Origin of the sequence: Halohasta litchfieldiae (assembly GCF_002788215.1) — an archaeon.
In the GTDB taxonomy this organism is placed as follows: Archaea; Halobacteriota; Halobacteria; order Halobacteriales; family Haloferacaceae; genus Halohasta; species Halohasta litchfieldiae.
This window is the reverse complement of sequence record NZ_CP024845.1, coordinates 1858536-1914329: the sequence shown is the minus strand read 5'-3', so window position 1 is coordinate 1914329 and position 55794 is coordinate 1858536. Positions and strand designations below refer to the sequence as shown.

At 59.1% G+C, this 55794-nt stretch carries 56 protein-coding genes, 1 tRNA gene and 1 pseudogene (2 of these 58 running past the window's edge); 27 read left to right on the top strand and 31 right to left on the bottom strand.

Annotation, left to right across the window (positions count from 1 at the left end):
• The 4 genes from HALTADL_RS09645 to HALTADL_RS09630 all read left to right on the top strand — a co-directional run.
• Window positions 1-168, top strand: the 3' portion of a protein-coding gene (locus tag HALTADL_RS09645; protein WP_088901887.1) for a DUF6610 family protein. Its footprint begins 834 nt before the window's first position; only the last 168 of its 1002 coding nucleotides appear in the window; its start codon lies off the left edge, out of view; its stop codon occupies window positions 166-168.
• Window positions 169-243: 75 nt separating this feature from the next.
• Window positions 244-591: a hypothetical protein gene (locus tag HALTADL_RS09640; protein ID WP_014053344.1), complete on the top strand. Its 348-nt coding sequence runs from the start codon at window positions 244-246 to the stop codon at window positions 589-591.
• A 406-nt stretch (window positions 592-997) separates the two neighbouring features.
• The gene (locus HALTADL_RS09635) at window positions 998-1927 is read left to right on the top strand and encodes an ImmA/IrrE family metallo-endopeptidase (RefSeq protein WP_014053352.1); all 930 of its coding nucleotides are present in this window, start codon (window positions 998-1000) and stop codon (window positions 1925-1927) included.
• 111 nt (window positions 1928-2038) lie between these two features.
• Entirely contained in the window at window positions 2039-2716 is a 678-nt protein-coding gene (locus HALTADL_RS09630) for a hypothetical protein (protein WP_012659219.1), read from the top strand.
• A 74-nt stretch (window positions 2717-2790) separates the two neighbouring features.
• Here HALTADL_RS09630 and HALTADL_RS09625 read toward each other — a convergent pair whose 3' ends face one another.
• A complete protein-coding gene (locus HALTADL_RS09625) occupies window positions 2791-3339 on the bottom strand; it encodes a hypothetical protein (RefSeq protein WP_012659218.1) in 549 nt (182 codons plus the stop codon).
• A 128-nt stretch (window positions 3340-3467) separates the two neighbouring features.
• On the opposite strand from HALTADL_RS09625, the gene HALTADL_RS09620 reads away from it, so the two are divergent.
• A complete protein-coding gene (locus HALTADL_RS09620) occupies window positions 3468-3881 on the top strand; it encodes a MarR family transcriptional regulator (protein ID WP_012659217.1) in 414 nt (137 codons plus the stop codon).
• 33 nt (window positions 3882-3914) lie between these two features.
• Here the strand turns inward: HALTADL_RS09620 and HALTADL_RS09615 are convergent, their stop codons facing one another.
• Window positions 3915-4835 (bottom strand): MarR family transcriptional regulator, encoded by a 921-nt coding sequence (locus HALTADL_RS09615; protein WP_012659216.1) that lies wholly within the window; start codon window positions 4833-4835, stop codon window positions 3915-3917.
• 138 nt (window positions 4836-4973) lie between these two features.
• Between HALTADL_RS09615 and HALTADL_RS09610 the strand changes: the two genes are divergently transcribed.
• Together HALTADL_RS09610 and orc4 are read left to right on the top strand one after the other, a co-directional pair.
• The gene (locus tag HALTADL_RS09610) at window positions 4974-5297 is read left to right on the top strand and encodes an adenine nucleotide alpha hydrolase family protein (RefSeq protein WP_012659215.1); all 324 of its coding nucleotides are present in this window, start codon (window positions 4974-4976) and stop codon (window positions 5295-5297) included.
• Between the two features lie 630 nt (window positions 5298-5927).
• A complete protein-coding gene (orc4, locus tag HALTADL_RS09605) occupies window positions 5928-7160 on the top strand; it encodes a DNA replication protein Orc4 (RefSeq protein ID WP_012659214.1) in 1233 nt (410 codons plus the stop codon).
• Window positions 7161-7305: 145 nt separating this feature from the next.
• Here the strand turns inward: orc4 and HALTADL_RS09600 are convergent.
• Window positions 7306-7655 (bottom strand): annotated as a pseudogene (locus tag HALTADL_RS09600) (hypothetical protein); the annotation flags it as partial.
• A gap of 500 nt (window positions 7656-8155) precedes the next feature.
• On the opposite strand from HALTADL_RS09600, the gene HALTADL_RS09595 reads away from it, so the two are divergent.
• Together HALTADL_RS09595 and HALTADL_RS09590 are read left to right on the top strand one after the other, a co-directional pair.
• Window positions 8156-8992 (top strand): ParA family protein, encoded by an 837-nt coding sequence (locus HALTADL_RS09595; RefSeq protein WP_049933879.1) that lies wholly within the window; start codon window positions 8156-8158, stop codon window positions 8990-8992.
• Complete coding sequence (locus HALTADL_RS09590) at window positions 8989-9381, top strand: hypothetical protein (protein WP_012659212.1); 393 nt, start codon at window positions 8989-8991, stop codon at window positions 9379-9381. Before HALTADL_RS09595 ends, HALTADL_RS09590 begins: the two co-directional genes overlap by 4 nt.
• A gap of 490 nt (window positions 9382-9871) precedes the next feature.
• On the opposite strand, the gene HALTADL_RS09585 is transcribed toward HALTADL_RS09590, so the two are convergent.
• On the bottom strand, window positions 9872-11179 hold the full coding sequence (locus HALTADL_RS09585; protein WP_088901875.1) for a tyrosine-type recombinase/integrase: 1308 nt from the start codon (window positions 11177-11179) through the stop codon (window positions 9872-9874).
• 320 nt (window positions 11180-11499) lie between these two features.
• Between HALTADL_RS09585 and HALTADL_RS17770 the strand changes: the two genes are divergently transcribed.
• Genes HALTADL_RS17770 through HALTADL_RS09565 form a run of 4 tightly spaced genes read left to right on the top strand, consistent with a single transcriptional unit; the run spans window position 11500 to window position 15005 of the window.
• Window positions 11500-12516 carry a hypothetical protein gene (locus HALTADL_RS17770; protein ID WP_177171961.1) on the top strand — a complete coding sequence of 339 codons (1017 nt, stop codon included), beginning with the start codon at window positions 11500-11502 and terminating at the stop codon, window positions 12514-12516.
• A 9-nt stretch (window positions 12517-12525) separates the two neighbouring features.
• The gene (locus tag HALTADL_RS09575; protein WP_089673704.1) at window positions 12526-13251 is read left to right on the top strand and encodes a hypothetical protein; all 726 of its coding nucleotides are present in this window, start codon (window positions 12526-12528) and stop codon (window positions 13249-13251) included.
• A 54-nt stretch (window positions 13252-13305) separates the two neighbouring features.
• Window positions 13306-14643 carry an ISH6-like element ISHla10 family transposase gene (locus tag HALTADL_RS09570; protein ID WP_012659191.1) on the top strand — a complete coding sequence of 446 codons (1338 nt, stop codon included), beginning with the start codon at window positions 13306-13308 and terminating at the stop codon, window positions 14641-14643.
• Between the two features lie 35 nt (window positions 14644-14678).
• The gene (locus tag HALTADL_RS09565; protein WP_218143629.1) at window positions 14679-15005 is read left to right on the top strand and encodes a hypothetical protein; all 327 of its coding nucleotides are present in this window, start codon (window positions 14679-14681) and stop codon (window positions 15003-15005) included.
• Window positions 15006-15040: 35 nt separating this feature from the next.
• Here the strand turns inward: HALTADL_RS09565 and HALTADL_RS09560 are convergent, their stop codons facing one another.
• Genes HALTADL_RS09560 through HALTADL_RS09550 form a run of 3 tightly spaced genes read right to left on the bottom strand, consistent with a single transcriptional unit; the run spans window position 15041 to window position 17434 of the window.
• Entirely contained in the window at window positions 15041-15985 is a 945-nt protein-coding gene (locus HALTADL_RS09560) for a branched-chain amino acid transaminase (protein ID WP_089670524.1), read from the bottom strand.
• A 55-nt stretch (window positions 15986-16040) separates the two neighbouring features.
• A complete protein-coding gene (ribB, locus tag HALTADL_RS09555) occupies window positions 16041-16727 on the bottom strand; it encodes a 3,4-dihydroxy-2-butanone-4-phosphate synthase (RefSeq protein WP_089670525.1) in 687 nt (228 codons plus the stop codon).
• Window positions 16724-17434: a DUF120 domain-containing protein gene (locus tag HALTADL_RS09550; RefSeq protein WP_089670526.1), complete on the bottom strand. Its 711-nt coding sequence runs from the start codon at window positions 17432-17434 to the stop codon at window positions 16724-16726. Before HALTADL_RS09550 ends, ribB begins: the two co-directional genes overlap by 4 nt.
• Window positions 17435-17773: 339 nt before the next feature.
• On the opposite strand from HALTADL_RS09550, the gene argS reads away from it, so the two are divergent.
• Window positions 17774-19531, top strand: coding sequence for an arginine--tRNA ligase (gene argS / locus HALTADL_RS09545; protein ID WP_089670527.1), 1758 nt, complete (start codon window positions 17774-17776; stop codon window positions 19529-19531).
• Window positions 19532-19541: 10 nt separating this feature from the next.
• Here argS and HALTADL_RS17765 read toward each other — a convergent pair whose 3' ends face one another.
• The gene (locus HALTADL_RS17765) at window positions 19542-19673 is read right to left on the bottom strand and encodes a hypothetical protein (RefSeq protein ID WP_265472926.1); all 132 of its coding nucleotides are present in this window, start codon (window positions 19671-19673) and stop codon (window positions 19542-19544) included.
• Window positions 19674-19726: 53 nt separating this feature from the next.
• Window positions 19727-21355: a nucleotide-binding protein gene (locus HALTADL_RS09540; RefSeq protein ID WP_089670528.1), complete on the bottom strand. Its 1629-nt coding sequence runs from the start codon at window positions 21353-21355 to the stop codon at window positions 19727-19729.
• A 159-nt stretch (window positions 21356-21514) separates the two neighbouring features.
• On the opposite strand from HALTADL_RS09540, the gene prf1 reads away from it, so the two are divergent.
• On the top strand, window positions 21515-22762 hold the full coding sequence (prf1, locus tag HALTADL_RS09535) for a peptide chain release factor aRF-1 (RefSeq protein WP_089670529.1): 1248 nt from the start codon (window positions 21515-21517) through the stop codon (window positions 22760-22762).
• Between the two features lie 229 nt (window positions 22763-22991).
• Here the strand turns inward: prf1 and HALTADL_RS09530 are convergent, their stop codons facing one another.
• From HALTADL_RS09530 to HALTADL_RS09500, 7 genes are all read right to left on the bottom strand, one after another.
• Window positions 22992-23387 (bottom strand): DUF6276 family protein, encoded by a 396-nt coding sequence (locus HALTADL_RS09530; protein ID WP_143054101.1) that lies wholly within the window; start codon window positions 23385-23387, stop codon window positions 22992-22994.
• A 63-nt stretch (window positions 23388-23450) separates the two neighbouring features.
• Window positions 23451-24155: a V-type ATP synthase subunit D gene (locus HALTADL_RS09525; RefSeq protein ID WP_089670531.1), complete on the bottom strand. Its 705-nt coding sequence runs from the start codon at window positions 24153-24155 to the stop codon at window positions 23451-23453.
• A gap of 102 nt (window positions 24156-24257) precedes the next feature.
• Window positions 24258-24998: a bacteriorhodopsin gene (locus HALTADL_RS09520; RefSeq protein ID WP_089670532.1), complete on the bottom strand. Its 741-nt coding sequence runs from the start codon at window positions 24996-24998 to the stop codon at window positions 24258-24260.
• An 87-nt stretch (window positions 24999-25085) separates the two neighbouring features.
• Complete coding sequence (locus HALTADL_RS09515; RefSeq protein WP_089670533.1) at window positions 25086-26633, bottom strand: HAD-IIA family hydrolase; 1548 nt, start codon at window positions 26631-26633, stop codon at window positions 25086-25088.
• A gap of 246 nt (window positions 26634-26879) precedes the next feature.
• On the bottom strand, window positions 26880-27791 hold the full coding sequence (locus HALTADL_RS09510) for a glycerophosphodiester phosphodiesterase (protein WP_162551709.1): 912 nt from the start codon (window positions 27789-27791) through the stop codon (window positions 26880-26882).
• Between the two features lie 54 nt (window positions 27792-27845).
• A complete protein-coding gene (locus HALTADL_RS09505) occupies window positions 27846-29141 on the bottom strand; it encodes a CDP-glycerol glycerophosphotransferase family protein (RefSeq protein WP_089670535.1) in 1296 nt (431 codons plus the stop codon).
• A complete protein-coding gene (locus tag HALTADL_RS09500; RefSeq protein ID WP_089670536.1) occupies window positions 29126-29917 on the bottom strand; it encodes a sugar phosphate isomerase/epimerase family protein in 792 nt (263 codons plus the stop codon). Before HALTADL_RS09500 ends, HALTADL_RS09505 begins: the two co-directional genes overlap by 16 nt.
• A gap of 127 nt (window positions 29918-30044) precedes the next feature.
• Between HALTADL_RS09500 and HALTADL_RS09495 the strand changes: the two genes are divergently transcribed.
• Together HALTADL_RS09495 and HALTADL_RS09490 are read left to right on the top strand one after the other, a co-directional pair.
• Complete coding sequence (locus HALTADL_RS09495) at window positions 30045-30956, top strand: glycosyltransferase (protein WP_089670537.1); 912 nt, start codon at window positions 30045-30047, stop codon at window positions 30954-30956.
• Window positions 30957-31070: 114 nt separating this feature from the next.
• Window positions 31071-31679: a peptidylprolyl isomerase gene (locus tag HALTADL_RS09490; protein ID WP_394327347.1), complete on the top strand. Its 609-nt coding sequence runs from the start codon at window positions 31071-31073 to the stop codon at window positions 31677-31679.
• 30 nt (window positions 31680-31709) lie between these two features.
• On the opposite strand, the gene HALTADL_RS09485 is transcribed toward HALTADL_RS09490, so the two are convergent.
• The 8 genes from HALTADL_RS09485 to ahaH all read right to left on the bottom strand — a co-directional run bounded on the left by HALTADL_RS09485 (window position 31710) and on the right by ahaH (window position 39970).
• Window positions 31710-33131, bottom strand: a complete 1422-nt coding sequence (locus tag HALTADL_RS09485; protein ID WP_089670538.1) for an ATP synthase subunit B — start codon at window positions 33129-33131, stop codon at window positions 31710-31712.
• Window positions 33131-34888: an ATP synthase subunit A gene (locus HALTADL_RS09480; RefSeq protein ID WP_089670539.1), complete on the bottom strand. Its 1758-nt coding sequence runs from the start codon at window positions 34886-34888 to the stop codon at window positions 33131-33133. Before HALTADL_RS09480 ends, HALTADL_RS09485 begins: the two co-directional genes overlap by 1 nt.
• 2 nt (window positions 34889-34890) lie before the next feature.
• Window positions 34891-35217 (bottom strand): V-type ATP synthase subunit F, encoded by a 327-nt coding sequence (locus tag HALTADL_RS09475; protein WP_089670540.1) that lies wholly within the window; start codon window positions 35215-35217, stop codon window positions 34891-34893.
• Window positions 35214-36260 (bottom strand): V-type ATP synthase subunit C, encoded by a 1047-nt coding sequence (locus HALTADL_RS09470; RefSeq protein ID WP_089670541.1) that lies wholly within the window; start codon window positions 36258-36260, stop codon window positions 35214-35216. The genes HALTADL_RS09475 and HALTADL_RS09470 overlap by 4 nt, the downstream gene beginning before the upstream one ends.
• Window positions 36257-36838, bottom strand: a complete 582-nt coding sequence (locus HALTADL_RS09465) for a V-type ATP synthase subunit E (RefSeq protein ID WP_089670542.1) — start codon at window positions 36836-36838, stop codon at window positions 36257-36259. Before HALTADL_RS09465 ends, HALTADL_RS09470 begins: the two co-directional genes overlap by 4 nt.
• A gap of 21 nt (window positions 36839-36859) precedes the next feature.
• A complete protein-coding gene (locus tag HALTADL_RS09460; protein WP_089670543.1) occupies window positions 36860-37114 on the bottom strand; it encodes a hypothetical protein in 255 nt (84 codons plus the stop codon).
• A 248-nt stretch (window positions 37115-37362) separates the two neighbouring features.
• A complete protein-coding gene (locus HALTADL_RS09455; RefSeq protein WP_089670544.1) occupies window positions 37363-39651 on the bottom strand; it encodes a V-type ATP synthase subunit I in 2289 nt (762 codons plus the stop codon).
• Complete coding sequence (ahaH, locus tag HALTADL_RS09450; protein WP_089670545.1) at window positions 39638-39970, bottom strand: ATP synthase archaeal subunit H; 333 nt, start codon at window positions 39968-39970, stop codon at window positions 39638-39640. The genes HALTADL_RS09455 and ahaH overlap by 14 nt, the downstream gene beginning before the upstream one ends.
• Window positions 39971-40119: 149 nt before the next feature.
• Here ahaH and HALTADL_RS09445 point away from each other — a divergent pair, with 149 nt between their 5' ends.
• Entirely contained in the window at window positions 40120-40743 is a 624-nt protein-coding gene (locus HALTADL_RS09445; RefSeq protein ID WP_089670546.1) for a methyltransferase domain-containing protein, read from the top strand.
• A gap of 24 nt (window positions 40744-40767) precedes the next feature.
• Here the strand turns inward: HALTADL_RS09445 and HALTADL_RS09440 are convergent, their stop codons facing one another.
• A complete protein-coding gene (locus HALTADL_RS09440) occupies window positions 40768-41265 on the bottom strand; it encodes a type IV pilin N-terminal domain-containing protein (RefSeq protein ID WP_089670547.1) in 498 nt (165 codons plus the stop codon).
• A gap of 41 nt (window positions 41266-41306) precedes the next feature.
• The gene (locus tag HALTADL_RS09435; protein WP_089670548.1) at window positions 41307-42581 is read right to left on the bottom strand and encodes a DUF7096 domain-containing protein; all 1275 of its coding nucleotides are present in this window, start codon (window positions 42579-42581) and stop codon (window positions 41307-41309) included.
• A gap of 128 nt (window positions 42582-42709) precedes the next feature.
• Here HALTADL_RS09435 and HALTADL_RS09430 point away from each other — a divergent pair, with 128 nt between their 5' ends.
• Together HALTADL_RS09430 and ilvA are read left to right on the top strand one after the other, a co-directional pair.
• Window positions 42710-43177 (top strand): gamma-glutamylcyclotransferase family protein, encoded by a 468-nt coding sequence (locus tag HALTADL_RS09430; protein ID WP_089670549.1) that lies wholly within the window; start codon window positions 42710-42712, stop codon window positions 43175-43177.
• 185 nt (window positions 43178-43362) lie between these two features.
• Window positions 43363-44574: a threonine ammonia-lyase gene (ilvA, locus tag HALTADL_RS09425; protein WP_089670550.1), complete on the top strand. Its 1212-nt coding sequence runs from the start codon at window positions 43363-43365 to the stop codon at window positions 44572-44574.
• Window positions 44575-44588: 14 nt separating this feature from the next.
• On the opposite strand, the gene HALTADL_RS17760 is transcribed toward ilvA, so the two are convergent.
• Window positions 44589-44750 carry a hypothetical protein gene (locus HALTADL_RS17760; RefSeq protein WP_177171880.1) on the bottom strand — a complete coding sequence of 54 codons (162 nt, stop codon included), beginning with the start codon at window positions 44748-44750 and terminating at the stop codon, window positions 44589-44591.
• 114 nt (window positions 44751-44864) lie between these two features.
• On the opposite strand from HALTADL_RS17760, the gene HALTADL_RS09420 reads away from it, so the two are divergent.
• From HALTADL_RS09420 to HALTADL_RS09400, 6 genes are all read left to right on the top strand, one after another.
• Entirely contained in the window at window positions 44865-45248 is a 384-nt protein-coding gene (locus HALTADL_RS09420; protein WP_089670551.1) for a Rid family detoxifying hydrolase, read from the top strand.
• A 20-nt stretch (window positions 45249-45268) separates the two neighbouring features.
• Window positions 45269-45451, top strand: coding sequence for a hypothetical protein (locus HALTADL_RS09415; RefSeq protein WP_265472925.1), 183 nt, complete (start codon window positions 45269-45271; stop codon window positions 45449-45451).
• 29 nt (window positions 45452-45480) lie between these two features.
• Window positions 45481-45561, top strand: a tRNA-Ser gene (locus HALTADL_RS09410).
• Between the two features lie 332 nt (window positions 45562-45893).
• Entirely contained in the window at window positions 45894-46064 is a 171-nt protein-coding gene (locus HALTADL_RS17360) for a hypothetical protein (protein ID WP_162551634.1), read from the top strand.
• Window positions 46065-46414: 350 nt separating this feature from the next.
• Entirely contained in the window at window positions 46415-48055 is a 1641-nt protein-coding gene (thsB, locus tag HALTADL_RS09405; RefSeq protein ID WP_089670765.1) for a thermosome subunit beta, read from the top strand.
• A gap of 276 nt (window positions 48056-48331) precedes the next feature.
• Window positions 48332-49348 carry an ornithine cyclodeaminase family protein gene (locus tag HALTADL_RS09400; protein WP_089670553.1) on the top strand — a complete coding sequence of 339 codons (1017 nt, stop codon included), beginning with the start codon at window positions 48332-48334 and terminating at the stop codon, window positions 49346-49348.
• Window positions 49349-49355: 7 nt separating this feature from the next.
• On the opposite strand, the gene HALTADL_RS09395 is transcribed toward HALTADL_RS09400, so the two are convergent.
• The 3 genes from HALTADL_RS09395 to HALTADL_RS09385 all read right to left on the bottom strand — a co-directional run bounded on the left by HALTADL_RS09395 (window position 49356) and on the right by HALTADL_RS09385 (window position 54167).
• The gene (locus HALTADL_RS09395; protein ID WP_089670554.1) at window positions 49356-49565 is read right to left on the bottom strand and encodes a DUF7535 family protein; all 210 of its coding nucleotides are present in this window, start codon (window positions 49563-49565) and stop codon (window positions 49356-49358) included.
• 75 nt (window positions 49566-49640) lie between these two features.
• A complete protein-coding gene (leuS, locus tag HALTADL_RS09390) occupies window positions 49641-52517 on the bottom strand; it encodes a leucine--tRNA ligase (protein WP_089670555.1) in 2877 nt (958 codons plus the stop codon).
• A gap of 63 nt (window positions 52518-52580) precedes the next feature.
• Complete coding sequence (locus HALTADL_RS09385; protein WP_089670766.1) at window positions 52581-54167, bottom strand: DNA-directed DNA polymerase II small subunit; 1587 nt, start codon at window positions 54165-54167, stop codon at window positions 52581-52583.
• A 261-nt stretch (window positions 54168-54428) separates the two neighbouring features.
• Between HALTADL_RS09385 and HALTADL_RS09380 the strand changes: the two genes are divergently transcribed.
• Window positions 54429-55382: a S24/S26 family peptidase gene (locus tag HALTADL_RS09380; RefSeq protein WP_089670556.1), complete on the top strand. Its 954-nt coding sequence runs from the start codon at window positions 54429-54431 to the stop codon at window positions 55380-55382.
• Here HALTADL_RS09380 and HALTADL_RS09375 read toward each other — a convergent pair.
• Window positions 55379-55794 carry the final stretch of a Cdc6/Cdc18 family protein gene (locus HALTADL_RS09375; protein ID WP_089670557.1) on the bottom strand. It continues 1174 nt past the right edge of the window, so only the last 416 of its 1590 coding nucleotides appear in the window; its start codon lies beyond the right edge, outside the window — the gene reads right to left on this strand; its stop codon occupies window positions 55379-55381. The two genes, HALTADL_RS09380 and HALTADL_RS09375, sit on opposite strands and share 4 nt — an antisense overlap.

The following is a 55794-nucleotide window of genomic DNA, read 5'->3' as shown; positions in this document are numbered from 1 at the left end:
GAGTGCGGGGCGAACGTCTGGCGAACTCGCCGCGGCCCGTACGTCGCCGAATACGATACCGGCGCAATCTGTGGATACTGCAGCTACGAGTGCTACTTCAGTCACCGTCACCGGAACAACCTGGAGGAAATCGCCGGCGAGCAGAGCGTCTACATCCCGCCGGCGTGACTTCGCGACCTGTTTTTCGGGCCCCGGGAGAGGGCGGAGGCTCGTTCGTGAGTCTTCGTCCAGAGGTGACTTTCCGTGAGTCAGCAACAAACTGCAGACGACGTTTCAGTCGATGAGATTCCAATCGATACCTCGACCACCCAGTCCGGGGAGATCGAGCCAGCCGACGTACCCGCAGAAATCGAGTCGATCACCCGTGGTTTAGCAAGCGAACAGCCCCCGACGAACCCACTGGTCGTCCTCAAGGCGGCTCGCTGGTGGTATATTCATGGAAAAGGTGGAACTGATCCCGCGTTTCAGTGGGCTATCGAGTGGGTGCGACATATTGCGACCGACACGCCGAGCGACGTCGAGCGGTTCGATGCGTTCCTCGAGTATCTCGTCACGGTCGGCTTCGCTGACGAAACGGAATCGCTCCGATAAGCAGTTTTGCCATTCACACCGTGGGGTACCTGGCCGGACACTACCGGACAGAAGCGTTTTCGACAACAAGCTGTGCAGACGGAACGAGAGCCCCTCAGAACTGGTAGCGAGCGACATCCTCCCCACCGCAGGTGGGACACGTCTCGGTATCCGCCGAGAGAGTCGTGCCACAGTGGCGACACTCATACAGGGTGGACGTGGTGGCCGTGCGAGTGCTAACAACCCCACGAAGTGCATCGACGAGACCCATCCTCTCGGTGGTAGTGTCGCACTGATTGTTAATCCCAGCCCCGATAGCACCCCCGAGATAAACCCCGCAGTCGCACCGTCGTTTATTGTGCGCCCCCGAGGGGTGCGGCGCGTGCTGAACTGACGCAGTTGCCGTGAACTCGATTCGGTGAATCCTATGGCTACGACCAGTGACCCGTCGGCCTCCTTTGAGGAGACCGACACACGGAACGCCGAGATGCACAGCACCATCGAAAATTGGATAGACGACCTTGTTGCAGACGTCGACGAGGCGAAGGCCAGTGAGGAGTTCCAAGAGTGGCTCGACATCCAAAGTCAGTTCCACGACTACTCCCATCGGAACACGCTCCTGATCACCCTCCAGTGTCCCCAGGCGACAAAAATCGCGGGCTACAACACTTGGCGGAACGAGTTCGACCGGCACGTCCAGGAAGGTGAAGATGCCATCTGGATCTGGGCCCCGATCATCACCAAGCAATGTCCTGAATGCGAGAACTCGCAGAGCTACCACGAGCAAAGCGACTGTGAGTACGACGAGACGCCGCCCGACGAGTGGTCGAACGGACTGGTCGGGTTCAAGCCAACCTCTGTGTTCGACGTCTCCCAGACCGAGGGCGAACCACTACCCGAGCTAGAAACCGAGGCCACGGGGGATGCCCAAGACCTGGTTCCCGTGCTCCTCGGCGCGGCGGACAATCTCGATGTCGAGGTTCGCATCGTCGACGCTGCCGACTGGGAGCACGGCAGCGCGAAGGGTGTCTGCAAATATCGGAGTAAGCGTGATCTTCACCCAGTCGTCGAGGCGAAAGCCCGCCCGAATCAGGCCGATCTCGCCGTGACGCTCATCCACGAGTACGCGCACGCGCTGCTCCATTCCGACGTCGACGACGCGACCGAGCGGTCGAAACGTGAGGTCGAGGCAGAAGCCGTCGCGTACATCGTCGGGCGGTATTTCGACCTGGATACGAGCGGGTCAGCGTTCTATCTTGCCGCGTGGCAGGGCGACGATGCGGAGGGCATTCAGGAACGTCTCGGGCGGATCAGTTCGACCGCACAGAAGATCATCGACACGGTTGCAGAGGGCTGAACACGCGGTTCTCACTGTTAACCAACGGTCAGACGGTAAGACAGTGTTTCGTTGGTTAAGTTTTTCAGCGCCCGCCGAGGGGCGGAGGCGCATTCCGACCTCCGTCGAATCATGAGTGAACTGTATCTATCCGCTGTCCTCGATGAGGCGGAACGGGTTGCAGAACAACACGACCAGATCGCCCGGTCGGCGGACGATCCAGCACACGAGTATCTACGGTACGCCGTCCTCCGGCTGCTCGAAGGCGAGACTGACGAGACGACTACGAATGGCCCGGAAATCGACGACGTAACCGTCGGGTACGGGGAAGACGACGCGATGTTCGACAGTTGGGGTGACGACGTCGAGTGGTGGGAGACGGTGGCGCCCCAAGACGGGTGTACCCGCTTCCGGATCTTCTACCCCAACGAGCACAAGGTTGTTCCACGGGGGATCGTCGACGTGATGGCCGCCCTCGGCGCGTGGCGCGTGTGGGCTGGGAACGCCGCAGCCTGTGGCTCCTACAACCATCGCGAGCGCCGTGAAGTCCACTATCGCTGGCCGGAAGGCCATCCGGTCGAAGAGCTGCTCCACGAGCGGCTCAGTGGCCCTGCGGAAGCCGTCGCTCCGGACGGTGGCCGAACGGGCGACGTCCGCGATCGGCTGGTCGTCGACGAGTCGTGTACCTGTCCCGACTGGCAGCAGAGAATACCCGACGGTGGCTGCAAGCATATGCGCCGCGTCGATAACGAAATCAAGCGCGGGCGTGTTCCGCGACCAGATGGTCGACTCCCAATTGACGCGGACTAGCTTTGGTTAACCAACAAATCGATTCTATCACCGCTCGCGTTGGTTAACGCAGACAGTATCTGACTCGCCCACCATCACGGGAGTGCCGAAGTCACGTCAACGAGTTGCTCTTCGGTCTCCCAGCGATACAGCCGTCCGTCCCGGTCGAACAGTTCGAGGACGCCGTCCTGCATCCAGCCGAAGGGGTGTTCTTCGTCCTCGTACTCTCGCTTGAGGACGTGGCTCTTCGCGAAGTACTCCGTCGTTCCAACGAGGAGTCCCTGTTCAACGAGGAAGTCGCTCGGTTCCTTCTCGGCGACGCCGACAAGGTAGGTCACGATGTCGGCGATCAGGCAGAATTTCTGAATGCTGTTGTCCCACTCCCCGCGGATGTCGACCATCCGGAAGGCGTAGGCGTTTTGCCGGCGATTGAGCCGGTCAACTACCAGGTTCAACCGGCGGATCGGCTCTCGATCATAGTTCCCGAGGACGAAATACGACCTATCGTTCTCATAGACAGGGGTCAGCTCACTCAAAGCGTGGAGAATCTCCTCGTTGTCCGCCAGCGAGATCTCTTCCTCATTGAGTTGGTCCTTCGCACTAATAAGGACCTCCTCGGGGACGGGCGGCTCTTCGTCGAACATATACAGGCTCTCTCAGCGCCGTGCGATATGATTTATGGAGTAAATCACCGGGTCAATCATGTGTAGCTTACTCCAGAGTGGTTTACTCAAGGGTAAACTACTTGCCGCCTGGGTGTGTACTGTGTCGTATGAGCACCGACCTAGGGACTGCTGGGGAAATGAAATCTCGCGAACTTGTCCACTTCGTGACTCAACAGACGCGGTTCGCGCTGGTCAACAATATCCTCCAGCACCCCGAGCAGCTCCCCTCCATGTACGAACTCGAGGAGCTCAACCCCAGTGTGAGCGAGGCGACCGTCTACAAACACATCCAGAAGCTGATCGACGCTGGCATCGTCAGGGAAGTCCCACTCGACGACGATCAGCGCCGGCAAGGATATCCCTGGAAGTTCTACGGCCTCACAGAGGAGGGCCAGACCTTCCTCGACGAACACAATCTCCTCGCCGCGGAGGAAACCCTCCAACAGATCTACGAGACCATCTCCAACAAGCCCGAGAAGATGGTCAAGTACGAGAACGCCCCTCGCCCGGACGACGCGTAACCCCGACAGAATCAGCTCCGTGTCAGTACTCAATCATCTGTTAATTTCGTACTCAGCCGCCAGCTCCTGGAACTCGGACCACTCGGGGAGACGGCCGTCCTGGATCTCGCCGTGTGTCTCGAGATACTGGAGTAGGGCATCAATCTCGTCTTCGAGTCCATACTTCGCCGCTCGCTCGCGGAGGTCGTCCTCGTCGACGTCGACGTGGCTGAGCAGGAGGAGACAGTACGAGCGGTAACGGCTGTCGTCGTCGATTAGCAGCGTGTGACAACACAGCTCCGCCGACGAAATTTCCTCTACGTGTTCGGAGTAGAGGTAGTAGCGGTGGTCGGTGAGGAGGAACTGGAGGTCGAAGGCCGCGAATCGAGCGAGCCCGGTTTCGTGGAACCCCTCCGCGTCGATCTCCGTTTCGGTCTGCGCGAGAAATTTGTCGTGATCCTCCCAGAGAATCGTCCCCTTCGGGGCGACGGATTCGAGGCGTTGGCGATGGAGATGATGTGCGAGTTCACGGGCGAACTCGTGGAGGCGGTCGAAGTCGCCGTTGAAGTCATAGCGGCCGTCGTCCGTCCCGACGAGTCCACAGTTGCGGAATCGCTTGAGGACACGGTTGACGGTATTACGGTAGTTGTCGCTCCGGTCGGCGATCTCGGCGACGGTTCGTGGCTGGTCGAGATAGTAGAGCACCTCGAGTGCCTTGCCGGTCAACAGCTCGGGGAACTCGATGTGGGAGTGCTGGCGGACGAGGTCCTGATAGCGTTCGACGGCACGAGCAGCTGACGGGACGACTCGTTTTCGCCGGCCGTCGCGTTCCGTGTAGACGAGCCCCTTCTCGACGAGGTCACCGACGGCACGGGAGAGGTAGCTCTCACTGTGGTCGAGCTTCGTCGCGAGTTCGGAGATCGTGTCGCCGCGGTCGACCGTGGCGAGGACCTCGAGTTCGATACGCCGGAGCACGGTGTAATATAGTACGAAACTTACATATAAAGAAGTTTCGAGTAGTGTTACAGAGGACGAGGTCAGCGAGTCCACGAACCTGCTTAACCAACAGAACTATGGATCGGCGAATTTTGTTGGTTAACACGGAGAGAGTCGATGTCCTACGAACCACCCTCCCCACCAGCAAACCTCTCGACGGAAATCGTCGACGCCCTCAACGAAGCCACACCGGAACATCTTCGGGACGTTGGTCGCTACGCCGAGGCGTTGGCCGAACACAAAGAGCGGGAAACTCGTCTCAAGGAGGAGGCGGACAACGCCGACGTCGAGGAGCGACCAGATGACCTACCGGACGACGTCCCGGCAAAGGCGACGATCACGATCAAGGAGATCAACAACAATCGCTACTACTACTGGCAGTGGCGGGACGGAGAGAAGATTCGTTCTCAGTACCAGGGTCCGGTCAACCCGGACGAGTAAAATTCGATGATGGAGGACACCCACCCCACGTTTCCGTCGTAACTGGATGTGGGTGAAGGGGGTGACACTGTTTTCGATTGGATCACACCCCCCGCGTTTCCGTCGTTTCTCCACGACGGCGTAGGGAGAGGCTATGATAGTGCTATGCAGCTACTAATTATGTTGACCTAGAACCAATCTAGAGGTGAACTAACTTCTGGAACACATAGATTAAACTAGCAAAGCTGAGAAATGTCCATTAAGTGTGCTTCGACCAAGGAGGGGACGAAGTACTTCGCCCCCTCAGATGAAACAATCCTTTCCAGCTGCTTCTATAGACGGCCAACTTTGGACGGCTAGGCGGCTCTCGTCTTTGGTATCTCGTCGTGCACGTCTTCTTCGAGTCCCCACCCCACCTATTCAGTGATTACGACGGAAACGTGGGGTGTGTGGGTTCGGGATTCGACATCGAGGCGACGCTTCCGTCTACGGGTTTCCTATCTCACGTCGGAAACGCGGTTATATTATCAGAAATACAATACTACCGTATTACGGCTTTTTCCCACTGATATCGGACAAGGAACGTCGGAAACGTGGGGTGGCGTTCTCCACTAGATTTATACTCCCCCCACTCACACTGTGTGATATTCAATGACGCCCGACTCTTCATCCAGTTCTGTCGACGATCCACTCTTTGAATCCGGGCATCGTATCTTCGCGAACAAGGACCTCCTGAAAATCGGCCACGTTCCGGAAGCTGACCGGATCGTCGGTCGCGACGAGGAGATCTCGAAGCTCGCGAAACGTCTCAACGGTGCTGTCCACGGGTACTCCCCGGAGAACGTGATGATCTACGGGAAAACTGGGACCGGTAAATCTCTCGTTTCAAAACACGTCTGCCAGCGAGCTCAAAATGCCGCTCAGGATGGCGTCGAGATTGGAACAGCGTATATCGACTGTGCTGAAGACAATACTGAGACTCAGGCGGTCTCCTCACTTGCTGCGAAGCTGAACGATGAATCTACGACTGGAATCTCCGTCCCCCATACCGGCCTCAGTACGTCGAAATACTACAAACTCCTCTGGAAGACGCTCGACGCTCAATTCGATTCTGTGATCATCATCCTCGACGAGATCGATTTGATGAACGACGACAGCGTGCTGATGAAGCTCTCGCGCGCTGAGGAGGCGGGGAAAATCGACTGTAGCGTCGGTGTCATCGCGATCAGCAACAAGATCCAGTACGTCGACAACGTGAACGAGCGCGTGAAAAGCAGCTTCCAGCACAAGGAACTGTTCTTCAAGCCATACGACGCTAACCAGCTCCGGGAGATCATGTTCAATCGCGAGGACGCCTTCCAGGACGGCGTCCTTTCCGAGGACGTGATTCCGCTCTCGGCGGCCTTCGCCGCGCAGGAACACGGCGATGCTCGGAAGGCGATCGACATTCTTCGCCACGCCGGCGAGGTCGCCTACGAGGCCGGAGCAGAGCAAGTGACGGAGGAACACGTCCGCCAGGCACAGCAGCACGCCGAAAAGGACCGGTTCAGAGAACTCGTGAATGGCGCACCCACGCAGGCGAAGGCGGCGTTGCTGGCGCTCACAGAACTGAGCGTCAACTCCAACGACGCTGCCTTCCTGACGAGCCGCGTGTACGACCAGTATGAGCGGATCTGCAATCACCTGGACATGGACATCCTCTCCGTTCGCCGGTTCCGCGACATCCTGAAAGAGCAAGCCTTCCTCGGGGTTGTCGAAATCGAGAAGATCAACAAGGGGAGTGCGGGCGGCATCCATCTCCAGAACCGACTCATTGAAGATCCTCAGGTCGTCCGCGAAACGATTCTCGAGGACAGCCGGATGCAGGACTGGACTCGCGAGTAGTGACCTCCTACTACTGAGTGGGGGCAGACGACGGAAATCTGGGGTGGGGCGTGCGGAAACGACGGAAACGAGGGGGTCGAAAATTACGTCGGAAACGTGGGGTTGGTTCCAAACGACGGAAATCCGGGGCTGGGCGTGGAGTTTGTTATGACGATTCGTCGCCGGCACCGAATGAACTCAAGACGGCATTTCTATCGGCTGAGAGCCCTCGTCAATGTCCGTCCGGTCCCATCCGAGTGGTGACAGCACGCTCTCGACCGCTCGGATCAGCTGTGTCTCGTAGTACGAGGAATCGTACGACTCTATCTCCTCGTGGGCGAGGGCGACCCGCTCTCGCGAGGTCTTCTCGTCGTCGTCGACCACATATTGGATATCCTGTCCAGGGTGGACGGCTAGGTCTTGGTCGCGAGCCCGTTTCAGGGCCGCCACGTTCTGGGTGTTCTGCGTGTACCCCTCCAGCGGCTTGGAAACGCGATTCCGTTCGACGAGGTGCTTGATCGGAACCTTTCCCATCGGCTTGTAGAACTCGTGGCGCCAGGAGTTCCACGGGACGAGCACGCCGCAGTCGTGGGATTCACAGATCCGAATCGTGGTCAGCACGTTGCCGATAGATGCCCACACCAGCTCCTGGGCGGATTTCTTCGAGCGCGAGACGAGTTCAAGGACTGGGTTTGGATGGTGCTCAACAACGAGGGCCGAATCGACGTAGAGATGACGAACGGTGTCCGTGACGAGGCACAGGAGCGGCGTCTCATCGAAACGCAGTAATTGGCCTTTCATCGAGCAATATTCGGCTAACGACACCACCCGGATCAGAAGGTCAAATTCCACGCCACCCACGCCACCCACACCACCCACGGCTCGCTCCACATGGACCGCGTCGACGAGCTGTTCGGTGATGAAGCTGCCACTGTGGTCGACCACCTAAATACCGCCTGAACTGCGAGATTCTGCAGCAGGTTTATGATTCCTGATTCTGTATGCTGTATCTGTATATGAAAAACGGAATCCTCACCGCGGCAACCTACGTCCAGAAAGGGGGCGTGGGAAAGACGACGACGGCAGCACACGTCGCTGTTGCCGCGGCTCAGAACCATGACTTGAACACGCTCCTTATCGACCTCGCAGGGACACAGAACGACCTCGCGACCCACTTCGGCATCTCCATCGACGAGGAGAGCATCGACGCACCGATCTCGGCTGTGTTCGGCGACCAGTGGGAGCTCATCCGCAACGGTATCGACAACGTCGTCGAGCGGATGACCTTCGACACGGGCGAGGGTCCGGTCCTTATCCCGGCCGACCCCGGTCTCGGAGCAGCTGACAACAACCTCGCGAACGTCCCGCGCGAGGAGCGTTACGACCGGCTGGCAGACTTCATTGCTGAGGACCTCGCGGCCACGTACGACTTCGTACTTGTTGACCTGCCGGGGAAGGAGGACAACATCGCCATCTCCGGCCTCTACGCGGTGGAGGACGTGATTGCTCCGCTGCGCCCCGGCGCGTTTGAGCGTAACCAGCTTGAGAATCTCGAGGCTGATCTGCAGGAGATCCGTGACGCCTACCCGGTCGATCCGCGGCTCGCGATGGTGTTGCCGACGATGATCGACCGCCGGACCACGCAGTCCTCGGAGTTCGTTGCGGACATCCGCGAGGCCTACCCCGATATCGCAGGCCTGCAGGTCGTCTCGACGCAGAACATCGGCGATTACCAGGAGGCGGGGTCGACGCTGTTCGCTGTCGACGACGACGAACTCTACTCTACCGGGCAAGAAGCCCTCGACGCGTACAGTACGGCGACTGACCAGCTGCTCCAGACTCTTCGACAATGACTGACGACACTCCCGACGCCGAGGAACTGCTCCAGCAGTCCAAGACACAGAAGCGCCACGAAACCGACCCGGCCGACATAACTGTGGCCGACGAACCGACGCTCGTCGACGCCGTTGCCGACGCCTACGCCAGCGACATCTCTGAGAACCTGACCATCCGCGACGGCAACCTCGCGGCGCTGTTCGCCGGGCTTGAGGAGACGGGCGAACTGGAAGCGGTCATCGAAGCGGCTGCCGACGAACTGGACCGCGACCGCGACGGTACAAGCAAGGCCGAGGCGCTACGGCTGCTGGTTCGAGTCGCGCTCGGCGAGGTGGCCCCAGAGACGCTTGAAGCCGGTGCCAAAGGCTACCAGCAGTTCCGCGAGTCACAAGACTACGAGTTCTGAAACCCATTTCTGAATCTCTTTACCGAATCCATATTCTGGATACATATACTGTATCTACTTCTGCTACACAACTTGGAGGAGAATCTGGATAACCCCGAGGACGGCGACGACAACGGCGAACGCTACTGAGAACCTTGGTACTTCACCGGCCGCTCGTGAACGGTTTCGTAGTTCTCGTGGCCACATACTGAGAACGAATACGGCACGTCATAGTGATTCTCTGTCTGATTATAACAGAATGAGTGGGTCGTTTCCGGAAAGAGCTGAGATTCTTCTAGCTTATCTACTCTAATCCTTGTGCTGTAATACGATCCCGCTTCGCCGGAATCCTGCGTTTCCGGAAATTCTTGAATGAAGTATCTGTGACTCCGTGATTCACTGATCGATGTCTTGCTTGGCGAGTTCGCGAATCTTCATTATTCCTGGAATCTGTGATTCATTGATTCAATCACCAACCAAGCAATGACCACGGAAAAGTCGGTGGGTGATGTTACGTTCTCTCTTCGAAGGCTTCGTCCAGTTGTTCTTGCATGAACTCGCGCCGGACTCGACGAGAACGCGAGTCAGAGAGGTAATTTTGCATCACTACCCGAGGATCGCTACTCCCCTGCTCTGCAGCGATTTCGTCGACGCCTTCGAGTACACCTTCGAGGACTGCAGTATAGGTATCGTACCAGAATCGACGGCAAAGCTGCGGACTCGGACGCTCACCCTCGATTCGCTCGGGAAGACCTGCTTCCAATGCAAGATTTTGGAACCAATTACGAATCGTATCGCGTGTCACGTACGGCGTTTTTCCCTGTGAGGATGGGAAGAGATATCCAGCCCACGTCTCATCTTCAGCTAGTTCGTCGATTCGGAAGTCAAACACGTCCATTCCGTACAGGAGAGACACCTCACCGGGCCCGTTCTTACGGCTCTTGAACATGATGAAGGGGACGTCGTCTTCAGGAACATCACGGTGGAACTGCGAGACATGGAGTGCTGCGACCTCACTCGCTCGAAGTCCCCAGCCAGCTAACGCCACGACGAGCAGTTGTTCTCGCGTTGTCCCCGCCGCCTGCATCAGCTTCCGAATATGACTCGCCGAAAGGGACGGAGTGGGTGAATCTTCGACTTCCCACTTAAATTCGTCGTAGAGACCGCTTGCAGGGTTCATCGAGGCGATCCGCCGACCGACCAGATGCTGATACCAGGCGTCGACAACGCGCCGCACACGCTGGAGAGTCTGGGCACTGTATTCGCGTTCGGTTCCTTCGTTCAACCAGTCAAATGCTGCATAGCACGCATCAACGGCTTCGTAGGCTGGATTCTCTCGGTCTCGTTGAATCGGTGTGAGGAGGTCGTTCGTCCCGTTCGCCTCCTGGTAGGCACGGACGTAGAGGTTCAGTCGCGTTCGGAGTGCGTCGACAGAAGACGACGCCAGACTGTATCGTGATTGCCGCCGGCTGAGGAACTGTTCGAGGGCGTCGATTGTTGCATCATCCGTTGTTTCCCATGTGTATCCCTCTTCATCGTCACCGAGCTCAAGGTCTTCGTCCCAGAACTCTCCGAATGGGCGGTCGTGATGGCGACGGAGAGCCGCGAGGAATGACCGCGCATCGTGATCCCGAAACCACTGGTAGGTCGGCTTCTCACTTCTCGAATCGATACCCTCTGCTTCGAGGCAGGGGGCGATCTCGTCCCAGTACAGGTCCGTGAAGGCCTCAAGTGAACACGAGGTCCATCGGACATCATCGAATGATGGCATCCGCTCAGCGTTGATCTTGTCCTCCTGCTCGGCATCCGATCGACTCATTGTAGCGCTCTCTTGGGGACTCGACCGTCCGAAATTGAATTGGTGCAGAATTCGGTTAGAAGCCTAGTCGCGGCCCAGTATGGCAATTTTAAGAGTGACATATTCGAGTTGTTCAGCGTTTCAGTCGGATTCATTATAATTTTGTGGGTTCGGCTGACTGCTCCAGTCTGCAAAACCCACGCTAGATTGTGCGATAAAATGAGTCGTGCGAATAAACTGTATGTTGCGATACGGATATCTCGGGGGAATTGAGATTGAGATCACAATATGTCATCTTCTCCGATAGACATTTGACCACGGCTATTATTGAATTACAAAATATGGTGGATGTCGAGTCTGTTGCCGTATTCAGTTGCGAAATGGGCGAGGAAATCGAAAATCCGGCCCCAGATCTTGTTGGCACGCTTGATGAGGACGATCTAGTCACTGACGCTGGTGCAGAAGCCGAGCGGATTGTCGCAAGCATGCTGCGGGACACACTTGGGCGACGTTACAATAGTGACGACACGAAGAATGCTCGCAACCACATCTTCACGGATGCTGCTCGTAGTGCATCGGTAAACCTTGAGGGTGAGGACCGTACGACTGTAGAATTACTTGAAAGAGTTCGAGATGGGAGTGACATCGAAAGTGTTGGAGAGTCTCTTTCCCAGCTCTATCTTAATGAAGCACGCTCTGTATCAGATCTTCTCATTTATACTCAATTTAGCGAGTACGACGAAACCTTCGCTGCGATTCTAAAGACTCCCTACTTAGAAGGCGCTCACGAAATTGACCTCGACCACGAAGACACAGAAGCAGTATTCACCGAGAACGAGCGCGTTATCCAAGAAGAGACGGACAAAAGCGTCGTCTATCCTAAGTACGACAAATACGAGGAGCTAATTGACGAAGATAGTGCACAGCTGTATCAGGAGGGAGGGGCACAACACTACGCCAAGTATTGGTACGGGTTCCTGAATCTCAAAGCAGCTCCGCATCCGGACGAACTAGTTGAGTCTGCAATCAAGCAACGTGCCAGCGAAAATGAAACCTCGGCTGCTTATCCCACGTATCAGGACTTTACTGATGGGGGACCAATTACGTTGGATGATGCCGATGGAACGGAGGTAGACGTTGATCAGGGGGACGTTAGTGTTCGAATTGCAGGAAAATCGATCCGTGTCTCAATAAGTGAGTTGCGTGAAAGTGATAATGTCCAACTCGCACGAGACGGTGATCAGTTCTATTTGCTACTATCTGATCTACAACCAGAACTCACAGTCGGAAGTGGGAACGGGAAGCGCTCCTTAGTAGATGACCTGTCTAATGTTCCTGACATCCGAGACCTGTTCTAGCTCATTCAAATGACGCCTCGTGAGTTCATTCAAAGGATAGTCGCAGTTTCGAGTACCGGATCAGTCAATGATGAAGCCATCTCTAATCTCTCGATAAATACTGAGGCCAGCTCTCTGTCCGAGGACACATTCAAAAATCTATTCGAGGCTTGGGATTCGTTTCCTGCGTATTTTAGCGGCTTTCGCTTGATAGCTGATGATCAGCGGTTGTTCGAATTGTCTGGGAGAGAACTCAGCGTAAACGACGAAGGTCTAGAGGCGCTCGCTGACCGCGATCTGGATCCTGCCGTCGATGTTGATTTTTATCGCCGAGGGTTTGACCGGTACTATCCAGACGAAATACGCAACGCCGCTGGCTTGCTTTATGAATTTGCCTCAGAACTCACCGATGCGAGTACCACCGTTACTATCGAAATTGGCCTTCAGAAGGGGCGAATTGCCTCTGAACTTCTCGGAGATGAGTTAACTTCTGATTTTGATTTGAACCCTCTCCTCTGGTGGACGCCATCGGATTTATTCGAATGGATCGGAAGTCACAGCCCACATGAGGTTGCAGCTGAGCTCTTCGAATACGAGTCCTTCCCAGTATTTCTCTTTCTCCAGGATGCTCCAGATGAGGTTTTCCCTGTTCCAATGTGGACCGCGAGTAGCGTCGAAACACTCCCAAAGGAGGATCTTGAGGAGGCTGCCGACCAATATTTTGGTCGTGTCGCAAAGTCCTCTAGAGTTCAGTAGTAACTGACTCCCGTGAAGGCGGGGTTGCCTCTGGTGTCCAAACCGAGGTACCCCATGCACGCCACAATCGACGTGCGGTTCGAACTGAGTATCGACGACGACAAAACGCTACCGCTCGCCACGCTTGCCGAGGCCGTCACTGACCAGAACCTCGAAGCAGTCCTTCTCGAATCGCTGGTCGAGAGCCTCGACGCCGCCAGCGTCGAGGCGCTCTGTGGTGAGAAACACGCACATGGCAACGGTGACCAGCGCTTCCAACGCGCCGGCACCGACACCCGCACAGCTGTCACAACTGCCGGAGAACACGAGTTCTCTCTCCACTACGTCGAAGATACAGCCGCTTCCCCAGACGAATCCAGCTACTTCCGGCCCGTCGAAGACGTTCTCGACTTCGACGGGCAGAACCGCTATCAGCAGGACATCGCCGCCAAAAGCGTCGATCTCGCTACCTCGCTCAGCTATCGAGACGCTGCCAATCACGGCGACAGCTTCGTCTCGATGCCGTCGCCGACCACCATCAACCGCCGTGCCAAGAAATACGGCCACAAGCTCAAACAGTTCCTTCCAGACTGTGTCGCTGGCACAGACGCTGACGCCGTCATTCCTGACGGGACAAAGTGCCACAGCCAAGACGACGACCGCTCGTCCCACTCCGTCCAAGCAACGCTCGGCGAAGACACCGCCGAAGAGTCACGCTCCCTGCTGGATCTGTCGGTCAACGCTGACTGGGACGAAACTGCCGCCGAACTCGATGATATCGGCGCAGTCACTGACGACGCGACGGTCGTCAGTGACGCTGATAGCGGCATCGTCACAGCCTTTACCGACGAAAACCGTGACCACCAGCTCGATCTCGTCCACGTCGGCCGAACGCTGGGTTACACCCTCTGGGACGATGGCGTCTTCTCCTTGGACCGTCGGAAGGAGATCGTTTCGGAGGTGATCGACGAGGTGTTCCATCTGAAGAACTCTGTGGCGAAGCATCGTCCAGCGGAGGAGTTCGCGGCGATCCGCTCGCGGATCGCGCGAACGAGAGAGCGATTAGAGAAGACAGCGTGGCAACTGGAGCAGTTCGGGTCAGCAAAGGCTGCAGGGTATCTTCGGCGGTGGCTGCCGTCGATTGTGACGTTCGCCGAGCACGCTGTCGAGGGGTTCGAGGTTCCGTGGACCTCGAACCCCGTCGAACGACTGATGGGCGAGGTCAGCAAGCGGTGCAAGAACCAGTGGATGCGCTGGACAGCAGAGGGATTGGAAGCGATACTCCAACTTCGGTTGGTGAAGTACGCCGACCCCGAGTACTACCAAGCGTTCCTCGACGAACTGCTCCAACGTTCGACCAAAACAGCAATCAACTGTGACCTCTCAATTGAGAGTACCAGCGGCAAAGTCTAGACCGCTTTGCAACACGACCAATTTTTGGCTTGCTTGTGTTTGTCGACCCACTGTTTGCGGGCGTAGCGATTGCAGCCTACGTCTGTCCGCCACTCGTACTGTACGCACTCGGTGCTGACGTTGGCGGTGAATCGGCAAACTCAACTTCGACTGATGAGCAACAAAATAGGACCGTTTCAGAGACAGATCTCGTAGCCAACTCACACCACAGTGACAGGGATACTGACTCCGATACCGATGGCGTCGACGGAGACAGTGACTCCGATGGCGTCGACGGAGACAGTGACTCCGATGGCGTCGACGGAGACAGTGATTCAGATGGCAGTGACGGAGACAGTGATTCCGATAGCGACTCGGATTGACCAGAATAGCGACGGTCCAGCGGTCGACTCTCGACCTACACGTAGGTGAACCAGTCGTCGTGAGCGTCGGTTTTGCGCTCGACGAGATCGAAGAACGCCGACTGGAGATCCTCGGTGATCGGGCCACGGTTTCCGTCGGCGATCTGGACGTTGTCGACCTGCCGAATCGGGGTGACCTCGGCGGCCGACCCAGTGAAAAACAGTTCGTCGGCCGTATGGAGTTCGCCACGGCTGATCGTCGCCTGATCGTGGACCGTATACCCCTTCTCGCGGGCAAGCGTAATCACGGTGTCGCGGGTGATGCCATCGAGAATACTCTGGGAGAGACCAGGGGTGAAGATCTCATCGTCCCGGACGAGAAAGAGGTTCTCACCGGGACCTTCGGCGACCTGACCCTCCTTGTTGAGGACGATTGCTTCTTGATACCCGTTACGGCGGGCCTCCTCACCAGCCAGCAGGCTATTGACGTAGAGCCCGGTTGTTTTGGCGTTGGTTGGGACCTGGCTCGAAGCATATTTTCTCCAGGACGAAACCATCACGTCGATCCCGTTTTCGATGGCCTCCTCGCCGAGATACGCACCCCATGGCCAAGCGGCGAGTGCAACATCCGTCGGGCAGTCAGCGGGACTGATGCCGAGGCTGTTGTAGCCAAAGAAGGCAATCGGCCGGATATAGGCGCTTTTGAGATCTTGGCGGCGCAGTAGTTCGAGGGTAGCCTCCGTTAGTTCCTCCTTACTGTAGGGAATCTCCATCTCGTATGGCTCTCCGGAGGCATACAGTCGGTCGAGGTGGTCTTCCCACCGGAAGATTGCGGTTCCGTTTTCGGTATCGTATGCCCGTGCCCCTTCGAAGACGCCGGTTCCGTAATGTAGCCCGTGAGTGAGTACGTGTGTGGTTGCGTCTTCCCAGTCGACGAACTCCCCGTCTTGCCAGATCGTCTCGATGTCTCCCGCCTCGCGCATCTCGTCGAATGATGCCATTGGTACTCTGAGACTTCGGCTACCCGTTCTTAATAGTTTGCAAGAATTGTGAGGATCAGCCGCCGAGTGCGGCAAGGAGTGCCTCACCTTCGACATAAACGAGCCCGTGACGGTCGGCGTAGGACTCGGCATCGGTCGGTGAGCGTGCGCCGCCGGTTTCGTCGTCTAACATCTCGCAGACGACGACCGCCGGCGGACAGCCCGCCGCATCCGCCAGCGCGATGCCGAGTTCCGTGTGGCCGACACGGTCGGCCAACAGGTTCGGGGCCGCGCGCAGCAGGTGGACGTGGCCGGGCGACCGAAAGGCAGCGACAAAATCCGACTCGTCGTATCCCGTCTCCGCAGCATCGACAGTGGCCGCCGCGTTCCCGAGTTCCGAAATCGTCAGCGCCCGGTCGACGTCGGTGATACCAGTAAACGTCTCGCGGTGGTTGACCGTCAGCGAAAACGACGACCGTTCGTCGTAGGCGAGTGTGTGGTCGCCAGTGGCTGGGTGGTCGACGGCCTCTTGCAGAAACGGGAGTCCGAAGACGTCGCTCACCGCATCCGACAGAGCGACACAAATCAATCCACCCGCATCGTTCCGGAGGCGAGCGACTGCCTCGCTGTCGACCGCCGTCGCCGGATAGACGATATCGGTCTCGCCCTCACGGTCGGCGAAATCGTGGATCAACACCGGCTGGCCGTCGGCGAACGCGTCGATGGCAGCCTCGACAGTAGCTTGGTCGGTCGACTGGGTCATTCGGTCGACGCCTCCTCAAGATGAATCGACAACGTGTCGTCGTCCGTGAGATTGAGTTCGTCACGGAGCTTTTCGGGGGCGATGAGTTCGAGACTCTCCTCGTCGTGGTGGGTGCGGTCCGGGACGATGACGTGTGTCGGCCCGTACTGGCGGCCGTTTGCTTCGAGTCGGGCCGGATAGCAGGTCGCCGCGCCGAACGTTCGCTCGTCGTCCTCCCAGCTATCGATGGGGACCGACGCCTGGGCCGAGAGATCCGCTCGGCCCCGGATGCTGGCCTCGCTAAGCTCGACGTTGAGCGTGCCCGGAAACGGCGTGTAGCCCAACCGCGATTCGAACTGCTGTTTGTAGCCCGGCAGCGAGATATAGTGTCGACCCTCGCCCATCCCGGTAGTGATGGTGCCGGTGAGTGTAAGCCCGGTCTGTTCCTCGAAAAGCCGGCGGTAGTCGGCGTACTCCGAACGAAGCGCCTGCTGGCCGGTTTCGGTGACCGATACCCACTGGCCGTCCGAGACGATCTCTCGGTCGAGAAAGCCACTCGATTCGAGCTGTTGGAGCCGACGGGAGGCCGTCTGAGTCGAGGTATCGAGTCGCTCGGCGAGACTCGCACACGACACCTTAACCGAGCCGCTGAGTCCACCATCCAGCCCAACGGCTTTTAACGCTTGAAGTTCGTCGTGGCCGAGACTGGTCACTGCCGATTCTGACATACCAAACACAAGGGGCGGCCCTCGCATAAGCATACCGAATGTGAGATGGTTCTCAAAATTGTTATAGACAACCGAACTTTGAGTCGGTATCCGGGCATAACTCAGGTACGAGATGGTAAAATCACGTCGGTTCGATCTATTCGACGAGCCGAACAGTGACCCAATTAGTCGACAGCTACGTGGCCACAATCCAGAACCTGCCAGTTTCCGAACGAGCATGACCGCCTCTCTCGGTTGCCACCCTGAGCACCGAAGGCAGTAGACACCAACTACTGAAACGGGAAGACACACCCCGGCAGGTTCGGAAGGCCCTTTAGGAGCGGGGCGAAACCGAGCGGTATGTTTAGCGCGTTCCGCTCGGAGGTCGAGACCGCCATGGCCGCCTGTTTAGCAGATCTCGATCTCCCGACGGGCGACCTCGGGATCGAGGAGCCGCCCGAAGATCTCGACGCCACGCTCGCCTCAAGTGTCTCGTTCCGCCTCGCTGGCGAACTCGGCGCGGCCCCACCAGCGGTCGCCCAACAGTTGGCCGAGGCCGTCGACACCTCGCCCTACGAGTATCTCGGTGACGTCTCCACCCAAGGCCCGTATCTCAACTTCCATACGACCGATGCCTATCTGGCAGACACTCTCGATGCCGCCCAGGACGACGAGTACGGTCGACTCCCGGATCGAGGCGAATCGGTCGTCGTCGAACACACCAGCGCGAATCCAACTGGACCGGTCCACGTTGGCCGCGCTCGAAACCCGATTTTGGGCGATGCGGTCGCCAACGCCATGGATTTCGCGGGCTACGATGTCGAGCGTCACTACTACGTCAACGATGCGGGTCGACAGATGGCCGTCTTCACGTGGGCCTACGAGAAGTTCGACGAATCGGATCTCGACAGCGAGCCGGCCCGCGACCGCACCGAGTACGATCTGGTGCGCTACTACCGCAAAGGGAACTCCTATCTCGAAGACGCCGACGAAGAGGCCGTCGAGGCCGCCGAAGCCGAGATCGCGTCGATTCTGCAGGGCCTCGAAGCCGGCGACGAGGAGACCTACGAGCGCGTCGGCGAGGTCGTCGACCAAGTCCTCGGGGGGATGAAGGAGTGTCTCGCCCGCCTCCCAGCGGAGTTCGATGAGTTCGTCAAGGAGACGACGTTCATGGTCGACGGCTCTACTGATGAGGTCGCCGAGCGACTCAAAGAAACAGAGTATGCCGTCTACGAAGAGGATGCGTGGCAGCTCGAACTCGACGACTACGGCTACGACAAGAACCTCGTCTTCCTCCGCTCTGATGGGACCAGCCTCTATACGACACGGGATCTGGCCCACCACGAGTGGAAGTTCGACAACTTCGACCGCGCAGTGACGGTTCTGGGCGAGGACCACAAACTCCAGGCGGGCCAGCTACAGGCCACCCTCGACATCCTCGGCAACGACGCCTCGCGGCTCGATGACGTGATCTACTCCTACGTCAACCTCCCCGAAGGAAAAATGAGTACTCGGCGAGGAACCGGCGTCATGCTGGATGACTTGCTCGACGAAGCCATCGACCGCGCCCGCGAAGAGGTCGAAACCCGGCTCGAAGACCGCATCCGTGACGACGACCTCGACGAGGATGACATCGAGCGCATCGCCCATCAGGTCGGTATCGGCGCAGTACGGTACGATATCGTCTCGAAACAGCCCACGAAGGGAATCACGTTCAAATGGGACGAGGCACTGAACTTCGAGGCTCAGTCCGCACCCTACGTGCAGTACGTCCACGCCCGCTGTTGTGGCATTCTCGAAGAGGCAGACACCGATCCCAACCCAGTCGGACTCGATGCCGGGGTGCTGTCGACGCCCGAAGAACGCGAACTGCTCGACATCCTTGCGCGATTCCCAGCAGTAATTGAGGAGGCTGGCGAGGATCTGGAACCCCACCGAATCGCCACCTACACACGGGAACTCGCCGAGAGCTTCAACGGGTTCTATCGGTCCTGTCCGGTGCTCACCGCCGAGGAAGCCGATACACGGCAGGCCCGGCTTGCGGTAGTTGCGGCCGCAAAACACACCGTGGCAAATGCGCTTGCCGTCCTCGGCGTTGCAGCCCCGGACTCGATGTAGGCTGAGACTACTACAGTAATAATCCGGGGAGCGCGATGAAGATACTCCCACCGGTGAGGAACACGGATCCGATGCCGGCCCCGAGTGCCAGTAGTAGGAAGACGACGATCCACCAGAACGGTACTGATCCGTTTTCTGCCATATCGGCACTGCGACCGCAGCCTACAAGAAGACCACGTTTTTGGACATCTCTGATCAGCGGAACAGTCGACTGAAGAAGCCGCGTTTCTCCTCGTTATCCTCATTGTCATCGTCGTCTGCTTCGGTTTCGTCGACTCCCTCGTCGCTGTCGTCGACTGCCGACCCAGCGTTGGCCGCCGCCGTTTCCTCAGCGTCCGGAATCAGTGGCCCATCATCGCTGTCATCGGTATCGTCGGTATCGTCGCTGTTGTCGGCATCGTTAGTCTCGGTTGCCGCGGTCGACTCCGCCTCAGCGGCTTCCGCATCGAGTTCCGCCCCAAGAACAGTCGTCTGTGAGGTGTCGTCGGCCGGATCAGCGTCGTCGTCACCATCGTCACCGCCGAACGGGATCGCATCCTGTGGGACGGATTCCTCGTCGCTCTCGGGCTGGACCTCGATGCCGTCGTCACTGTGATCAGTGGGATCGCGGTCTGTGGACTCGATCTCGATATCCGAAGCACCGGTGTCGGCACTGGAACCGGCTTCGAGATTGCTGGCATCGTAGTCGCCTTTGGAATCGATCCGGATATCATCGCTGTCAGCGTCGCCACCTGTTCCGGTGGCGGCTTCGGCCCACTTCGATTCACCCTCAGCGGGCTGGTCAGGGACGTCTTCTTTCGGTGTGGCCGCAAACGGGTTGACCACGTTGTGTTCGTCGTCGCTGCCGTTCTGTTCGGTATCGGCGTCTCCAGCGGAATCAGTCCCAGTGTCGATTGTGACGCCGCCCTCGGCAGTTGCGGTCGACCGGTCGTCATCCTCGACAGCCGGTGCAGAACCACCACTCCCACCGGAGTCCGGAGCGGTGTCGTTGGTCGCGTCAGTGGCCGGTGTGCTGGCGGCTGGCTCGCTGTCCGGCTCGGCGTCGCTGTCGACCGTCACTGACCCACTCCCGGTCTCGGCATCGGAACCGCTGTCGACAGCGGAGGGGTCGGCGGGCGACGACAGTTCGATTCCAGTAAGTGTGGTGGCGAGCTGTCGGTAGGCAGCCGCAGCATCGCTGTGGGGCCCGTAGCTCAACAGCGGTTCACCCACCGCAATCGACTCACGAACTGCCTCGTCTTCGGGAATCGTCGCCAACACCTCCGCAGTTAGGGTCCCACTAACGATCTCCTCGATGGGTGCGCCCTCGTCGGTCCGGGTGAGCACCGCGCCCGCGACGACGCCGCCGAGTCGGTCGGTGAGCTGTCGCGTCTTTTCGGTATCGACCAGCGCGTCACGCTCGGCCGTCGACACCAGTATGACGGCGTCGGCGACCGATAGCGGAACGCTGGTTTCGTGGCTAACCCCCGCTCCGACATCGATGAGAATGTAGTCGGCGTCGTCGAAGGCGTCGACGACGCTCTGGAGCTGTTGGGGATCGGCAGCCGAAAACGCCTCCAGCGAGGTGTCGCCCGGAACAACGGTGAGTCCGGCCGGCCCCTCGTAGGCGGCGGCTACTGGTTCGACACTCCCGCTGAGTGCGTCGTGGAGGGTTGCGCCGTGGGGCCGCACGCCGAGTGCGGCACCGAGATTCGCCATCCCGATATCGCCGTCGATCACCACTACATCCGCACCCGCACCCGCGAGTGTCGCCCCCAAATTTGCAGTCGTCGTGGTCTTGCCAACGCCGCCTTTCGCGCTGGCTATCGCGTAGACCCGTGCCATACTGTCGTCCTACCACGACGCGGATATAAAGGTACGCTCTAGTGACTGGTTTTAGTGAGTGACTAACTATCCCGCGGTCGAAAATCCTCGGTCGACTGATCGGTTGGTGGATTCGGCCAGTCAAAGCATACTTACGGTCTGCGGGGCGAAGTAGACCTAATGAGTACGGACGCCGACGAGCAACCCAGCGAGGACCGACGGAAATACGAGTTCCGAAAGGTCATCGAAGAGCTCCAAGAGTACGAGGGCTCGGGGACACAGCTCGTCACGATCTACATTCCTGACGACAAGCAGGTCTCCTCTGTCGTCTCACACGTCATCCAAGAGCATTCGGAAGCCGCCAACATCAAATCCAAGCAGACCCGGACCAACGTCCAGGATGCGCTGACCTCGATCAAAGACCGGCTCCGCTACTACGACACCTATCCGCCCGACAATGGGATCGTCATCTTCTCGGGCGCGGTCGACAGCGGCGGCGGCCAAACCGAGATGGTCACCCGCGTGCTCGAATCGCCCTCCGAGCCGATCCAGTCGTTCCGTTACCACTGCGATTCGGATTTCCTCACCGAACCACTCGAAAACATGCTGCTCGACAAAGGCCTGTTCGGGCTGATCGTCCTCGACCGCCGAGAGGCCAACGTCGGCTGGCTCAAAGGCAAACGCATCGAGCCAGTCAAATCTGCGTCCTCGCTGGTTCCGGGCAAACAGAGAAAAGGTGGGCAGTCCGCCCAGCGATTCGCCCGACTCCGGCTCGAAGCCATCGACAACTTCTATCAGGAGGTCGCCGAGATGGCCGACGAGATGATGGTACCAAAACGCCACGATCTCGACGGCATTCTGGTTGGCGGTCCCTCGCCGACCAAAGACGAGTTCATCGACGGCGACTATCTCCACCACGAGCTGCAGGATATGGTGCTCGGCAAGTTCGATGTGGCCTACACCGACGAGTCGGGCCTCAGCGATCTAGTCGACTCCGCCAGCGAGGTGCTGTCGGATCAAGAGGTCGTCAAAGACAAAAAGCAGATGGAGGAGTTCTTCGAGAAACTCCACGTCGGCAACGAGTCGACCTACGGCTTCGAGCCCACCCGGCGGAACCTCATCATGGGCTCGGTCGACCGACTGCTGATCTCCGAGGACCTCCGTAGTGACGTGGTGATCTACGACTGTGACGGCACCGACGAGTACGAAATGGTCGACCGTCGACATGACACCCCCGACCACGAGTGTTCGGACGGCGCCGAGGCGGAGGTGGTCGAACGCGAGGACGCAATCGACCATCTGATCGACATCGCCGAACAGCGCGGCACCGAAGTCAAATTCATCTCGACTGACTTCGAGAAAGGCGAACAGCTCCTCGATGCCTTCGGCGGCGTTGCCGGTATTCTGCGCTACTCGACCGGCGTCTAGACGGTTAGTAGGCGGTGTTTACTCCGGTTTTTTGCGACGTAGGAGATATATAACAAACCATCTGTTAGCTATACAGTCGTGTGTAGCGATACGAGAGCTGTCGAGGCAGTTCTCCCATCGCTACTGTCACACCTCACTCCATCCGGATCGTGTCGGTTCCCCCATCCGGCCCCCAATCCGGTCCTCCCTGCTGTATCCTCCTATTTTCAGCGTCCACATCTGTTGGTGGTCAGTCCAACATCTGTTCGAGCTGGTCGCGTCGACGGCCCAAATCGAGATATGGATCGACTTCCAGCTCGTCGAGCAGCCGGTCGAGTGTCAAAAACAGGTCGACGCCGTTCGTTTCGAGATAGTCGACGAGCGACTCGATTTCGCGGCGATTGAGCGCCAGCGAATCGAGTTTGTCGAGCAGAACGAGGAATGCGACGCCCTCGGTGCCGGTTGGAAACCGCTGGATGATCGACTGAAACGGTGGTTCGCTGGACACATTGTCCGGGTCGCCGGGGGTGACCGAGAGACAGTGTCGACAGCAGTCGAGGGCCGTCGACTCCGTGTACGTCGCAAGCTCCGAGGGCACACGAACCGCAAAGCGTGGCCCTTCACAGCGTGGGCACTGCGTTGTCATAGATAACAGTCAGCAGGCAGCCGCAAAACAGCAGTGGATAGCCGACGAGTGGTCGACCCGGAACTACTCGCTGACGACGGCCACGTCTTCTTCGGCAGCCTCGGCCGCAGCCTCCTGTTCGGCCTCACGCTCGGCCTTTTCGGCTTCTTCCTTTTTGGCCTTGATCTTCTTCATACGGAAGATCTCCTCGCGTTCCTGTTCTTCGAGCTTCTGTTCGATGTACTCTTGGTTCTCGTAGAGGTCGGGAAGCAGTTTGAACTCAAGGGCGTTGACGCGGCGTTTGGTCGTTTCAATTTCCTTGAGCATCTTCTTCATCGCCGTTTCGACCTCGGCGGCGAGGATGATCGTTTCGAGCAGTTCCTCGTAGGCGTCGGCGGCCTCGTCGATCCGAGCTGACGAGCCGAGCAGTCCGTACCCGCGCTCGTCGAGGGATTTGCGGACTTTCGAGGATTCGATCTGCGGGACCACGACCCCCATGATGTTTTTCGACTGGGTCGTGATCTCAGGGTGTTCTTTCAGTGCCGCGGCTGCACCGCGAACCGCGACATCGCCTTCCATCGCCCGGGCCATGTTGAGCTTCCGCTGGGCGACATCGTAGTTCGCATTGAGGTCCTCGCGCACGTCTTGGGCCTGATCGAGGATGTCCATGAACTCCATGATCAGCCCGTCGCGCTTCTGTTCGAGCGTGTCGTGGCCCCGCTCGGAGAGCTCGATGCGGTCCTCGATTGCCATCAGGTTCTTCCGGGTTGGTTTAACGTCCTCGGCCATCTCTTAGAGGCGCTTGTTGGGCGAGGAGGTTAATGGTTTTCAGTTTCGGTTGCTCTCGACGCGTCGATTATAAAAAGGCCGCCGGTGATCTGTCAGTAGTCGTTAGTCGACGGCGGCACCGGGTGCCGAGTCGACGTGTGCGACCTCGTCGAGAACATTATGACTTCGGAGCAGGACGTATCCGAACCCGACCTTGGCGGTCAGATCCAGCACCATGAACGCCGCCGTCTCGACGTACAGCGGAATGAATTCGATTGTTCCCTCGGTGCCGAGAATCCAGACGACCGGGTAGGCCAGCCACAACACGATGAGCATGTTACGGAGCGTCGTGGTGAGGCTCCGCACCGACTCGGTCTGTCTGCTGGCGGCCTCGTTGAGCGACTGGACGAGGACGTACAAGAGGAACACCAACAGTGCAGTGCTGACTCCCCACCAGACGATTCGGATTGCCGGTGTCTGCGCCAGCGCACCGATCAGCCCCGTCACGATCATCAGCACGTCGAGGCCCACAAGCGTATAGATCGTGTTACGGCTTGCTTGTGCGAGTAACGCGAGGTCGATCAACAACAGCGGGGTCGTGATCAGCCAGTCGGCGTACCGCGCCCAATAAATCGATAACGTTTCTCCGGCAACGTCGATCTCGGTGAGACCGAACCCCGTCGCCATTGCAAAGTACGAAACCGCAGCGGTGGCCGGAATGAAGATCGTGAGCACGTAGAACCGCTGTTGTTCCTTATCGGTGACACCCCAGCCGCGGGCGATGAAATACAGCATGCCGAGTGTCATGCCGATGGTGCCGATCCACAGCCATATCGATTCGCTACCGGGTGTTGCTTGGAGCATACACACAGACTACGAACAGAATCAGCAAATAGCTTCTCCCTGACTAGTCAGGGTTCACTCGGATGTAGACGTGCGGCCGGAAACGAGTCAGATCTCGCCGGGGTCGGTCATCGACGGCGTCCCGACGGTCTCGTCTCCAGAAAGATCGTCGACCGATGCCACGACAAGCGAGGGAGTTTGGTCGGCAGTCTCGATATCTCGGCGGGTCGTCTCACCCGACAGCACCGACACCGACCCACAGCCCAACCGGTCGGCGAGTTCGATATCAGTCGACAGCCGGTCGCCGACGATGACGACCTCCGAGGGAGCGTATCCCTCCCGTTCGATGACGTGGTCGATCATTCTCTCATTGGGTTTGCCGAAGATCTGCGTGGGTGAGCGACCGCTCGCCGTCTCGACCAGCGCGCCAATCGAGCCGCAGTCCGGAATCAGCCCCGCTTCGGTCGGACACACCGTGTCGCCGTGAGCGAGGACGAACTCCGCACCGCCGCGGATCGCCAGCGTCGCCGCCGCGACTTTCTCGTAGGTGAGTTCGCTGTCGAAGCCGACGACGACCGTCTCCGGATCGCTCGCCTGTGGCTCGATGCCAGCCTCAGCCACCGCCCCTCGCATCGCTTCGGTGCCGACGACGTAGCTGGACTCGACCTCGTTGGTTTGGAGATAGTCGATCACGCCATCGGTCGACAGAATGACGTCGTCGGGGTCGGCGGCGATGCCGAGCGACGAGAGCCGGTCGGCATAGGTGGGTTTCCACCGCGAGGAGTTGTTCGACAGGAAGTAGACGTCGACGCCGGCGGCTCTGAGTTCCTCAACCAGTTCGACCGCGCCGTCGACCGGCGTCTCATCGAGATAGATCGTCCCATCGAGATCGAAAAACACCGCCTCCTTCGAATGGAGTCCGCCGAGCGATGAAAAGGTGTGATCGGCCGCCAGTAGATCCGCCTGATCGTCGATCTCGACCCAGTTGGCACCCGAAATGTCGACCGGTCGTACATCGTGGCTTGCGGTCCCGACCAGTTCGTCGAGGGCGAGTTCGGTCCACGCGGTGTACTCCTGATCGATTTCGATTCGCCGCACGATGCGGTCGAACAGCTTCGCCGAGGTTGCGGCCGAAAACCGATACAGATCAATCGAGGTGGCGGCGGCCGCCTCGGCATCGAACTCTTTGGAGATCCCATCGACAGCCCCCTGCTCGTCGACGGTGATCTTCATCGCCTCCGGATCGTACTGATCGGCGTCGACCGCAACCGCGCTGTGGTCGTCAAGCTCCGCCAGCCGGTCGACGACCTCCGGTTCGAAGACGACATCGCCGTTGCTGAGGACGAACGGCTCGCCAGCGATCTCCTCGCGGGCACAGTACAACGAGTACATATTGTCCGTGTTGGCAAACGCCTCGTTGTGGATCAGCCCGATGTCGACTGGCAGTTCCTCCGAGAGCCGGTCACAGAGTTCCCTGATCTTGGCGGGCATATAGCCGGTGACGACCGAGATGGACTCGAACCCCGCGGCGTCGTAGGCCCGTATCTGGTGTTCGAGGATCGGGACACCGTCGACGGTGACACAGGCTTTCGGCTGATCGATAGTCAGTGGTCGAAGCCGTGATCCGGTACCGGCCGCTAAGATGACTGCGTTCATGAGTTCACCACCGAGAAGATAGGGGTTGGGCTCAAAAGTCCGCGGCCAGCAGTCCGATACAATGGATGAGTATGCACCCCTTACTACCCAAACACCACAACCCATCAATATACTCAGCGCGTCTATATATACAAGATACAGCCGACTACACAGGGATAGTTGTCAGGTTGAGACAGGACTCACCCATACCCGTTCCGGTCAACAGTCAGCCGAGACAGCACCAGTCGCGCGCGAAGGAGAGAGTTACTACTCACTAGCCGACTGCGGCGTAGATGGAGCGTCGGCGGGTGGCCGCTGAGCGGTGCAGACACCCGGATAGTCGGTGATAACTCCGTCGACGCCGGCCTGCTGGAGTTCGGCAGCCTGATGCCACGTCGTCACGGTCCACGCATTGACCTGTCGTCCCTCCTCATGGGCGATGTCGACGAGGTCGACGTCGTCGAACGAGCCCGAAACCGGCGCGTCAGGCAACGTACTCCCGGTTACCATATTCCACGGCGGATGAATCGCCTCGACATCGTACCGTCGACTGAGTTCCAGCCCCGTGTCGACGGAATCATAAAACACCGAGGCAATCGGGATTGAGGGGTCGATCTCGCGGATCGCAGCCAGCGCCCCCTCATAAAACGATGAGACGAGCAGCTCGTGGTCACTGTCAGTCGCGAGATCAACCACGCTCCCAACGAAGCTTCGCCAGCGGTCGGTCGCCGCATCGAGTGCAGCTTCGTCCAATGTTTCGGCAAACCGTAACTTCTCACAGCCGGGGTTTTTTAATTCGATATTAATGCTGAACTCCGGCGGGATCGCTGCTAACACGTCGGTCAACAGTGGGACCGACTGCGTCGTTCCCAGCACGCTGTAGCCAGTAATTCGGTCGTAGGGTAGCTCCCAGATATTAGTGCCCGACACCGAGTCCGGTGCATTTGTCAGCCGAGAGAGGTCGTCGTCGTGAAACACCACGATCTCGCCATCGGCGGTCGGCATCACGTCGACCTCGACTGTCGATGCCCGTCCGTCGGCCACCGAGCCTTCGACTGCGGCCACGGTGTTTTCAGGATAGATACCAGCGAAGCCACGGTGTGCGATCACGTTCGGTTCGGCTACCGTCCGGTGCCCAGATACGGTCGTAAGCCCCCCGTTCGGGTTCCCCGATGTCACTACGGGAGCCTTAGGTGACGCATACTTAAATTGTTCTATCAGACGTATCAGATTTCAGTTGTTTGTTGCTGAGACAGTCGTTGTCGGTTGGAATTCATCAGAAAGGAGTGCCCTAACAGTTGCATGCACCGCCTGCGATGCGTTGCCTGAAGTTGCCGTACAGAACTGCGTCAGGAGTTGCTGGCGGTCGACTGCGTACGGATCAGTACCCCCGGTTGCGGCGTCGAGTGCAGCAGTGAGCGCCGCTGGAAGTGCGTCGGCGTCGGTGACGATCTCACCGGGTGTTACCGCATCGTAGTCGAAGTAGAACCCACGAGTGGCAGTGTAGGACGCCCGGTCGTAGGCGAAAAAGACGATGGGCCGGTCGACCGCCAAGTAATCGAAGTATACCGACGAGTAGTCAGTGAGTAACACGTCGGCGTGGGGTAACACGAGGTACGGGTCGACCGAGGCGGGAAGCCAGTGAATCCGTGGATGGCTCGCGGCGTTGGGTACCGGCTCGTGAGGGTGAGCCTTGACGTAGAGGTGGGCTTCGCTGTCTGCAAGTGCGGTGCCAACTGCATCGGCGTCGAAGGCTTCAACGAACGACTCTCCATCACCCCGGTAGGTCGGGAGGTAGAACACGACCGAACTCTCACTGGCACGGGTTTCGATACGTTCGATGAGATCAGTGTCGACGGTCAGTGCTGCATCTTCGACAGCATCGGCAAACACATCCGTACGTGGATACCCCGTCACGACGAATCGCTCGGGATCAATGCCGAGTCCTGATGCAAGCGGCTCGATGGCCGCAGTCGACGGCGCAGTGACGAGATCGATCTCACTCGCCATATATCGGTGACACCGCCGGACGGGCCACGGCTGGTCGGCCCACTCAGCATCCCACGCAATCGTTTTGAGTGGAAGCCCGTGCCAAAGCTGGACGAGTGTTGCACCCGCAGTAGAGCCCATATGAACGTCCCGCAATCCTTGGGTGACAAACACGACACCGGCCCGAAGGGTGAGAATACGGCCCCGCAATGAGTGGGCGTGATAGGCCTCGTACCCATGCTGTTGGAGCGTCTCGACGACAGTCTCGTTTTTGCTCAGCCAGACTGCCCGAATCGAGGGATCGTTGGCAGCAACCCACAGATACAGATATTTCGAGTTGTCGACGAACTCTGTACCGCCACGCGCACCGAACACCCAGAGCCGTTGGTCGCGGTTCCAGAGCGTCGACAGTCGTTCGACGATCAGATACAGGAGCCACTGCCACAGCAGATCCAGAGACGACCGCCACGAAGTGAGTCGGTTCCAGCGGTCGACGAGCCAGCTTCGGAATCGACCCAGTCGAGTTAGGAGCCGAGACATGCGTCGAGTTTTGCCTTACTCAACTCCATATACGCCTTGTCAAACGTGTAAGCTTCGACCGAAAAGGTTCCCTCCCAGTTGGATTCGAGAGGCGCGAAGATGGTCTCGAAATCGGTCGTCCCCGAGCCAACCGGCACGTGTTCGTCGCGTGCCTGCCGGGCGTCGTTGACGTGAATATGCGAAACCCGGTCCCGATGCTCGTCAAGGAACGCGGCGGTGTCAGCCGGCGAGAAGCCCGACACTCGTGCGTGACCAGTGTCGACGGTCAGCGAGGCGTCGGTTTCGGCCAGTACCTCCTCGATAGTATGGATCGAGTAGATGTTGTCCGGAAGATTCTCCACACAGAGTTCGATCCCCCGGGCGGTCGCGTAGGCTTCGAGCTCCCGTACGGAGGCCAAGATTCGGGGTTTGGTGGTCCGCTCGCTCCACTCGGGTTCGGTGGCATGAGTGCTGGCGTGGAGGACTGCCTTCTCGGCGCCGAGATCTGCCGCCGCATCCAGGCAGGCCCGAAGCTCCCGGATCGACCCCTCTCGGACCTTGTTTCTGGGCGTCCCGAGATCAAGGTCGACAAAGGGGAGATGAACCGAACAGTCGACGCCACTTTGTTCGAGAGCCTCGGTGATCGCCTCTCGGTCCAACCGGGTGCGCTCGGAGGCCCCGTCCATATAGATCTCGACGAAATCGTAGCCCAGATCGGCGGCCCACTGGATCGACTCGATGGGCGTCACCGCTCCGGTATGTGTCTGGGTGACGAACCCGACGCGTGTACTGGTCATGGCTGTTCGTTATAACGCCACTTACAAATCGACTCTGCCTTGCAGACGGAGTATCGCCACTGCCGATAGGTCGACTGTGCAGAGCGGTGTCGACGTCCTTACACACTCGCTGTCTGTACAGGTTCGTATGGAGAGGCCACCGACGAGCGTTATTCTGCCGACAGTGCGGCAGACAGCTGTGATCGACCATATCGCCGATCAGCTCGTCGGCCCGGACGACGAACTGCTCGTCGTCTGTGACACGGAGGCAGATCCCATCGCCAACGAGGTCGACTCGTTTCCGGATCGCGTGCGGCTTGTGGTCGCTGGTGAACCAGTAGGCTGTTCGGGCAAGGCCAACGCCATCGCCGCCGCGATGGAGGACGCATGCCACAACCGGCTGGTGTGGACTGATGACGACTTTCACCACCCGCCAGAGTGGCTTGCCGATCTGCAGGTCGACTACGACCGGCAGGGGCCGACGACGGAGGTGCCGTTTTTCATCGGTCGCGACCCGTTGTCGACGCTGCTGGAACCGATGTACATGATGGGGGCGACCGCGGGACTCACACTTATCAATAAACCATGGGGTGGTGCGGTCATCTTCGAGCGTGACGACCTCGATGAGGCGGCCTTTTTAAATCATCTCCGGCAGACAGTCAGCGACGACGGATTGTTGGGGGCATACTTGGACGTAACGCCGGTCAAGCGAGTCCGGCGGGTCGGAGTTGGCGGCACGGTCGGCGAGAGTCTCGAACGAAATACGCGGTTTATGCAGATCGTCCAATACTTTTCACCGTATCCGAACGTGACCGTCCCGCTGGCAGCCTTTTATTTCGCCTGCTGTCTGCTGTTTCCACTGCCGTCGGCTGTGGTGTCGACCGCTGGGATGGCGATGGTCTATGCGTATTTCGGGGTTTTTCGGTGGACAGTACTCCTGACGTATCCGGCACTCATCGCCCAGTTTCCGTTGTTGCTCTACAGCTTTGGTCGGAGTTTCGTCTGGGGCGGTCGACGCTACCACTGGCCCGAGCGATTCGAGGTGGTAGTCGACGCCTAACGGTCGATCGAACGGCGAAACACACGAATCAATACCGGTATATCGCTGCCAGACAAGGACACACAAAACATGTCTCTGCACAGACGAACACTGTTGGCGCTGACTGCCACTGGACTGCTTGCTGGCTGTACCGGCGACAGTCCTGCGGCGACTGACGGCTCGGATTCGACCGACAGTTCGGACGCGACTGACGGCTCACAGTTGGATGGGACGCAGAGGGCAACCCTCCAGACGAGCATGGGCGAAATCACAGTCGACCTCTACGGCGACCGAGCACCCCAAACAGTCGACAACTTCGTTGGCCTCGCAACCGGCTCAAAGGAGTGGACCGATCCGGAAACCGGCGAGACGGTCGACGGCGAACCCCTCTACGATGACGTGCTGTTCCACCGCGTCATAGAGGGCTTTATGATCCAGACTGGCGACCGAACCGGCACCGGACGCGGCGGCCCCGGCTACCAGTTCGACGACGAGTTCCACGAGGAGCTCAGCCACGACAGCCCCGGGACGCTATCGATGGCCAACTCCGGCCCCGATACTAACGGCTCGCAGTTCTTTATCACGCTTGAGGCAGTGCCACAGCTCGACGGTCGACACTCAGTGTTCGGGCAGGTCACAAACGGCATGGATGTTGTCCGCGAAATCGGGTCGGTTGAGACTGACGAGAATGATCGACCGGTTGACCCGGTGGTTCTCGAATCGGTCTCGGTCGACACCGAATAAAACGAAGAAAATCGAAAGACAGTCGACTGCTCAGTCGGCGGTCGCGTCGACGGTTTCGCCTTCGTCTTCCTGATAGTACTCGTCGATCAGGTCCTCGTCGATCCGGTTGAGTTCGGTTTTCGGCAGCTCGCTGAGCAGGTCCCAGCCGAGCGTCAGGGTATCGTCAATCGAACGATTGGTGTCGTACCCCTGCTGGACGAACTCGCCCTCGAAGGCATCCGCGAAGTCGAGATACTTGTTGTCCCGTTCGCTGAGTGCCTCTCGGCCGACGATGTTCACGAGGTCCCGAAGGTCCTCACCCTCGGCGTAGGCCGCGTACATCTGGTCCGACACGTCGGCGTGGTCCTCACGAGTGAGACCCTCGCCGATACCGTCGTCCATCAGCCGCGAGAGGCTCGGCAGCACGTTGACCGGGGGCTTGACGCCCTGACTGTTGAGGTCACGGTCGACGTAGATCTGTCCCTCCGTAATGTACCCCGTCAGATCGGGGATCGGGTGGGTGTCGTCGTCGCCGGGCATAGTCAAGATCGGAATCTGCGTGACAGAGCCCTCACGGCCTTCGATTCGACCGGCTCGCTCGTAGAGCGTTGCCAAGTCAGTGTACATGTAACCGGGGTAGCCACGTCGACCCGGGACCTCCTCACGTGCGGCACCGATCTCTCGGAGCGCCTCACAGTAGTTGGTCATGTCGGTGAGGATCACCAGCACGTGGTAATCCTTCTCGAAGGCGAGGTATTCGGCGGTGGTGAGTGCGAGTCGCGGCGTGACCGTCCGCTCGACTGCGGGGTCGTCCGCGAGGTTGGTGAAGACAACCGAGCGCTCAAGGGCTCCAGTACGCTCGAAGTCCTTCATGAACTCGTTTGCCTCTTCCTGGGTAATCCCCATCGCACCGAAGACCACGGCGAACTCGCTGCCGTCGTCGTCTTCGTCGCCTTCCTCTTCTTCAGGCACGGTTGCCTGACGGGCGATCTGGAGTGCCAGATCGTTGTGCGGCAGACCGGATGCCGAGAAGATCGGCAGCTTCTGGCCCCGCACGAGGGTGTTCATGCCGTCGATGGCCGAAACACCCGTCTGGATGAACTCCTCGGGATACTCTCGCGAGAAGGGGTTGATCGCCGACCCGATAATGTCCTCGCGGGACTCGGGGACGATCTCGGGACCGCCGTCGATTGGCTGTCCCGTTCCGTCCATCACTCGACCGAGCAGATCTTCGGTGACAGGCATTTTGAGGGTCTCGCCGAGGAACCGAACCGAGGCCTTGCGGTCGATCCCGCTGGTTCCTTCGAAGACCTGAATCGCGACCAGGCCGTCGCTAGATTCGAGCACCTGACCGCGCAGCGTGCGGCCGTCGTCGGTCTCGATTTCGACGATCTCGTCGTAGCCAATCGGCTCGTCGACTTCGGCGTAGACGAGCGGGCCACTGATCTCGTTGATAGTCTGATACTCTTTCATTAGTACATCCCCCGAATCTCTTCGGTAAGGTCGTCTTTGAGGTCTGCAACGTACTCTTCGTACTCCTCTTGGACACCGATCCGGTTGATCTGTGGGGCCGACTCAAGCGAGGTCAGGTCCTCGACAGGAACGCCAGCGTCGAGGGCGTCGAACGCCTCGTCGTTGAGCGTTTTGGCCGCGGTGAGGATGAGGTAGGTCTTCTCCGGCGGGCAGAACGTGTCCGTCGGGTGGAAGGCGTTCTGCTGGAGATACGCCTCACGCAGGTAGCGAGCGATCTCGAGTGTCAGCTGCTGGTCGTCGGGCAGGGCGTCCTTACCGACCAGCTGGACGATCTCTTTGAGCTCCGCCTCTTCGTCGAGGACATCGATTGCCCACTGGCGGATCTCCGACCAGTCCTCGGTGACGTTGTCTTCGAACCATGGATCGAGCTGTTCGCGGTAGAGCGAATACGACTCGTTCCAGTTGATCGATGGGAAGTGCCGCCTCTCTGCGAGGTCAGCATCCAGCGCCCAGAACGTCTTGACGATACGCAGCGTGTTCTGGGTGACTGGCTCGGAGAAGTCGCCGCCGGGTGGCGAGACTGCGCCGATGACAGACACAGACCCTTCGCTGCCGTTGATGTTCTCGAAGTAGCCGGCTCGCTCGTAGAACTGGCTGAGACGCGCTGCGAGGTAGGCCGGGTAGCCTTCCTCACCGGGCATCTCTTCGAGTCGGGACGAAATCTCCCGCATGGCCTCGGCCCACCGCGAGGTGGAGTCGGCCATCAGTGCCACGTCGTACCCCATGTCGCGGTAGTACTCAGCGATGGTGATTCCCGTGTAAATACAGGACTCACGTGCTGCGACGGGCATGTTCGACGTGTTGGCGATGAGCGAGGTTCGGGCCATCAGCGGGTTGCCCGTTTTCGGATCTTCCAGCTCTGGGAAGTCCTCGATTACCTCAGTCATCTCGTTGCCACGCTCACCACAGCCGACGTAGACGACGATGTCCGCGTCGGCCCATTTGGCGAGCTGGTGTTGGGTGACCGTCTTCCCCGATCCGAACGGACCAGGAATTGCGGCCGTTCCACCTTTCGCAATCGGGAACAGGCCATCGAGCACACGCTGGCCGGAAACGAGCGGTTTCCGGGGCGTCTTCTTTTCGACGGATGGTCGGGCCTCTCGGACGGGCCACTCCTGATGCATGGTGACTTCTTCGCCGCTATCGAGTTCGGCAACCGTCTCGTCGACGTTGAACTCGCCGGATTCGATGGCGGTGATTTCGCCGCCCTCGTAGTCCGGTGGCACCATGACCTTGTGTGTGATCGTGACCGTCTCCTCGACGGTACCGATCACGTCGCCGGGTTCGACGTCGTCGCCGACCTCGGCAGTTGGTTCGAACTCCCACAGTTTCTCCAAGTCGATACCGGGGGCATCGACACCGCGGTCGAGAAACGCGCTATCCATCTTCTCTTCCAGCACGTCGAGTGGGCGCTGAGTACCATCGTAGATGGCGTCCAGCATACCGGGACCGAGGTCGACCGACAGCGGCTCGCCTGTGTTTTCGACAGGCTCGCCCGGGCCAACGCCCGAGGTCTCCTCGTAGACCTGAATCGTCGTGATGTTGCCTTCGATCTCGATAACCTCACCCATCAGCCCTTCGTCGCCGACGTAGACGACGTCGTTCATCCGGGCGTCGAGATCGCGGGCGGTAACGACCGGCCCACTGACGCTTTCGATGACGCCGTTGCCGACGTCCTGTTGCGTTGCTTGACTCATAATTAGTCTTCTTCCTCCATCAGATCGATTCCGATGGCTCGTTTGATCTGTCCGCGTAGTCCACCGCTGCCAGCACCGCCACCAAGGGTGACAAGCGTCGGCTCGACGCTCGTCTCGACGGCCTTGCGTGCCCCACGCGAGAGGTACTCAAGGTCTTCGTCGTGCATGACAATAATCCCCACGTCCTCGTCGTCGAGGACACGCTCGACCGCAGCGTCGAGTTCCTCGTCCTTCTGATCGTTGGGGACGTTTTCGAACTCACGGACGCCAGCGAGCCTAAAGCCGGTGGTGAAATCCGGACTGCCGATCACGGCAATTTCTTGGCTCATAGGATGACCAGCTCCTGTTCGATTTCGGTTTCGCTCAGTCCGGCCTCGCGGCCGCGAGCGATTGCTCGAATGTTTTCGACCTCGCGTTCCTTCATCAGGATGTAGGCGATCACCGGCGAGGCCGACAGGGGATAGATGTTCCCCAGTCGACGCGAATATTTCAGCAGCACCGATTCGAGCGCGCGCTCGAACTCGATGAGGCTCTCGGCGTTTTCCAGTTCATCCAGTGGCTCCGAGAGCTGTCGACCGTACCGACTCTCTCGAATCCGGTTGACCAGCTCATCGGGGTTCTGCACCAGCGTGTTCAGGTCGCTGGCTCTGAACAGCTTGCCGCCCTCGATGAAGTAGTCGGCCGGATCGATATCCGCCCCACTCCGGGCCAAGCGGAGTGCGTTCCGGGCGTTCCGGAAGTCGATTTCGGACTCGAGGAACTCACGATAGGTAGCGATTGATTCGCCTGACGGAAGGTCTTCGAGCAGTTGTTCGTAGAACGCTCGGTCGACGGCGTTTTCGAGCGGGACCAACACACCGGTCTCCTCGAAGTCTGCAAACGCCGCTTCGAGCGGCTCGCCGAACATCGTCCGGTCGAGGATCGTGACGACATCCTCGATGGAGCCTGCGTTGAGCAAGCGGTCCATCAGTTTGTCGTCGAACTCACCGGCACGAATCAGGTCCGTCTCGATTGCATCCCGACCGGCGTCGGTGTAGATGCCACGGATGATCGTTTTGACGTTCCACGCATCGAATTTGCGCAGATAGCGTGCGATGAGATCGTAGAGCTCTCCGTCGGCGAACCGAAGGAGATCGTTGAAATGCTTTGCGAGGTTCCGGTTCAGCGAGTACTCGACGAGGTCGACGCCGCTGTGTCGACTGCCGAGCTCGTTGATCTCGCGTTCGTACTCGGATTCCTCCATGTAGCGGGCGATCTCCGAGGGGCTCATCCGGACGAGCTTCCGGTACTCGTCGTCACTGAACAGTGCCGCGCGCCGGGCGCGGACACGGCCGTTGACGTACTCCGGGTTTGAGCTTCCGGTCGTACTCATTGCTCAAACAGATGGGCCGATAGTTCCTTCAAATGCTCGTCCCAGACCGAATCCAGAATCGAGTCGAAGGTGTTGTTCACCCGAACGCGAGAGGTCTCGCTTTCGACGACGACGCCGCCGAGACACTCGCGTGGCCCGCCGTAGCTGAACCCGTCGTACTCCGAAAGGATCGATGTGATCAGCTGCTCGTCGTCAGCGCGGCCGTAGACGGAGACATCGGCTCCGTCATCGAACTCCTCGGCCGCCGCATCGAGCAGGCTGCGGGTCAGCTCTTCGCGTTTGTCGTCGGGGAGCGCAATGAGTGCATCCTCGATGGCGTCGTAGACGTCTCCCAGCACGTCACGACGGGCTTCAAGCCGCTGCTGTTTGGCTTCGAGCTTCGCACTCGACAGCGCCTGTTCGCGCTGTTGTTCGATCTGACGGTCGACCTCGGCAGCGCGGGAGTCGTTTATCTCTTCGGCGTCGACGTCGGCCTCCGAGATGATCTCCGCGGCGCGCTCCTCGGCCTCCGCGCGAATCTCATCCGCACGCGCGCGGGCTTCGTCTGTGATGTCGTCTGCGACTTGTTCCAAACTCATTGGTTGAAAGGAAAAAGTCGCTTAAACCAGGAACACAGCGACGAGTGCGAGGATAACGAGCGTCTCGGGCAGGACTGTCAGAATAAGCCCGCGGACGAACAGGTCCTCGTTTTCGGCCATTGCGCCGACTGCTGCGGCACCGATTCCGCGCTCTGCATAGCCAGCACCGAACGCCGCGAGACCGACACCGAGTGCGGCAGCAGCCGTTGGGCTGAGTGCCGGGCCGCCGTTCTGTAGTACAACACTACCGAGTTCTGATGCAAGTTCTAAACTCATGTATTATGTTTTGTCCGCTATAGTTGCGTTCGCTTGTAGCCGAACATTTTCTTGTTGGTCGTACCGTGGTCATAAAGCTTCCCAAAACCGCTGGTTGGAGCGGCCATAGAGTGTGATTTCGACCGAATGCGTGCGAACAGTTCACACCAACACGTATCGGATGACGCCGTCTCAGGTAGCCACTGACTACGACAGCGAAGGTCGACTACCGAAAGCAAAAAAACAGCATCGAGAGTCCCCCGAAGGTGTCAGTCTTCGCTGGCGGTGTAGGTCCGTTCGTAGCCGAACGGGTTGTACGCGCGGCCGCCGCCCTCGAAGAACTTGTTGAAGAACTCGACGTACTCGAGACGCACTGCCTGCAGTCCGGCACTGGTGACACCCAGCGCGAGGACGAGGATGTGCCCGAGCACGAGCACGACCAGTCCGAGCAGCAGTGTCGCGATGTCGCCGTGGACGAGCCCGCCGAACAAGACGCCGGTAACCTCCTCACCGTGGTAGGTTCCCTGTTCGACGTAGTACGCCGGTGAGTGCTGGAGGCCGAAGTGCCAGTCCGAAGCGCCCGACGGTGTTTCGGTGACCCAGACGCCGAAGAACAGTAGATTGACCGTGAAGGCCATTCCTGCCTTGGCGAGCAGCACCGCAGCGAGTCGTGTGTACGACAGCACGTTCACGAGCACGTTCAGGAATTCCACGACCTCGATAGGCTCACCGTAGGCGAGCAGTCCGAGACCGAGGAAGAACACGAGCAGTGGTGCCGTGATATCACCGACAGGAGTCGCAAACACTGTCATCGCCGGGAAACCGGTGAAGCCCAGCGGCAGGACGCCATCGGCGGAGAACGTCGTGAAAATGAAGTCGGGGACGGTCCCGCGAAGCGCGTCGCTGAAGATCCAGATCCACAGCGCGTTCATCATGATGATCCACGAGCCGTTCTCGTAGATCGCGTGTTTGAGGTCATGTATCTGGAGATCCTCGAAGAAGCCGAAGATCCACGCGATGTTGAGATGCATGATCCCAACGAGAACGCTCACGACGAGCCAACCGGTCGCCCAGTCGACACCAGCCGGTGAGAGACCTTTCTCTATCGGTGCGTGGGCAAGACCGACGACGCCTTCCCAGAAGTACGTCGCAATCACGTGGAGCCCGAAGAACTCACCGTAGAGGAAGCCGAACAGTATCGTGAACAGTCCGGCAGCAATCGTGACACCACCCATGCTCCGGAAGCCGGGGCTGTCCGGATAGTTCGCATAGAGGAAGTAACCGATTGCCGAATAGATGATCCCGTATCCGACGTCACCGATCATGAACCCGAAGAATGCCGGGAACGTCAGAAAGAGGATGATCGTCGGATCGAACTCTTTGTAGTTCGGTCGGCTGACCGCCTGAATCAGGACTTCGAACGGTTTGACGATGCCCGGATTGTTCTGCACAATCGGCGGGGTATCGTCGCCCATCGTGACCGAACCGCCATCAGTGCGGGCTTTCTCGCCGCCGTCTGCGGTCGCCGACTCCTCGGCAGTCGACGGCTGCTCCGGCGTCGCGCCCTCGTCGACGGCCGGCGGCTCGGGCTCGACATCTTCGACGTGGTGGTCGCCGTCGGACTTGAACTGCGCCCGTTTGACCTCGTCGATGTCGAGGGGTCCGTCGACGGCCTCGGTCAGCGTCGTTTTGAACTCCTCGTAGCGCTCTGAGGGAATCCAGCCTTCGGCGACGAAGGCGTTTTTCGTCGTTGCAAACGACAGCGGGGCCTGTTTCTTCTGGGCCTCGATGGAGAGATACTCCTCGGCCGACAACAGGAAACCTGCTTGATTGGCTTTGATTGATTCCAGTTCGGCCTCGACTTCGTCGAGGTCGGCCTGAACCGACTCTTTTTCGGCTTCGAGTTCCTCGACGTAGGCTTCGGGACTCCCCTCGGCGTCTGGAATCTCGATTGTCGCAAAGTCGACGCCCACGAGCGCGTCGGCGAGGACGTCATCCTCGGCGTCGGCGGTCGGTTTGGCGAAGATAGCGTGGGTCCGGCTCCCCGACATGATATCGAAGGTGTCGATCCCATCGCTTTCGGCGAGCGTCGACTCGATTGCCTCGCGGTTGCCTTGGCCGACACTGACGACGAGCGAATCGTAGCCCGAAAGCAGATCCAGATCGATCCCGAGATCCGCGAACGGTTCGACGGCGTCGATCTCCTCGTCGAGCTCGCGGAGCTGTGTCCGAAGCTCGCTTCGCCGGTCGTCAAGTTCGTTGACCGTCTCTTGGAGCGACGAGAGCTCAGTTGCCAGCATCTCGTCGTCGACGAGGATCTCCTCGTCGGCATCCTCATCAGTTACATCGAGGATGCTTTCGAGGGCGCGAACGGTGACGAGTTTGTCGTTTGTTTCCTCGGAGCTCTCAAGGGAGTGTCCGAGGTTGAACGAGTCCCACGACTCGTCGTACTCCGAGAGGTGGAGCACGCGCATCTCGTAGACTGCCTCGATGGTCGACTCCAAAACGCGTTTGGAGCCGGCCACCGAGACCTTGCTCATCCGCTCAGGTCTGAGCATCGACAGCCTCCTCGAAGTGTTCGAGTGCGAGCTCTACGGCGCCGTCGATCCGGTCGCTGGCGTCGTCAACGAGCGCGCGGCGGGTCTCTGTGCCCTCTTCGAGGAGTTCCTCGCGGCGGGCCTCGATATCCTTCTCGGCCTCCGCAAGGCGGTCAGTTGCTTGCTCCTCGGCGTCTTCCCGGGCGGACTCACGGATCTCGTCGGCTTCCTGTCTGGCCTCGGCAATCCGCTCCTCACGGTCAGACTCGGCTTCCGCGATGATCTCGTCGGCCCGCGTTTCGGCCTCCTTGATCTGTTTGAGAACGTCTGGTCTCGGCATACTCACTAATCGTTCGAATGTCCTGCATCTGCGTATAAGGTGTTTGCGGAACTGTCCGGCGGTTGGCCCACCGTCCCGTCTCTCTCAACTGGAGTGAACGGTCAGAAAACCGCACCGTTATTGTCCGGGCACCCCTACGATGAGTCAACATGGGACTCCTTGAGAACAAGGCCCGCGCCCGCCTGTTCTACAAATATCTCTCGAAAGTCTACGACACGATCAACCCCTTCATCTGGAACGAACCGATGCGGGACGAGGCGCTGTCGTGGCTCGCCATCCAGCCCGGCGACCGAGTCCTCGACGTCGGCAGCGGCACCGGCTTTGCGACCGAGGGACTCCTCCAGCACACTGATGAGGTGTACTGTCTCGACCAGTCCATTCATCAGATGCAGAAGGCGTTCAAAAAGTTCGGAAAAAACGGTGACGTCAACTTCCATCGTGGCGACGCCGAACGGCTCCCGTTTGCCGACAACAGTTTCGACCATCTGTGGTCGTCGGGCTCCATCGAGTACTGGCCCAACCCCGTCGACGCCCTCGAAGAGTTCCGCCGAGTCACCAAACCCGGCGGCCGCGTGCTGGTAGTTGGGCCGGACTACCCCAACTCGAAAGTGATGCAGAAACTCGCCGACGCCATCATGCTGTTTTACGACGAAAGCGAGGCCGACCGGATGTTCACCGAGGCGGGTTACACCGAGTTCGAACACCACATCCAGCAGGCCAGTTCGGGGAGTCCGAAAGCGATCACCACGGTTGCGACTGTCCCCGAGAAATAGCCGCACAGTCTCCCCGAGACACTGCTACACCTGCGTTTCAGTTCGAATCACCGGTTTGTTCTCCCAATACATCCGAACGGAGACGGTCGACCCCGAATCGAGTGTCGGACTATTGGTGTCTGCGACCGTCAGACTCGCTGTCTCGCCGATCTCCCACTCCGGATCGCTCGCCGTATTAAACGGGCCTGTCGGACCCGACTCAAACCCCGACGCCGAAAAAAACGGCACCGGTGGGTGGTCATCGAGCGGTTCCCCGTCGACCGAGATGCGAACTGAGAGTTCCCGAACATCTAGAGTCTCGCCGCTTTCGTGTGCGAACGTCAGCGTATCGCCGTCGACCGAGAGATCAATCACGGCCGTCGGTGCCGGCTCGGGCGTCGACCCCTGGCCGAGGACCACTGTCCCCAGCGTGAGGGCGACGACAAGCGTCACTGCAACGAGAGCGATAGTGCCGATGACCGGGATTGAGGCTCGCCCTGTTCGCGTTCGATGCGTGACGGCTGACTGGCGGGACCACGACATACGGCGGGCTGGCCGCGGTTTGATATAAAAATAGTTGGGGACTACTCGGCGGTGGTCACTGTTTCTGGTGCCGGTGGTGTAATGTCGATGAACGCCGCGGAGTTACCTTCACCGAAGATGGTGATCGTGAACGTACCACGCGGACTGAGCGCCCAAAGCGCGCCCTCGGCATCGGTGGTGCCGACAGTCTGGCTTTCTTGCCCGTCTTGGCCGACAGTGACCGTCGCTTCGACCGGCTCACCGGTCGACTCGTCGGTGACGGTGAGGCGGAACGGGCCGCCTGCGTAGGTTTGCTCGACAGTCACGTTCAGTCCGTCTTGGATCTTCGTTGTCTCCGAACCGGTAATGACGGTGTCCAACGGCAGTTGTTGATGTTCGATAAACGTCCGTTCGGACGGTCCATCGATGAATGTTTGAAACCCGCCTTGTTCAAAGTTGACAGACATCACGAACAGGGATCCCGGCCCGGCAGAACTCCAACTCGTAGATCGGTTCCAGAGCGTCGGATACTGCTGTTGGGTGAGTTCCTCGGCCCGCTCGGGGGTTAGCTCACCCGTGCCATTTTTCCGCAGTTCTTTTCGGGTTACTTCTCGGATGTACTGTCCATCATCGATGGCCGTCAGCGCGATTCCGGAGTCACTCGTTTCGATCATGATCCGATTGGCGGGGCGCTCTGCACGAAGCACTGCAACCGCGTGGGCTCGGAGTGGGCCTTCGAGCATCTGGAGGTCGTACTCGATCCGCTGGAACCGGCTATTCGAGAATCGCTCATCGTCGAACGTCGACGCGCGGGACTCCAACATGGCTGTCCGGTCTCTGAGTACAGTTGCTTTGAGATGGATCGTCGCCAGTTCGATCAGGAACTCCCGTGGGGCGATCTCCCCGCGGCTGAATGCGCGTGTCGCCGTTCGTTCACGGGTTTCGAGCCCGTCGACCTCGGCTTCAACGGTGCTGAGTTCCGCATCGAGTTGAGATTCTCGCTCGGCGTCGGCGCTCGTCGACTCGAGTTGGCGTTCGATAGCCCGCGTGGCGAGTCTGTCGGTCGTCACGCCAGTGTCAAACTCCGAGGCAGGGCCGAGATCCGCGTACTGTCGACGCAGTTCACTCCGCTCGATGTCCCCCGTTGGGATTGCCAATACGTTGATGACCCCACGGTCGGCCTCGGTCGTCTCAGTTACCTGTGTCGCATATGACGGCTCGAAGTCGACGGGGTCTGCCTGCCCCACACTATCGGTATCACCTAATAGCGGACCTACACCAGCACCGATAACGGTCGTGATCAGGAGGATAGCGATCACGAGCGGGAGGCGTTTCATCTGTAGGGACTCTTATCCGAATAGACAAAAACCCATCTACCGAATCAGCGTGGTAGTAGTCAGTGCCTACTAGCTCATTCGGAGCGAACAATCACAGCTACTTTCGCTATCTTACCCGAAGAGACTCCATGACCGTCGTCTTCGTGTACGGCACATTAACCGATCCCCAACAGGTGTCGACACTCCTCGATGAGTGTCGGTTCGGTCCCCCGGCCGTCTGCCACGGCCTCCAGCGCGTCGACGGCCGATATCCCACGCTCGTCCCCGGCGAGCAAGTGGCCGGTCGGCTGCTGGCAACGCCGGAGATCGACCGACTCGACGGCTACGAGGGCGTCGACCGGGGGCTCTACTGTCGATGCACGGTACCAGTATTGATGTCCCCGCGTGCGGAAAAAGACGAAACCAAGGTTGATGGATCGATGTTCGATGTCGACACCGCAGCCGTCTATATCGGTGCTCCGAACAGGGTGGGTGTCTCCGAGGACGTCGACTGGCCCGGATCGGGAGCGTTCGACCACCGGGTGGTCGACTATATCGAGACAAACGAGGTCCATATCGAGATAAATCCAGTCGAGATGGGCAACGATGACTCCTGACTGACGACCGTCTGACGCCGGTGGTTACCCCGACGCAGTAATGCGTTTTTTACTTTCACTCCGCGTGCCGTACATTTTTATAGTCCCGGTCCATTATTCCAGTTGCACGTCACACGCGTGCATTCCCCAATTCCCTTTTGCAACGCACCGAAATCCATTAGCGGTCGCTCCGGTGAGAAGGAGGTATGCTCTCGCTGTCAGCGATCCAGGAGGCTACAGATCGGGTGTCGGCTGTCGCTCGCAAGACGCCCTTGGAGTACTCCCATACGTTTTCCGAACAGACCGGCGCCGACGTCCACCTCAAACTGGAGAACTTTCAGCGAACCGGCTCGTTCAAAATCCGAGGGGCGATCAACCGAATCGCCACGCTGACCGAATCCGAACAGGACGCCGGGGTCGTCACCGCCAGTGCTGGGAATCACGCCCAGGGTGTCGCGCTCGCGGCCACGCGGGCGGGCGTCGACGCGACAATTGTAATGCCGGAACACGCACCGATCTCGAAAGTAAAAGCCACCCAGCGGTACGGTGGCCGCGTGGTGCTCCACGGTACTGACTACAATGATGCGCAGGCCCGAGCCCACGAGATTGAGGAACGCGAGAATCGGACGTACGTCCACGCCTTCGACGACGAGGCGGTGATGGCCGGACAGGGAACTATCGGGCTCGAAATCCTCGATCAACTCCCGGAGGTCGAAACCGTCATCGTCCCCATCGGCGGCGGTGGACTCATCGCCGGAATCTCGACGGCGATCAAAACCCAGCGTCCCGATGTTCGAATAGTGGGTGTGCAGGCCGAGGGAGCCGCAAGCATCGCCCAATCGCTCCAGAAAGGTGAGATCCACACCAGAGACAGCGTCGACACAGTCGCGGATGGGATCGCCACTCGGTCTGTCGGCCAGCGGCCGTTCGAGGTGATTCAAAAGCAGGTCGACGAGGTGGTAACCGTCTCCGACGAGGAGATCGCACTGGCGCTGACACTCCTCTTAGAGCGGAGCAAAACCCTTGTCGAAGGGGCGGGCGCAGTTGCGCTGTCGGCACTGCTCGAAGAGCGTTTTGAGTACCGTGAGGATGAGGTAATCGTCCCCGCGCTCTGTGGCGGCAACATCGATATGAACGTGCTGACGACGGTGATCCTCCGTGGACTGGTCCAGATGGGCCGGTATCTGAAGATCACGACCGTGCTCAAAGATCAGCCCGGCGCACTGCAGGGGCTGATCGACATTATTGCCAACCAGCAAGCCAACATCTACGCGATTCACCACGAACGAACATCTCGGGAACTCGGGATGAGCGATACGGAAGTCGAGATCGAGTTGGAGACCCACGGCCCACAGCACGCCGCGGAGCTACTGGCGGAGCTCCGGTCGAACGGGTACGAGGTTGAGGTGCTTAAATAGTCAGTAGTCGGTCCCTACTGTCGGTTGGTGACATCTGTACTACGACACTCCGGACACTGTGTGACACGGCGAAACGGCGGCGCGCTGATCCGGTTCCAGTCGTCGCTGCCCGAGACTGCCGTGAATCCGCATCGTCGACACACTGATTTCGACTGGCTGTCGGCTGTGGTTGCCATACCATATCATGGGATGTCGACTCGAATAACGATTTTTCAGCCCGTCTGAGTGGTCAGTAGTTGTCAGCAAACGAATCCACGCAGACTTATGCCGTCAGTGGACAAATCGCCGGTATGAAACGGACGATCAGTACCGAGGACGCGCCAGCGGCGGTTGGGGCCTACAGTCAGGCGACGACCGATGGGTCGACGCTGTATACGGCTGGACAGATTCCACTGACGCCCGACGGGGAGCTGCTCGACGAGAAGTCGGTCGCCGAGCAGACCGCACAGGCACTTGATAATGTGGTGGCTATCTTGGAGTCCGAGGGGCTTGATGCGAGTGCGGTGCTGAAGACGACGGTGTTTCTGGCCGATATCGATGACTTCGCCGAGATGAACGAGACGTATAAAAGCTATTTCGACGCCGAGCCACCGGCCCGGAGCGCGGTCGAAGCCGGAGCGCTCCCGAAGGGCGTCGACGTCGAGATCGAGGCGGTTGCAACGATGGAGCCGTGAGACGCAGAACGAAATCGAGTGTGCTTTGGGGGACGGTCGGCATGCTGACGTTCCTCGTCTGCGTACAGGGGTATCGCCTGCTGATCGGGTCGCTGCCGACGGGGTATCTCGGCATGATTGTCATTGGGTTGCTGGTTGGAACGACCGCCGGGATGATGTCGTATTTCGCCGAACCACGGCTGGCCGCGAAGGGAAGGACTTAAAATCGCAAGCAGGCTATGGTTGGATACGAGCCAGAATGGCCGAGTGGTAAGGCGCACGCCTGGAAAGCGTGTTCCCTTTGGGATCCAGGGTTCAAATCCCTGTTCTGGCGTTTTTCCGACGAACAATAACTTCGAGCACCGCGTAGCGTGTGCTCGGTCGACGTGAGTCGGAACACGACATCAAACAGGGATTTGAGCAGCGAGCGAGGCGTGGCGCTATGCGCCACGCTAGCGAACGGGTGCTCTGCACCCGTGAGCGAGGCGAAGCCGAGCGAGTGAGTTCAAATCCCTGTTCTGGCCGTGCGTTCGGGTGTACCAATATCAACTCCGTCGACTCTCTATGCAAGCATTTCTGACAGCGTATTCACTCAAGAGCGGTGCATGTGAACAGTTGTCGACATAGAAAGCTTCATAACCATGGCATTCCTTGACACGGTTGACAATGCCAGACACGAAAGCAGGCCGCGAACGGAAAGGCCGCAACAAGCTCGCACAGCTAGAGTCGAAACTGAACAACCGCGAGCGAGAGTTACTGGGTGAACAGGCCAGGCCACCCGAACCTGATCGTGTCGACAGTGAGTTCCTCACCGATCCGAGCGAACTCGAAACATAACCGACCCCTCTCGTTCTCCTCGTCGAAGTTACATTACTAGCGATTGCTACCGCTTGTCGACAGATACAGACTGGTTACCAGCAATAATGCAGTGATTACTTTCAAAGTAGGTGTCGACTACCGTCCGACACAGTATATAAAAGTGCAAAAATCACCGTCACACACCAAATAAAGTCGTGTGTTATCGAGGCACACGAATTGTCTTGATTGTACAGCCTGCCGTGTGTTTACTGATCATCAATCCAATATCTCTGGTCGCCGGTGGTCCTCTCGCTACCACAGAATTTATATAGAATCACAAACAATCAATCAGGTGTACTATGAGTCAGCGTATGCAGCAAGGTCAGCCGATGATCATTCTCGGAGAGGATTCACAGCGCGTCCAAGATAAGGACGCCCAGCAGTATAACATCTCTGCAGCCCGGTCAGTCGCCGAGGCCGTACGGTCGACACTCGGACCGAAAGGGATGGACAAGATGCTCGTCAACTCGATGGGCGATGTCACCATCACCAACGATGGTGTCACCATCCTCACCGAGATGGACATCGACAACCCGACCGCCGAGATGATCGTCGAAGTCGCCGAGACACAGGAAGACGAGGCAGGCGACGGCACGACGACCGCCGTCGCAATCGCCGGCGAACTCCTGAAGAATGCCGAGGACCTTCTCGAACAGGAGATCCACCCGACTGCGATTATCAAAGGCTACCACCTCGCAAGCGAGAAAGCCCGCGAAGAAGTCGACAACATCGCCGAGCCAGTCGACCCTGACGATGAACAGCTGCTCCAGAAGGTCGCCGAGACCTCGATGACCGGCAAGGGCGCAGAGCTCGAAAAGGACGTCCTCGCCGATCTCGTCGTTCGCGCAGTCCAGCAGGTCACCGTCGAAGCCGACGACGGCTCCCACGTCGTCGACCTCGAAAACGTCAAGATCGAGACCCAGACCGGCCGCTCGGCCGGAGAGTCCGATCTCTTGGTCGGTGCAGTCATCAATAAGAACGCGGCCCACGGCGACATGCCGACGAACTTCGAGAGCGCCGACACGCTGCTGCTCAACGAGGCAATCGAGATCGAAGAGTCGGACGTCGACACCCAAGTCTCGATTGAGACCCCTGATCAGCTCCAGAACTTCCTCGATCAAGAGGAAAAGCAGCTCAAACAGAAAGTCGAGGCAATCGTCGACAGCGGTGCTGACGTCGTCTTCTGTCAGAAAGGCATCGACGACCTCGCCCAGCACTACCTTGCCAAAGAGGGCATCCTCGCTATTCGCCGGACCAAGAAGTCCGACATCAAGTTCCTCAAGAACGTCCTCGGTGGCTCGGTCGTCTCCGATGTCGACTCGGTGACCGCCGCCGATCTGGGTAAAGGCTCGGTCCGACGCGACGAGGACGACGAGCTGTTCTACGTCGAAGGCACTGGCGACGAGGTCCACGGCGTGACGCTCCTGCTCCGCGGTTCGACCGACCACGTCGTCGACGAACTCGAACGTGGTATCAACGACGCCATCGACGTCGTCTCGACGACCGTCTCCGACGGTCGCGTCCTCGCCGGTGGTGGCGCACCTGAGGTCGAACTCGCGTCCCGACTCCGCGATTACGCCGACTCGGTCTCCGGCCGCGAACAGCTGGCCGTCGAGGCCTTCGCTGATTCGCTCGAACTCGTTCCCCGCGTCCTCGCGGAGAACGCTGGCCTCGACTCGATTGACCTGCTCGTCGACCTCCGTGCGGAACACGAAGGCGGCGACACCCACGCTGGCCTCAACGCATTCACCGGCAACGTCGAGGACACCTTCGACGCCGGCATCGTCGAGCCAGCCCACGCCAAAGAGCAGGCCCTGGCGTCTGCAACCGAGGCCGCAAACCTCGTTCTGAAGATCGACGACATCATCGCCGCGGGCGATCTGTCGACCTCCGGTGGCGACGAGGAAGGCGGCGCACCCGGCGGCATGGGTGGCATGGGCGGGATGGGTGGCATGGGCGGCGCGATGTAAGCGAGGCGGGAAAACACGAACCAACGGTGAGTGGCAAACCGCCTCGGTGTCGAGCGGGCGGCCAGCGTCGCTGGCGCCTCTAACGTGGCGGCTTCGCCGCCACGCGGGCCTCGCCCGCGAGACGATGTGAAGATAGGCCACACACCACCTGCTGACTCTCCGAACGGTATTGTTGTCGAGTAATTGATTTTGCGGTACTCGGTGCTATTCTCGAACTCGTGAGTCGCGGCTGTCGACGACCCCACGCGTTAATATCACGGCGTCGAACCAATCTATATGCACACGCTGCTGCTCGATAGCGAGGATGTCCGGGCGAACGCACCGATGGGGCAGCTGATTTCGGCGCTCGAAGACGCCTTCGGGGCCTACCAGCGCGACGACGCCCAGATGCCAGCCAAATCCTACATCGATCTCCCGCAGTACAACGGTGATTTTCGGTCGATGCCAGCCTATCTCAACGTTCGTGGCGATTCGGTCGAAACGAACGATGGCTGGGATGCGGCGGGCGTCAAATGGGTCAACGTCCACCCCGACAATCGCGCCGAGTATGGACTGCCGACCGTGTTGGGAACGATGATCTACTCAGATCCAAAGAACGCCTTTCCACTGTCGATTATGGACGGTCGCGAGCTGACGATGCTCCGAACCGGTGGGGCCGCAGCAGTCGCAACCGACCATCTCGCTATCCCTGAGGCACGGTCGCTCGGCATCGTGGGCGCTGGCGTCCAGTCCTACAGCCAACTGGAAGCCATCGCAGCAGTTCGCCCTATCGAGGAGGTCGTGATTTCGGATGTCGACCCCGAGCGCGCCGCCGAGTTCATCGATCAGTTCGAAGACCGCTTCGAAATCCGGGCTGGATCGGTCGCTGAGGCCGCAGGCTGTGACGTCCTCTCGACCGTGACGCCGGTCGAATCACCGATTGTCGACCGTGAGGACGTGGGCGATCACACCCATATCAATGCCATCGGCGCAGATGCAGCGGGGAAACACGAACTTGCCGACCAGATTCTGTTGGACGCCAAACTCGTGATCGACGATTACGAACAGACTACCCACTCGGGAGAAATCAACGTCCCGTACAGCGAGGGTACACTCACCGACGACGATATCTACGGCTCGCTTGGCGAAATCGTGGTCGACCAGAAGGAGGGACGAACAGTCGACGACGGAATCACCGTCTTCGATTCGACCGGCTTGGCAATTCAGGACGTTGCGGCCGCTCACGTTGTGTACACGCAAGCAACCGAGAACGGAAACGGGACCGAGTTCGATCTGCTTGGGGTAGCCGAGTAGTCGTTGTCTACTGTTGCTTTCGGAGCCGTACGAGGAGTTTCTCGACACCGACCACTAGCAGGAAGACAGGGATCAACGGGAACAGCAGCGTCATCACGCCGAGAAAGACGACCCAGCCAATGAGATCCATCCCCGTGTCGTCGTGGCTCTTATAGCCAGGGGTCACCGTTCTGTACGCCGATTCGAGAACGCCGGGATCGGACTGTTCGTTGCTCATACATGTATTTGGTGTCGAAATCCTATAAGCGGGGTGTCAGCAAAACGTGACTGTGGCTCTTGGTGGGTGGTCGATCTACTCGATGTGGATCGCTGGCCGGAACGGCACTGCTTTCGAGGCCCGATCTTCGGGATCGTCGATCTCCACGCCGTCCTCGGCATAGATCTCGACGGCGGCGTCGTACTCTCGTTCGAGGAAGTCGACGGCCGTCTCATAGGTCGAACGCTCGTCGATCTCATCCATCACGGCCAACACATCGTCGTCGAGACTCCGAACCAGTTCGACCAGATCCTGAACCAACTGATTGACTTCGTTGCCGCGCTCTCGAAGATCAGGGTCCTGCATCACTTCCCCCATCACATCGCCAACGTTGGTACCGGTCTCCCGAACCGTCTCGAAGACCGATTGCTTCCAGTCAGCGGCCACATAGACCCGAATCGTCTCGGGGTCCTGTTCGGTGACTTTGAGAATATCTTGAATGTCACCGGTGAGTCGCTCGATCCCCCGCTCCTCAGTCTCGGTGCGCGTCGACTGCCACTCGCTTTCGACCTCGGGCCATGGCGCGTCCTCGGCTGGGGTCCCCGTCAACTGCTCGTGGAGTTCGTTCGTCATGAACGGAATGAAGGGGGCCAGAAGCCGAAGTCGGGTTTCGAGGACATGCTGGAGCGTCCACTGAGCGCCCGGTCGGTCGAGATCGGCCCGTCGACGATACCATTTGAGGTGTTCGTCGAAGCCGTAGAACGCTGCCTGCGAGGCGGTCCGGGTCTCGGAATTGTCGAGGGCCGCAGTGACGTCCGCAACCGTGGTCTGGAGTTTCGAGAGCAGCCAGCGGTCGATATGTTCGAGGTCAGTATCCGGGTCGACATCATCGGTCACATCTTCGCTGATCAGTTCTTGGGCACGGTTCCAGAAGCGCGTGAGTTGCCTTTCGACACCCGCGACCTGCTCAGAGCGCCAGTCGTAATCCTGCCACGGCTCGGCGGAGTTCAGCAGGAAGAACCGAACGGTGTCGGCTCCGTAGTCCTCGATTGCCTTGCCGGGGAGGACGACGTGGCCCTTCGACGAGGACATCTTCTCGCCTTCCAAGAGGCCCATTCCCATGATGGTGATTCCTTCGGGCCACTGAGCCTCGTCGAACAGTTCGGCGTGGTGGAACAGATAGAACGTGAGGTGGTTCGAGATGAGGTCGTTGGCCGAAAACCGCTGGGTGACGGGATACCAGTACTGCCATTCGGCTCGCAGGTCGAGTGCACGAGGGTCCGCTTTGCCGTCGACTGCCTTGTCGCCGTAGAACAGCGCGTCGAAGAATTCGCGGTCGAGATCCTCGGTCGGAATCTCGTCGAGTCGGTGAGCGATGGTGTAGTAGGCCATATAGATCGTCGAGTCGCTCAGCGGCTCGATGACGAAGCTCTCGTCCCACGGCAGTCGGGTGCCCAACCCGTAGTTCCGAATACAGGGCCACTCGTTGAGCCAGTCGATGGTGTGGTCGTACTCCCCACGGGTGTTGTCGGGGATGGTGTCCAGCTGGTCGACGACGCGCTTGGCCTCGGCTTTCCAGTCCTCGTCGTTGTAGCTGAGGAACCACGTATCCTGATAGGCGACGACTACTTTACCGCCAGCCCGAGAGATGACGGGTTCCGGGAAGTCGTACAGCTCGCCAAACGAGCCCTGCTCACGGTAGGCAGCGGCTAACTCGTCGCGCACGTCCTCGATGAGTTCGCCGCTGAACTCGCCGTACTCGTCGTGGAGTCGACCGGTGTGGAACTCCGCGTTGTAGACGTCCTGTGTGACCTCTTTGAGATTCGGGTTGTTACTGCTGGTGATTCCAGCCGATTCGACGGCGTCTTTGGCTGGAATGTCGCCGTAGCCTTCGACATCGAGAATGGGAACGGGTTCGATTGCGTCGACCTCTGTGGGGTCGATGCCGTAGCTTTCGAGGCGTTCAGGGTCGGCCTTCGCCTCCAGCAGGGCGAGATAGTCGTCGGGGCTGTGAGCAGGGACCGACATGACGACGCCGGTCGCGTTGTCAGCGTCGACGAACTCCGCGGGAAGAACGAGAACTTCGTCGCCGGTGACGGGGTTAGTGACGTGTTCGCCGACGAACTCCGAGCCTTGGAACTCGCGTGTGATGTCGACCTCGTGGTCCTGCAGTTCCAGTTTTTCGGCGGCCTCAACCGAGACGAGCCACTGCTCGCCGTCGACCGTTGCCTCGACGTAGGTCGAGTTGGGGTTGATGTAGGCGTTGGTAACACCACGGACCGTTTCGGGTCGAAGCGTCGCCATCGGGACGACCATATCACCCTGCTCGAATTTGACGAGAGTGTATTCTTGGTATTCGACATTTTCGCCTTCGAGCAGATCGTGAGTGGTGACCGGGTTTTCCTGCTCAGTGCAGAATTTGACCGGGTGGAGGCCCTTTTCGAGTCGACCGCGCTCGCGGAGAGTTTCGTACTGCCAGGTGATGAACTTGGAGTAGCGGTCGTCGTTGGTCGTAAACTCTCGTCGCCAGTCGATAGAGAGACCGAGCGACTGCATTCCCGTTTTGTAGTGTTCTTCGATGAAGTGCCGGGCGTACCCCATCGGCGTTTCGAGGTCGGAGAGGACGTCGTCGGAGACGTTGTAGGTGTCCTGCAGGACGGACATCTGTTTTTCCTCGCGTTTTTCGAGGCGCTCGACCGCACCGATAATCGGCGTTCCGGTGACGTGCCATGCCATCGGGAACAGGACGTTGTCGCCCTGCTGTCGACGGTATCGGGCATACACGTCGGGGACAGTGTAGGTTCGGGCGTGGCCGATATGCATCCCGCCGCTCGGGTAGGGATACGGGACCGTGATGAACGTCGTCTCCTCGGCTTCGGGATCTGCGGTCGAAGTGGGATCCGGTTCGTACCGCTCCTCGGTGTCCCACCGCTCCCGCCAGTCGGCTTCGAGTTCCTGCGGGTTGTAATCCATACGGGTCTCTCTGTGTGTCGGGCCTAAAATAGCATCTATCGCTGGCGGCGCTCGGACGACCGGTCAGGCGAACTTTCGGACAGTCATGTTCAGTGTATCGAGGTCGACAATCGGTGCGTGAGCCACATCAGGGTCAATATTGACTTTCTTCTGGAACTCGGTTTGGGCCTGCCAACAGCCGCTGTTGACCGACAACACGTTGTGGTACTTCCCCCAGCCGAGTTTGTGGACGTGACCGGTGTGGAAGACGTCCGGTACATCGTCAATAACTAAGTAGTCCTTTGTTTCGGGTGCAAGTCGCATCTTGCCTCCGTACTGCGGTGCGACGTGCCGCTTTTTAAGCAGCTGGTACATCGCCTTGTGCGGCTCGTCGTAGCTGGCTTTGTCTTCGGGAAGTTCGGCAATCACCTCGTCGAGCGAGACGCCGTGATACATCAAAATCGAGACGCCTTCGATTGTGACGGTCGACGGATTGCCTGTAATTCGGGCATCGTGGGCTGACATAATGTTCCGCAGCTCCTCGTCAAATCCGGGCTGTGGTTCGGCGAGTCGGACCGCATCGTGGTTGCCGGGAATCATCACGATCTCCATATCACCCGGCACAGCTTTGAGATGCTCCGAGAACGCCTCGTACTGATCGAAGATGTCGACGATATCCAGCTCTTTGTCCTGGTCGGGATACACTCCCACACCCTCGACCATATCGCCCGCAATCAGGAGGTATTCGACGGATTCGGCCTCCTCGGTGTGGAGCCAGTCGGCGAATCGGTTCCAAGCGTCGGCCATGAACTCTTGGCTCCCGACGTGGACATCGGAAATAAGCGCGGCCTGCACGTGGCGGTCGGCTGTCGAGGGGCGGAACGTTCGGGGCACGTCGGGGAAAAACAGCGAGTCGACGAACATGATCCCACTGTCGTCGGCGAGGGTCCCCTGGACGGCGATACATTCGTCCAAGAGGAGGTCGTCGACCATATTTGCGATCTCGCGATCTTTCATCACGAGGACCGGGAACGTCCCTGTCGTATCTTCGAGTTCGATCAACCAGTGGCCGCTGGCTGTCGACCGAATGTCGTTGACAAGCCCGATCATCTCGGCTTCGCTGCCGCCAGCCATCGCCTGAATTGCTGAGGCCGGGCGGTGGTTAACTCGCCCGCCCAAGAGTTTGGAAAGCCGCTCGTAGCGATCTTTAAACGTGGTGACGAACTGACCGTACTCGCCGGTTCCGGTGCTCCGACCGGTGATATCGCCAGTGATCTCGGCTGGCTCCGGGGAGCGTGTCGACGCTTGGCCGGAGCTCGACTGAGGCTCGGTAGCACCGGTGTCGACCGCAGTCGAAGACCCCCCAGTTTCGACTGGACGTTCGGCTCCTTCCGTTGATTTTTCAGGATTTTTTGTTGGAGTCGAAACGGGGGTGTTTGAGGACGGTGATTCGGTGGAGACTGCTGCCGGATCGGGGGTTGGGGAGTTGAGCGTTTCCCGAACGCTGGCGGCGGTGATACGCAGCGCATCGTCGTCGGTGGCATCGACGACTGCTGCCAGTGCGGCCGTCGGATCGTCGGCTCCGGCCAGCAGCGTCACTGCCTCGCGCTCGGCATTGTAACCGCGTTCGGCGAGCGCACGGACGATCCGTGACTGAGTCTCCAGTGGCACAAAGTGTTGTGAGATGGCTCCGGTCAAAAGCATGCCGAACCACTGACCCGAACCGAAAGCAGTGAGTAACGTTTCGTGACAGGATACGGTGTGGAACAGTAAGAACAATATAACAGCCGCAGAGAGCGTATAAACAGCCGGTACTTGTGAGTAAGCCGTCACTATCGCAGGCAGAAGCTGAGTATCTGTGGACGAAATCACAAGACGTAGCAGGGAAATTACCCAGAAGGTTCAAACACGGGCCTATCGAATGAGAGGACAATGAGTCCAGGGGATCGTCGGTCGCCGGGCGACGAGGACAGCGGGGAGTCCGCTCAAGATTCCAGCGGGAAACCCGCTCAAGAGTCCAACGAGGGATCCACCCAAGAGTCGTCTGCCGAAATCGACGACCGATCCGCCGAGAACGGCCGCGCCGAGTCGACCGACCATCTCCGAGACGACGACCAGAGAGTCACTGACGAGCAGCAAGCAACCGGGAACTTTCAGTCACATACCGCGTCTCAAGAATCCGAATCGCTGTGGAGACGGTTCCGAACGGCCAGAGATGGACCGCTATTGTTACTTCGTGAGGTACTCATCAGTGGCGGTATCGTCCTCCTGATCGGACTGGTGTTGTTCGGCATCAGCGGCGTCTGGCCACCGATGGTTGCGGTCGAAAGCGAGAGTATGGAGCCGAACATCAACCAGTATGATCTGATTGTCGTCAGCGAACCAGGGCGGTTTGCAGCCGAGGAGGCCGACCGAAAAGGGGTTGTGACGGCGGCCTCGGTTAGCGATGGCGAACACGAATCGTTCAATCAGCCCGGGAGTGTGGTCGTTTACGACGATCCGAGCTCGTTCGGGCCACCGATCATCCATCGCGCACACTTTTACGTCGAGGATAACGAAAACTGGTACGACCGAGCGAATCCGGCGTACGTCTCGGCGGATAACTGTGCCGAACTCACCCACTGTCCGGCCCCCCACGCAGGGTACATTACGAAAGGCGACAACAACGCGAGCAACAGTCAGTACGACCAGGCAAACGGTATCGCGCCAGTCGTCAGACCGGAGTGGGTTACCGGTATTGCCCAAGTTCGGCTTCCCCACGTCGGCTACATCCGGCTTGCGCTGACCGGGGCGGCGAGTTTCGGTCCGCTCTTCCCTGCAGGAATCAGCGCGGTTGGTGCCAGTACGGCGTACGCAATCGGTCGACGGCAGATCTGGGAAAATTAGTCGTTGTCGAACCGGGCCTGGACGAACGGCTGGACGTTATCGATGTCGCCGAGCCGAGAGTCCGAGAGGAGAACGGCCTCGGTCTCGTCGATTGGGACCGAGAGGTTCATCTCCTTTGTTCGCCCGTAGCGACCTTTCGAAACGACGACCGCGTTGACGATGCCGAGCATGTCGAGTTCGCTGATGAGGTCGGTGACACGACGCTGGGTGAGTACGTCGGCATCGATCTCCTCGCAGAGCCGCTTGTAGATGTTGAACACCTCGCCGGTGTTGATGTTATGGACCCCATTCTTTTCAAGGAGGATGATCGAAAAGAGGACGATCTTGCTTTGGGTCGGAAGGGTGCGGACGACCTCGACGACCCGATCCAGTTCGATCTTGTCTTGGGCCTGCCGGACATGAGTCTCCTCGA

Excerpts from the sequence above, each read along its gene's own strand:
- HALTADL_RS09635 (WP_014053352.1), top strand. The coding sequence starts at position 998 with ATGGCTACGACCAGTGACCCGTCGGCCTCCTTTGAGGAGACCGACACA.
- HALTADL_RS09630 (WP_012659219.1), top strand. The coding sequence starts at position 2,039 with ATGAGTGAACTGTATCTATCCGCTGTCCTCGATGAGGCGGAACGGGTT.
- HALTADL_RS09625 (WP_012659218.1), bottom strand. The coding sequence starts at position 3,339 with ATGTTCGACGAAGAGCCGCCCGTCCCCGAGGAGGTCCTTATTAGTGCG.
- HALTADL_RS09620 (WP_012659217.1), top strand. The coding sequence starts at position 3,468 with ATGAGCACCGACCTAGGGACTGCTGGGGAAATGAAATCTCGCGAACTT.
- HALTADL_RS09610 (WP_012659215.1), top strand. The coding sequence starts at position 4,974 with ATGTCCTACGAACCACCCTCCCCACCAGCAAACCTCTCGACGGAAATC.
- orc4 (WP_012659214.1), top strand. The coding sequence starts at position 5,928 with ATGACGCCCGACTCTTCATCCAGTTCTGTCGACGATCCACTCTTTGAA.
- HALTADL_RS09595 (WP_049933879.1), top strand. The coding sequence starts at position 8,156 with ATGAAAAACGGAATCCTCACCGCGGCAACCTACGTCCAGAAAGGGGGC.
- HALTADL_RS09590 (WP_012659212.1), top strand. The coding sequence starts at position 8,989 with ATGACTGACGACACTCCCGACGCCGAGGAACTGCTCCAGCAGTCCAAG.
- HALTADL_RS09585 (WP_088901875.1), bottom strand. The coding sequence starts at position 11,179 with ATGAGTCGATCGGATGCCGAGCAGGAGGACAAGATCAACGCTGAGCGG.
- HALTADL_RS17770 (WP_177171961.1), top strand. The coding sequence starts at position 11,500 with ATGGTGGATGTCGAGTCTGTTGCCGTATTCAGTTGCGAAATGGGCGAG.
- HALTADL_RS09575 (WP_089673704.1), top strand. The coding sequence starts at position 12,526 with ATGACGCCTCGTGAGTTCATTCAAAGGATAGTCGCAGTTTCGAGTACC.
- HALTADL_RS09570 (WP_012659191.1), top strand. The coding sequence starts at position 13,306 with ATGCACGCCACAATCGACGTGCGGTTCGAACTGAGTATCGACGACGAC.
- HALTADL_RS09560 (WP_089670524.1), bottom strand. The coding sequence starts at position 15,985 with ATGGCATCATTCGACGAGATGCGCGAGGCGGGAGACATCGAGACGATC.
- ribB (WP_089670525.1), bottom strand. The coding sequence starts at position 16,727 with ATGACCCAGTCGACCGACCAAGCTACTGTCGAGGCTGCCATCGACGCG.
- HALTADL_RS09550 (WP_089670526.1), bottom strand. The coding sequence starts at position 17,434 with ATGTCAGAATCGGCAGTGACCAGTCTCGGCCACGACGAACTTCAAGCG.
- argS (WP_089670527.1), top strand. The coding sequence starts at position 17,774 with ATGTTTAGCGCGTTCCGCTCGGAGGTCGAGACCGCCATGGCCGCCTGT.
- HALTADL_RS17765 (WP_265472926.1), bottom strand. The coding sequence starts at position 19,673 with ATGGCAGAAAACGGATCAGTACCGTTCTGGTGGATCGTCGTCTTCCTA.
- HALTADL_RS09540 (WP_089670528.1), bottom strand. The coding sequence starts at position 21,355 with ATGGCACGGGTCTACGCGATAGCCAGCGCGAAAGGCGGCGTTGGCAAG.
- prf1 (WP_089670529.1), top strand. The coding sequence starts at position 21,515 with ATGAGTACGGACGCCGACGAGCAACCCAGCGAGGACCGACGGAAATAC.
- HALTADL_RS09530 (WP_143054101.1), bottom strand. The coding sequence starts at position 23,387 with ATGACAACGCAGTGCCCACGCTGTGAAGGGCCACGCTTTGCGGTTCGT.
- HALTADL_RS09525 (WP_089670531.1), bottom strand. The coding sequence starts at position 24,155 with ATGGCCGAGGACGTTAAACCAACCCGGAAGAACCTGATGGCAATCGAG.
- HALTADL_RS09520 (WP_089670532.1), bottom strand. The coding sequence starts at position 24,998 with ATGCTCCAAGCAACACCCGGTAGCGAATCGATATGGCTGTGGATCGGC.
- HALTADL_RS09515 (WP_089670533.1), bottom strand. The coding sequence starts at position 26,633 with ATGAACGCAGTCATCTTAGCGGCCGGTACCGGATCACGGCTTCGACCA.
- HALTADL_RS09505 (WP_089670535.1), bottom strand. The coding sequence starts at position 29,141 with ATGTCTCGGCTCCTAACTCGACTGGGTCGATTCCGAAGCTGGCTCGTC.
- HALTADL_RS09500 (WP_089670536.1), bottom strand. The coding sequence starts at position 29,917 with ATGACCAGTACACGCGTCGGGTTCGTCACCCAGACACATACCGGAGCG.
- HALTADL_RS09495 (WP_089670537.1), top strand. The coding sequence starts at position 30,045 with ATGGAGAGGCCACCGACGAGCGTTATTCTGCCGACAGTGCGGCAGACA.
- HALTADL_RS09485 (WP_089670538.1), bottom strand. The coding sequence starts at position 33,131 with ATGAAAGAGTATCAGACTATCAACGAGATCAGTGGCCCGCTCGTCTAC.
- HALTADL_RS09480 (WP_089670539.1), bottom strand. The coding sequence starts at position 34,888 with ATGAGTCAAGCAACGCAACAGGACGTCGGCAACGGCGTCATCGAAAGC.
- HALTADL_RS09475 (WP_089670540.1), bottom strand. The coding sequence starts at position 35,217 with ATGAGCCAAGAAATTGCCGTGATCGGCAGTCCGGATTTCACCACCGGC.
- HALTADL_RS09470 (WP_089670541.1), bottom strand. The coding sequence starts at position 36,260 with ATGAGTACGACCGGAAGCTCAAACCCGGAGTACGTCAACGGCCGTGTC.
- HALTADL_RS09465 (WP_089670542.1), bottom strand. The coding sequence starts at position 36,838 with ATGAGTTTGGAACAAGTCGCAGACGACATCACAGACGAAGCCCGCGCG.
- HALTADL_RS09460 (WP_089670543.1), bottom strand. The coding sequence starts at position 37,114 with ATGAGTTTAGAACTTGCATCAGAACTCGGTAGTGTTGTACTACAGAAC.
- HALTADL_RS09455 (WP_089670544.1), bottom strand. The coding sequence starts at position 39,651 with ATGCTCAGACCTGAGCGGATGAGCAAGGTCTCGGTGGCCGGCTCCAAA.
- ahaH (WP_089670545.1), bottom strand. The coding sequence starts at position 39,970 with ATGCCGAGACCAGACGTTCTCAAACAGATCAAGGAGGCCGAAACGCGG.
- HALTADL_RS09445 (WP_089670546.1), top strand. The coding sequence starts at position 40,120 with ATGGGACTCCTTGAGAACAAGGCCCGCGCCCGCCTGTTCTACAAATAT.
- HALTADL_RS09440 (WP_089670547.1), bottom strand. The coding sequence starts at position 41,265 with ATGTCGTGGTCCCGCCAGTCAGCCGTCACGCATCGAACGCGAACAGGG.
- HALTADL_RS09435 (WP_089670548.1), bottom strand. The coding sequence starts at position 42,581 with ATGAAACGCCTCCCGCTCGTGATCGCTATCCTCCTGATCACGACCGTT.
- HALTADL_RS09430 (WP_089670549.1), top strand. The coding sequence starts at position 42,710 with ATGACCGTCGTCTTCGTGTACGGCACATTAACCGATCCCCAACAGGTG.
- ilvA (WP_089670550.1), top strand. The coding sequence starts at position 43,363 with ATGCTCTCGCTGTCAGCGATCCAGGAGGCTACAGATCGGGTGTCGGCT.
- HALTADL_RS17760 (WP_177171880.1), bottom strand. The coding sequence starts at position 44,750 with ATGGCAACCACAGCCGACAGCCAGTCGAAATCAGTGTGTCGACGATGC.
- HALTADL_RS09420 (WP_089670551.1), top strand. The coding sequence starts at position 44,865 with ATGAAACGGACGATCAGTACCGAGGACGCGCCAGCGGCGGTTGGGGCC.
- HALTADL_RS17360 (WP_162551634.1), top strand. The coding sequence starts at position 45,894 with ATGCCAGACACGAAAGCAGGCCGCGAACGGAAAGGCCGCAACAAGCTC.
- thsB (WP_089670765.1), top strand. The coding sequence starts at position 46,415 with ATGATCATTCTCGGAGAGGATTCACAGCGCGTCCAAGATAAGGACGCC.
- HALTADL_RS09400 (WP_089670553.1), top strand. The coding sequence starts at position 48,332 with ATGCACACGCTGCTGCTCGATAGCGAGGATGTCCGGGCGAACGCACCG.
- HALTADL_RS09395 (WP_089670554.1), bottom strand. The coding sequence starts at position 49,565 with ATGAGCAACGAACAGTCCGATCCCGGCGTTCTCGAATCGGCGTACAGA.
- leuS (WP_089670555.1), bottom strand. The coding sequence starts at position 52,517 with ATGGATTACAACCCGCAGGAACTCGAAGCCGACTGGCGGGAGCGGTGG.
- HALTADL_RS09380 (WP_089670556.1), top strand. The coding sequence starts at position 54,429 with ATGAGTCCAGGGGATCGTCGGTCGCCGGGCGACGAGGACAGCGGGGAG.